Annotated in this window: 50 protein-coding genes, 1 tRNA gene and 1 pseudogene; 26 read left to right on the top strand and 26 right to left on the bottom strand. The window is 68.9% G+C overall.

From position 1 onward, the window contains the following. Positions 1-189: 189 nt before the first annotated feature. A complete protein-coding gene (locus AB0395_RS34285; protein ID WP_366288164.1) occupies positions 190-636 on the bottom strand; it encodes an ATP-binding protein in 447 nt (148 codons plus the stop codon). 2 nt (positions 637-638) lie between these two features. Continuing rightward, positions 639-989, bottom strand: coding sequence for an STAS domain-containing protein (locus AB0395_RS34290; RefSeq protein ID WP_184711921.1), 351 nt, complete (start codon positions 987-989; stop codon positions 639-641). 154 nt (positions 990-1,143) lie between these two features. Between AB0395_RS34290 and AB0395_RS34295 the strand changes: the two genes are divergently transcribed. Continuing rightward, positions 1,144-3,489 carry a DEAD/DEAH box helicase gene (locus tag AB0395_RS34295; protein ID WP_366288165.1) on the top strand — a complete coding sequence of 782 codons (2,346 nt, stop codon included), beginning with the start codon at positions 1,144-1,146 and terminating at the stop codon, positions 3,487-3,489. Between the two features lie 231 nt (positions 3,490-3,720). Here the strand turns inward: AB0395_RS34295 and AB0395_RS34300 are convergent, their stop codons facing one another. The 8 genes from AB0395_RS34300 to AB0395_RS34335 all read right to left on the bottom strand — a co-directional run bounded on the left by AB0395_RS34300 (position 3,721) and on the right by AB0395_RS34335 (position 12,004). Then, the gene (locus tag AB0395_RS34300; protein ID WP_366288166.1) at positions 3,721-4,101 is read right to left on the bottom strand and encodes an Rv3654c family TadE-like protein; all 381 of its coding nucleotides are present in this window, start codon (positions 4,099-4,101) and stop codon (positions 3,721-3,723) included. 509 nt (positions 4,102-4,610) lie between these two features. After that, positions 4,611-4,961 carry a TadE family type IV pilus minor pilin gene (locus tag AB0395_RS34305; RefSeq protein WP_366288167.1) on the bottom strand — a complete coding sequence of 117 codons (351 nt, stop codon included), beginning with the start codon at positions 4,959-4,961 and terminating at the stop codon, positions 4,611-4,613. Positions 4,962-5,005: 44 nt separating this feature from the next. Beyond that, positions 5,006-5,242 (bottom strand): DUF4244 domain-containing protein, encoded by a 237-nt coding sequence (locus AB0395_RS34310; RefSeq protein ID WP_366288168.1) that lies wholly within the window; start codon positions 5,240-5,242, stop codon positions 5,006-5,008. A gap of 138 nt (positions 5,243-5,380) precedes the next feature. After that, entirely contained in the window at positions 5,381-5,962 is a 582-nt protein-coding gene (locus AB0395_RS34315) for a type II secretion system F family protein (RefSeq protein WP_366288169.1), read from the bottom strand. A 627-nt stretch (positions 5,963-6,589) separates the two neighbouring features. After that, the gene (locus tag AB0395_RS34320) at positions 6,590-7,306 is read right to left on the bottom strand and encodes a type II secretion system F family protein (protein ID WP_366288170.1); all 717 of its coding nucleotides are present in this window, start codon (positions 7,304-7,306) and stop codon (positions 6,590-6,592) included. Beyond that, the gene (locus tag AB0395_RS34325; RefSeq protein WP_366288171.1) at positions 7,303-8,679 is read right to left on the bottom strand and encodes a TadA family conjugal transfer-associated ATPase; all 1,377 of its coding nucleotides are present in this window, start codon (positions 8,677-8,679) and stop codon (positions 7,303-7,305) included. Before AB0395_RS34325 ends, AB0395_RS34320 begins: the two co-directional genes overlap by 4 nt. Beyond that, entirely contained in the window at positions 8,676-9,722 is a 1,047-nt protein-coding gene (ssd, locus tag AB0395_RS34330; RefSeq protein ID WP_366288172.1) for a septum site-determining protein Ssd, read from the bottom strand. Before ssd ends, AB0395_RS34325 begins: the two co-directional genes overlap by 4 nt. A gap of 1,508 nt (positions 9,723-11,230) precedes the next feature. Next, complete coding sequence (locus AB0395_RS34335; protein WP_366288173.1) at positions 11,231-12,004, bottom strand: Fic family protein; 774 nt, start codon at positions 12,002-12,004, stop codon at positions 11,231-11,233. Between the two features lie 494 nt (positions 12,005-12,498). On the opposite strand from AB0395_RS34335, the gene acs reads away from it, so the two are divergent. The 5 genes from acs to AB0395_RS34360 all read left to right on the top strand — a co-directional run bounded on the left by acs (position 12,499) and on the right by AB0395_RS34360 (position 17,939). Then, the gene (gene acs / locus AB0395_RS34340) at positions 12,499-14,484 is read left to right on the top strand and encodes an acetate--CoA ligase (RefSeq protein ID WP_366288174.1); all 1,986 of its coding nucleotides are present in this window, start codon (positions 12,499-12,501) and stop codon (positions 14,482-14,484) included. Between the two features lie 293 nt (positions 14,485-14,777). Next, a complete protein-coding gene (gene nhaA, locus AB0395_RS34345) occupies positions 14,778-16,004 on the top strand; it encodes a Na+/H+ antiporter NhaA (RefSeq protein WP_366288175.1) in 1,227 nt (408 codons plus the stop codon). A gap of 26 nt (positions 16,005-16,030) precedes the next feature. Beyond that, positions 16,031-16,522 carry a phage holin family protein gene (locus tag AB0395_RS34350; RefSeq protein ID WP_366288176.1) on the top strand — a complete coding sequence of 164 codons (492 nt, stop codon included), beginning with the start codon at positions 16,031-16,033 and terminating at the stop codon, positions 16,520-16,522. Then, entirely contained in the window at positions 16,519-17,442 is a 924-nt protein-coding gene (locus tag AB0395_RS34355; RefSeq protein ID WP_366288177.1) for an alpha/beta hydrolase, read from the top strand. Before AB0395_RS34350 ends, AB0395_RS34355 begins: the two co-directional genes overlap by 4 nt. Further along, positions 17,439-17,939: a DUF309 domain-containing protein gene (locus AB0395_RS34360; RefSeq protein WP_366288178.1), complete on the top strand. Its 501-nt coding sequence runs from the start codon at positions 17,439-17,441 to the stop codon at positions 17,937-17,939. Before AB0395_RS34355 ends, AB0395_RS34360 begins: the two co-directional genes overlap by 4 nt. Positions 17,940-18,090: 151 nt before the next feature. Here AB0395_RS34360 and AB0395_RS34365 read toward each other — a convergent pair whose 3' ends face one another. After that, entirely contained in the window at positions 18,091-19,290 is a 1,200-nt protein-coding gene (locus AB0395_RS34365) for a MarP family serine protease (RefSeq protein ID WP_366288179.1), read from the bottom strand. 72 nt (positions 19,291-19,362) lie between these two features. On the opposite strand from AB0395_RS34365, the gene AB0395_RS34370 reads away from it, so the two are divergent. Then, positions 19,363-19,896 (top strand): HEAT repeat domain-containing protein, encoded by a 534-nt coding sequence (locus AB0395_RS34370; protein ID WP_366288180.1) that lies wholly within the window; start codon positions 19,363-19,365, stop codon positions 19,894-19,896. Positions 19,897-19,910: 14 nt separating this feature from the next. Here AB0395_RS34370 and AB0395_RS34375 read toward each other — a convergent pair whose 3' ends face one another. From AB0395_RS34375 to AB0395_RS34395, 5 genes are all read right to left on the bottom strand, one after another. After that, positions 19,911-20,552, bottom strand: a complete 642-nt coding sequence (locus tag AB0395_RS34375) for a CoA pyrophosphatase (protein ID WP_366288181.1) — start codon at positions 20,550-20,552, stop codon at positions 19,911-19,913. 73 nt (positions 20,553-20,625) lie between these two features. Continuing rightward, on the bottom strand, positions 20,626-21,372 hold the full coding sequence (gene nth / locus AB0395_RS34380; RefSeq protein WP_366288182.1) for an endonuclease III: 747 nt from the start codon (positions 21,370-21,372) through the stop codon (positions 20,626-20,628). Positions 21,373-21,503: 131 nt separating this feature from the next. Then, the gene (locus AB0395_RS34385; protein WP_366288183.1) at positions 21,504-22,754 is read right to left on the bottom strand and encodes a transposase; all 1,251 of its coding nucleotides are present in this window, start codon (positions 22,752-22,754) and stop codon (positions 21,504-21,506) included. Positions 22,755-22,842: 88 nt separating this feature from the next. Further along, complete coding sequence (locus AB0395_RS34390; RefSeq protein WP_366288184.1) at positions 22,843-23,922, bottom strand: P1 family peptidase; 1,080 nt, start codon at positions 23,920-23,922, stop codon at positions 22,843-22,845. Further along, positions 23,919-24,545: a TetR family transcriptional regulator C-terminal domain-containing protein gene (locus AB0395_RS34395; protein ID WP_366288185.1), complete on the bottom strand. Its 627-nt coding sequence runs from the start codon at positions 24,543-24,545 to the stop codon at positions 23,919-23,921. The genes AB0395_RS34390 and AB0395_RS34395 overlap by 4 nt, the downstream gene beginning before the upstream one ends. Positions 24,546-24,682: 137 nt before the next feature. Between AB0395_RS34395 and AB0395_RS34400 the strand changes: the two genes are divergently transcribed. Together AB0395_RS34400 and AB0395_RS34405 are read left to right on the top strand one after the other, a co-directional pair. Further along, a complete protein-coding gene (locus tag AB0395_RS34400) occupies positions 24,683-26,101 on the top strand; it encodes an APC family permease (protein WP_366288186.1) in 1,419 nt (472 codons plus the stop codon). A 333-nt stretch (positions 26,102-26,434) separates the two neighbouring features. After that, a complete protein-coding gene (locus AB0395_RS34405; protein ID WP_366288187.1) occupies positions 26,435-27,118 on the top strand; it encodes a Crp/Fnr family transcriptional regulator in 684 nt (227 codons plus the stop codon). Positions 27,119-27,147: 29 nt separating this feature from the next. Here AB0395_RS34405 and AB0395_RS34410 read toward each other — a convergent pair whose 3' ends face one another. The 4 genes from AB0395_RS34410 to AB0395_RS34425 form a co-directional block, all read right to left on the bottom strand. Continuing rightward, positions 27,148-27,936, bottom strand: coding sequence for an MBL fold metallo-hydrolase (locus AB0395_RS34410; protein WP_366288188.1), 789 nt, complete (start codon positions 27,934-27,936; stop codon positions 27,148-27,150). A 61-nt stretch (positions 27,937-27,997) separates the two neighbouring features. Continuing rightward, positions 27,998-28,825, bottom strand: coding sequence for an NUDIX hydrolase (locus tag AB0395_RS34415; RefSeq protein ID WP_366288189.1), 828 nt, complete (start codon positions 28,823-28,825; stop codon positions 27,998-28,000). Positions 28,826-28,897: 72 nt separating this feature from the next. After that, the gene (locus tag AB0395_RS34420) at positions 28,898-29,356 is read right to left on the bottom strand and encodes a RidA family protein (RefSeq protein WP_366288190.1); all 459 of its coding nucleotides are present in this window, start codon (positions 29,354-29,356) and stop codon (positions 28,898-28,900) included. Then, the gene (locus tag AB0395_RS34425; protein ID WP_221460272.1) at positions 29,353-29,508 is read right to left on the bottom strand and encodes a DUF4177 domain-containing protein; all 156 of its coding nucleotides are present in this window, start codon (positions 29,506-29,508) and stop codon (positions 29,353-29,355) included. Before AB0395_RS34425 ends, AB0395_RS34420 begins: the two co-directional genes overlap by 4 nt. Before the next feature lie 259 nt (positions 29,509-29,767). On the opposite strand from AB0395_RS34425, the gene AB0395_RS34430 reads away from it, so the two are divergent. Next, positions 29,768-30,772, top strand: a complete 1,005-nt coding sequence (locus AB0395_RS34430) for an ArsA-related P-loop ATPase (protein WP_366288191.1) — start codon at positions 29,768-29,770, stop codon at positions 30,770-30,772. Then, positions 30,769-31,923, top strand: a complete 1,155-nt coding sequence (locus AB0395_RS34435) for an ArsA family ATPase (RefSeq protein WP_366288192.1) — start codon at positions 30,769-30,771, stop codon at positions 31,921-31,923. The genes AB0395_RS34430 and AB0395_RS34435 overlap by 4 nt, the downstream gene beginning before the upstream one ends. Positions 31,924-32,054: 131 nt before the next feature. On the opposite strand, the gene AB0395_RS34440 is transcribed toward AB0395_RS34435, so the two are convergent. Continuing rightward, on the bottom strand, positions 32,055-32,351 hold the full coding sequence (locus AB0395_RS34440; RefSeq protein WP_012887233.1) for a WhiB family transcriptional regulator: 297 nt from the start codon (positions 32,349-32,351) through the stop codon (positions 32,055-32,057). A gap of 266 nt (positions 32,352-32,617) precedes the next feature. Here AB0395_RS34440 and AB0395_RS34445 point away from each other — a divergent pair, with 266 nt between their 5' ends. After that, on the top strand, positions 32,618-34,912 hold the full coding sequence (locus AB0395_RS34445) for a transglycosylase domain-containing protein (protein WP_366288193.1): 2,295 nt from the start codon (positions 32,618-32,620) through the stop codon (positions 34,910-34,912). 169 nt (positions 34,913-35,081) lie between these two features. Here AB0395_RS34445 and AB0395_RS34450 read toward each other — a convergent pair whose 3' ends face one another. Further along, positions 35,082-35,537 carry a GatB/YqeY domain-containing protein gene (locus AB0395_RS34450; protein ID WP_366288194.1) on the bottom strand — a complete coding sequence of 152 codons (456 nt, stop codon included), beginning with the start codon at positions 35,535-35,537 and terminating at the stop codon, positions 35,082-35,084. 80 nt (positions 35,538-35,617) lie between these two features. Here AB0395_RS34450 and AB0395_RS34455 point away from each other — a divergent pair, with 80 nt between their 5' ends. Then, complete coding sequence (locus AB0395_RS34455; protein WP_366288195.1) at positions 35,618-36,541, top strand: metallophosphoesterase; 924 nt, start codon at positions 35,618-35,620, stop codon at positions 36,539-36,541. A gap of 33 nt (positions 36,542-36,574) precedes the next feature. After that, positions 36,575-36,648: transfer RNA gene (locus AB0395_RS34460), tRNA-Pro, on the top strand. A 94-nt stretch (positions 36,649-36,742) separates the two neighbouring features. Here the strand turns inward: AB0395_RS34460 and AB0395_RS34465 are convergent. After that, the gene (locus tag AB0395_RS34465) at positions 36,743-37,510 is read right to left on the bottom strand and encodes a hypothetical protein (protein ID WP_366288196.1); all 768 of its coding nucleotides are present in this window, start codon (positions 37,508-37,510) and stop codon (positions 36,743-36,745) included. Positions 37,511-38,160: 650 nt separating this feature from the next. On the opposite strand from AB0395_RS34465, the gene AB0395_RS34470 reads away from it, so the two are divergent. The 7 genes from AB0395_RS34470 to AB0395_RS34500 all read left to right on the top strand — a co-directional run bounded on the left by AB0395_RS34470 (position 38,161) and on the right by AB0395_RS34500 (position 44,054). Next, complete coding sequence (locus tag AB0395_RS34470) at positions 38,161-38,577, top strand: metalloregulator ArsR/SmtB family transcription factor (RefSeq protein ID WP_366288197.1); 417 nt, start codon at positions 38,161-38,163, stop codon at positions 38,575-38,577. 28 nt (positions 38,578-38,605) lie between these two features. Further along, positions 38,606-39,661 carry a cation diffusion facilitator family transporter gene (locus AB0395_RS34475; RefSeq protein ID WP_366288198.1) on the top strand — a complete coding sequence of 352 codons (1,056 nt, stop codon included), beginning with the start codon at positions 38,606-38,608 and terminating at the stop codon, positions 39,659-39,661. Positions 39,662-39,814: 153 nt separating this feature from the next. Next, positions 39,815-40,660 (top strand): transporter substrate-binding domain-containing protein, encoded by an 846-nt coding sequence (locus tag AB0395_RS34480; protein ID WP_366288199.1) that lies wholly within the window; start codon positions 39,815-39,817, stop codon positions 40,658-40,660. A 30-nt stretch (positions 40,661-40,690) separates the two neighbouring features. Next, on the top strand, positions 40,691-41,338 hold the full coding sequence (locus AB0395_RS34485; RefSeq protein WP_366288200.1) for an amino acid ABC transporter permease: 648 nt from the start codon (positions 40,691-40,693) through the stop codon (positions 41,336-41,338). Then, on the top strand, positions 41,335-42,171 hold the full coding sequence (locus tag AB0395_RS34490) for an amino acid ABC transporter ATP-binding protein (protein ID WP_366288201.1): 837 nt from the start codon (positions 41,335-41,337) through the stop codon (positions 42,169-42,171). The genes AB0395_RS34485 and AB0395_RS34490 overlap by 4 nt, the downstream gene beginning before the upstream one ends. A gap of 218 nt (positions 42,172-42,389) precedes the next feature. Further along, positions 42,390-43,166, top strand: a complete 777-nt coding sequence (locus AB0395_RS34495; protein ID WP_366288202.1) for a DivIVA domain-containing protein — start codon at positions 42,390-42,392, stop codon at positions 43,164-43,166. 72 nt (positions 43,167-43,238) lie between these two features. Next, complete coding sequence (locus AB0395_RS34500) at positions 43,239-44,054, top strand: hypothetical protein (RefSeq protein ID WP_366288203.1); 816 nt, start codon at positions 43,239-43,241, stop codon at positions 44,052-44,054. Positions 44,055-44,179: 125 nt separating this feature from the next. Here the strand turns inward: AB0395_RS34500 and AB0395_RS34505 are convergent, their stop codons facing one another. Both AB0395_RS34505 and AB0395_RS34510 read right to left on the bottom strand, forming a co-directional pair. Further along, on the bottom strand, positions 44,180-44,320 hold the full coding sequence (locus AB0395_RS34505; protein ID WP_366288204.1) for a hypothetical protein: 141 nt from the start codon (positions 44,318-44,320) through the stop codon (positions 44,180-44,182). Positions 44,321-44,498: 178 nt separating this feature from the next. Then, a complete protein-coding gene (locus AB0395_RS34510; RefSeq protein WP_366288205.1) occupies positions 44,499-45,398 on the bottom strand; it encodes a dienelactone hydrolase family protein in 900 nt (299 codons plus the stop codon). 209 nt (positions 45,399-45,607) lie between these two features. On the opposite strand from AB0395_RS34510, the gene AB0395_RS34515 reads away from it, so the two are divergent. Further along, on the top strand, positions 45,608-46,546 hold the full coding sequence (locus AB0395_RS34515) for a hypothetical protein (protein WP_366288206.1): 939 nt from the start codon (positions 45,608-45,610) through the stop codon (positions 46,544-46,546). A 213-nt stretch (positions 46,547-46,759) separates the two neighbouring features. Beyond that, positions 46,760-48,082 (top strand): serine hydrolase domain-containing protein, encoded by a 1,323-nt coding sequence (locus tag AB0395_RS34520; protein ID WP_366288207.1) that lies wholly within the window; start codon positions 46,760-46,762, stop codon positions 48,080-48,082. A 316-nt stretch (positions 48,083-48,398) separates the two neighbouring features. On the opposite strand, the pseudogene AB0395_RS34525 reads toward AB0395_RS34520, so the two are convergent. Beyond that, positions 48,399-48,941, bottom strand: a pseudogene (locus tag AB0395_RS34525) (erythromycin esterase family protein); the annotation flags it as partial. A 278-nt stretch (positions 48,942-49,219) separates the two neighbouring features. Between AB0395_RS34525 and AB0395_RS34530 the strand changes: the two are divergent. The 3 genes from AB0395_RS34530 to AB0395_RS34540 all read left to right on the top strand — a co-directional run bounded on the left by AB0395_RS34530 (position 49,220) and on the right by AB0395_RS34540 (position 51,798). Then, complete coding sequence (locus tag AB0395_RS34530) at positions 49,220-49,564, top strand: hypothetical protein (RefSeq protein WP_366288208.1); 345 nt, start codon at positions 49,220-49,222, stop codon at positions 49,562-49,564. 113 nt (positions 49,565-49,677) lie between these two features. Next, positions 49,678-50,523, top strand: coding sequence for a hypothetical protein (locus tag AB0395_RS34535; RefSeq protein ID WP_366288209.1), 846 nt, complete (start codon positions 49,678-49,680; stop codon positions 50,521-50,523). A 492-nt stretch (positions 50,524-51,015) separates the two neighbouring features. Further along, positions 51,016-51,798: a neutral zinc metallopeptidase gene (locus AB0395_RS34540; protein ID WP_366288210.1), complete on the top strand. Its 783-nt coding sequence runs from the start codon at positions 51,016-51,018 to the stop codon at positions 51,796-51,798. Positions 51,799-51,948 lie beyond the last annotated feature (150 nt).

A 51,948-nucleotide genomic window follows, 5' to 3' on the forward strand; every position in this document is an offset into this window, starting at 1 on the left:
CACCTGTTTAACCTTCTTTGCCCCCATAAAAAAAAAATTTTTTTTATCCCCCCCACCCCCGCCCCCACACCCCCCCCGCGGGCGCGTCCTGGTGGACGCGCCCGGCTGTCGGGGTTCTGACGCTGTGAGATCAAAATGTGCCGCTGGCCGGGCCGGAGACAGGTCGCGGGCCAGGCCGGGAAACGCCGCTCAGACCGCGGACAGGCCGTTGGCCGCCGCGGGCCAGCTCATGCGAATGCACATGCCCTTCTGACTCGGATAGACCTGGACGTCATCGGCAAGCCCCACGATGACCGCGATGCCGAAGCCGGACATCAGGGTGTCGGGGAGCTGCACGAGCGGGTCGTCGAATCGTAACAACGCACGATCCTGCTCCAGCTCGTCGCTAGGGGCCGAGTCGGTGACAGTCACCTCGAACCGCCCCAGATCATCACGCAGCTCGATGCGGATCGGCTCCCCCGGACAGTGGAGGCGATGTGCCTCGACGGCCCGGGAGCACGCCTCACCGACTGCGAGCCGTACCTCGTCCAGCAGCGACTCCTCCACCCCGGTGCGCCTGGCGATCGCCGTGGCGACCAGACGTGCCGTGCGCACGTGGGCGGGAAGGGCACTGAACGTCAGCTCGACGGTAGCCATGATTACTTGTCTGAGCCGTGAGCTTCCTTGGCCTCCTCAACCGAGGCATAGATACCGAAGACCTTCGTCAACCCGGTGATCCGGAAGATCTTCAGGATGCGCTCCTGGGTGCAGACCAACTCCAGTGAGCCGTCGTGCGCCCGAACTCGCTTGAGCCCGCCGACCAGGACACCAAGGCCCGTTGAGTCAAGGAAGTCGACCTTCTCCATGTTGACGAGCAGGTGGAAGTTCCCCTTGTTGACCAGGTCGATCAGGAGCTCACGCAATCTGGGCGCGGTGTAGACATCGATCTCACCCTCGACCTCAACGATGGTGAGACGGTCCTCGGAATGGTGGTCCAACTTCAGATCCACAGATCCTCCAGCGCCTTGCCTGCGAAAGTACCGATTCAGGCGTGACTCCTGGGACCGAGCGGCCCCCAGACGACAAGCCCCGACGCGCGGCATTCAACCATGCGTACGCTCAGTGTCTATACGAAATCACGATTCCCGGCGACTCTGCCCACAGATGCCAGACTGGAAACCAGTGACTCCGTCCTCATCCTCCCCCCTCAGAGCGGGTTCCGCGCTCAACCACCTGCTCGGCGTTCCCGCACGTCACGAACGCGTGACTCACGTCGAGCACGTTCCCGCACGTCAGGCGGGCCAGACTCGCTGGCCGGACTGGGTCGAGGAGCGCCTGGTTACGCGCTGGGCGAACCAAGGAATTTCTGGGCTGTGGCCACATCAGGCCGAAGCCGCTGAGCTGGCACATCGCGGCCAAAACGTGATCATCGCCACAGGCACCGCCTCGGGGAAGTCCCTCGCCTACCTGGTCCCCGCCATCTCCTCGGTGCTCGACGGCGGCACGGTCCTCTATCTGACGCCGACGAAGGCGCTGGCCGCCGACCAGCTCCGCGCGCTACGCGAACTGGACGTCCCCGAGCTGCGCGCGGCCACCTTCGACGGCGACACCTCCTTCGAAGAACGGGCCTGGGTCCGCAAGCATGCCAACTACGTGCTGACGAACCCGGACATGCTCCACCGCACGCTGCTGCCCCGCCACGCCCAGTGGTCGGCCTTCTGGCGGCGGCTGAAGGTGGTCGTGGTCGACGAGTGCCATGGCTACCGGGGCGTGTTCGGCTCCCACGTCGCGCAGATCCTGCGGCGCCTGCGCAGGGTCTGCGCGCGGTACGGCTCCGCCCCTGCGTTCGTGCTCTCCTCGGCGACCGCAAGCGAGCCCGGGGCCTTCGGAACACGCCTGACAGGCCTCCAGATGGCCGAGGTGACCGCGGACGCCTCTCCCCGGGGCGCGACCACCTTCGCCCTCTGGGAGCCTCCCCTGACCGATCTGCGCGGCGAGCGCGGCGCCCCCATGCGCCGTCCCGCGGCCGTGGAGAGCGCCGACCTCCTCGCGGACCTGGTCGCCGCGGACGTCCGCACCCTCGCCTTCGTCCGCTCCCGCAGAGCGGCCGAGTCGGTCGCCCTGACCACCAGGGCCAAGCTGCAGGACCTCGTTTTCGGCGCGGAGGCGTCGGCGGACCTGCCGGACAGGGTCGCGGCCTACCGCGCCGGATACCTCGCGGAGGACCGCCGCGGGCTGGAGAAGGCGTTCCGTTCCGGGGAGCTCCTCGGGCTCGCGACCACCAACGCGCTGGAACTCGGCGTCGACGTGTCCGGCCTCGACGCCGTACTCATCGCAGGGTGGCCGGGGACCAGGGCCTCGCTGTGGCAACAGGCGGGCCGGGCGGGACGCGCGGGGCAGGACGCCCTGGCGGTCCTGATCGCCAGGGACGACCCGCTGGACACCTACCTGGTCCACCATCCAGAGGCCCTCTTCGGTCGCCCGGTCGAGGCGATCGTGCTCGACCCGGGCAACCCCTACGTGCTCGGCCCCCACCTGTGCGCCGCCGCCGCCGAGATCCCACTGACCCAGGAGGACCTGGAGATCTTCGGGCCGACCTCGAAGGAGGTGCTCGCGGACCTCGTCTCGGACGGCCTGCTCAGGGAACGGGCGACGGGGTGGTTCTGGACAAGCAGGGAGCGAGCGACCGACCTCGCCGACATCAGGGGGGCGGGTGGTCCCCCCATCCAGGTCGTCGAGATGTCCACGGGGCGGCTGCTGGGCACCGTCGACGAGGCCTCGGCGCACACCAGCGTGCACACCGGCGCCGTCTACGTGCACCAGGGGGAGACGTTCCTGGTCGACGAGCTGGACCTGGAGGCGGGAGTCGCCCTCGTCGAGGCCGGAACCCCCGACTACACGACCTTCGCCAGGGACGTCACCGACATCTCGGTCCTCGAGTCCCTCCGGTCCCACCCGCTCGGCCCGGGAGAACTCCATTTCGGCTCGGTCGAGGTGACCCGCCAGGTCGTCTCCTACCTGAAGCGCCGCGCCCAGAGCGGCGAACTCCTCGGCGACGAGCCTCTCGAGCTTCCTCCGCGCACGCTGCGCACCCGCGCGGTCTGGTGGACCCTGCCCGCCTCCGCGACCCTCTCCCTGGCCCAGGAGGGCCTGGACCTCGGCGGGGCGGCACACGCGGCCGAGCACGCCTCCATCGGCCTGCTGCCGCTCTTCGCGACCTGCGACCGCTGGGACATCGGCGGCGTCTCCACCGAGCTGCACCCGGACACCGGGCTGCTCACCGTCTTCGTCTACGACGGCCACGAGGGTGGCGCGGGCTTCGCCGAACGCGGCTACGCCCGCGCCCTCGACTGGCTCACGGCTACCAGGGAGGCCATCCTCTCCTGCGAGTGCGAACGCGGCTGCCCGTCCTGCATCCAGTCCCCCAAATGTGGAAACGGCAACGAACCCCTCGACAAGAACGGAGCCCTCCACCTCCTGGCCACCCTGCTCTCCGACCCCCGGCCCTAAAGATCGGAGCCCAGCACGGCAGACAGACCTGCCCCCGGGAAGCGGCGCGACACCCTCAGGAGATGGACCGACACCCCCGGGAGGCGGCGCGACGCGCGACGTGCCGGTGTGCCCGGACGGGCACACCACCAACGCGAAGACCGTGAACGCCCACCAGCTCAAACACCGCCCACCGACACCGACCCGCTCCATCCCACCGCTCGTCGTACCTGCGCGAGGAAGCGCCCTGTCTCAGCCGATGGCATCGGCGATATAGACGGGACCCGCGCGAGCGGAGGCTGTGATCAGCCTGCTGCCCAGCGCGGGCAGCGAGAGCCGTACGGTCACCTGAACGTCGGCGATCCCGTAACCGTTGATGGAGCAGCGCATGAGCCTGGTTCCGTTGCCCACGGCTGACAAGGACGCCTCGGCGCACCCGCGCCGCGGGTCGGCGAAGGCCAGACGGGCGGCGGCGAGCGCACTCAGGTCAGCGGCGCTCCGGGCTCGGTGACGGGCGACCCTCGCCGTTCCGGCGAGCACGATCGCGGACGCCACAACGAAGATCAGCGCCATGAACCCGACCATCCAAACCGTCGCCGCCCCTCGATCACCCTCCGCCGCTCGCCCCGCCATTCGTCTCCTTTTCCTCTCCCCCACCTTCCTCTCCTCCACCTGACTTCACGACTCCTGACCTCTGATCCCACAGCTCCTCCACCCTGATCTCGCCCCTCCCTCCCCTGACTTCACAGCTCCTCCTCTCCCAACTTCACAGCCCCTTCCTCTCCTGGCTTCATGACTCGCCACTGTCTGCTTGTACTCATGGCCCACCGTTCTCCGCTCTTCACGGCTCGCCACTCCCCTCTCCGCCCTTTCACGGCCGACCCCTCCCATCTGCCTCACAACTCCCCGCTCGCCCCTGCGGCGTCCTCGGCCGCCCCTCCCCCGCCCGTCTCGTATTTCTCCCGGCAGTGTCCTTGGCGTCCTTGGCGTCCTTGGCGTCCTTGGCCTGTTCTCTTCTCGCTCCTCCTCCATCCCGATGGGACTCCCCCCTGCTTTCACCCACCTGTCTTCTCCTGTCCTGATGTCCGTCTCGACTTTCGTCCCTTACCTCTTTCGCTTCCGCCTCGTCGCCTGCCTGCCTCTCACCCCTGAACCTCACTCGGCTGCTCCACGCCTGGCTCGGTGGCGGAGACGGCGGTCGCGTGGACGGTGACGCCCGGCAGCGAGGCGCCCCACCTGGGGGCGATGCTCGCGGACACCTCCACCAGGGTGATCTTCACGCTCCGGGTGACCGTCACTCGCGCGCCCGGTGGGGCGGCGGCCAGGACGCCACCTCGCACGCGATCCAAGGGCTCGCCTCGCGATGCGGCTCTGGCGCCCGCCCAGGCGGCGTCAACACACTCAAGCTGTGCTCCGACCACGGCCACCGCCCACAGCGCGGCCGCCAGGACCACGACCAGCGCAGGTAGCGCGACCGCGGTCTCCGCGGTCACCGATCCTCTTGATCGAGGGAAGAGGGCAGCCGGTCTCATGAGGATCATTCGGCGATGTTGAGCGCCCGGTTGATCAACCCAGTGATCAACTGCTGAACCTCGGAGCTCGTCACCACCTTGAAGAGGAGTCCCGCGAAGGCGCAGGCGGCGATCGTCCCTACGGCGTATTCAGCGGTGGACATGCCTCGGTCGCGGCCGGAAGCCGTGGTCAGGAGCGCCCAGCGGACACGGAACCATCGCAGCCGGTCGGGGCAGTCGCGCTCGACGATCGATGGGGCCATCGTTTCCTCCTGGAGTCATGGCCGGGTTGGACATCCGGCACCTGTGAAGCCAGCTTTCTCGATGGGAGCGAAGTTCGGAGGGCGCGAAAGACATCCTGTGGATAACCCAGGAACAGTCGACAAAGCCCTGTGGATAACTCAGGGAAGCAGCACGTCACCGGCGAGGCTCACCACGACGGGGACAATGCCGAGGCAGACGAAAGCGGGCAGGAAACAGAGCCCCAGCGGAGCGACGGCCTGCACACCGACTCGCCGGGCAGCCGCGGAAGACGCGGCGCGGGCTGCCTGGCGGGAGTCGTCGGACAACCTGGTGAGAACGTCGGCCACGGGGGCGCCGCTGAGCGCGGCGCGGCTCATGGTGCGCGCCAATGGGGCCAGCGGGCGCTCAGCCGCCAGAGCCCGCCACGCGTCCTCCGGCGGGGCGCCCAGTCTCAGCTGCCCGCTCACCCACGCCAGCCGATCACCGAGCGGCCCGCCGACCGCCTCAACCGTCGCCTCGACGGCACCGGCGACCGGCCGTCCCGCGCGTAGACAGGCGACCATGAGATCAACCGCGAGCGGCAGATCCGCCGCCACACGATCACGCTCCCGGCGAAGCCGGGGCGGCTCCCGTTTCCTGACGACTCCCAGCGCTCCCACGAAGCCGACCATCCCCGCGACGGCTCCCGGCACGGCCCCGACGACGAGGAACACCGTCAGTCCGACGGCCGCGCAGAACATCACCTCTCCGCGGCTGGGCCGTCGTCCTCCTTCAAGCACGCGGGCCGTACTCAGGGGCGCGGAGAACGGGCGATCCCCCGCCGGGGGCGCCCAGGCTCTCACCGCGAAGGACAGGTCTGGCCGGGCCGACCGAAGCGAGGACGTCCGTGAGAAGGACGCCGGGGCGAAGGAGGACGGCTGAGGGTTGGAAGGCCGTAGGGCACCGCGAATCCGTTCGGCAGGATCACGGGAGGGCGTCCACAGCCATCCTGACACCCCTGCGAGGACAACGGCCAACATCGTGATCATTCGCTTCGCTCCTCACCGTCTGTCAGCAGCTGGCAGGGCGGAAGTGAACACGTCTCACACCACATAGCCCGAGTTCGTCGCACCCCACTTGTTCGCCCGGTCTCAGGCATTCCTCACGTCCTCTCGGGTCACACGGACATCACATGCCCGCGGCTCATCCAGGCCACAGGCACTCCTCACGCCTCATGTCGGCTCGGATCTCAGGCACTCCTCACGTCCTCTTGGGCCACACAGGCATCACATGCCCGCGGCTCATCCAGGCCACAGGCACTCCTCCCACTCCCCCGGGTACGAACGGCGCTTGCTTTCCTCTGCTCGGTGAAGCCGACCAGGCAGGGATCAGGCCTGCTGGGCACGAGCGACAAGGTGGTTCGTCCACCACAGGCCGCAGCCGTCGAGCGCGAGGCCGGAGAAGAGGCATCCCACTCCGGCCGGGCCACCGAACAGGAAGTCCAGCGGGCTCATGCCCAGCCCAGCGGCCATCAGCAGGCCGAGCGCGGGCAGGAAGGCCAGAAGGCGGGCGGTCGCGCGGGGACCGGCGAGTTGGGCGGCGAGGTCCTGGCGGTGGGCCTGCGCCTCTCTGAGCGAGACGGCGACGCGATCCACGAGGACGGACAGACCCGCCCCCGTGGTCACGCTCACCCGCCAGCAGGCGGCCAGTTCCCGAAATGCCTCGCCTCCTCTCTCCGGAGTCACGGTCAGCAGGGCGGCGGGGATGTCGCCGCCGTCCCTCGCGGCTGCGATCAGGGGGCGAAGCGCCACCGGGTCGGGGAAGTCCACGGCCGACACGGCGCGGGCCAGCGCCTCCCCAGCCGTCCGTCCTGCGGCAAGCTCGGCCGCGAGTCCCTGACACAACTCGACTGATGCCGCCTGCCAGGCCGCCGCGCGTCTCGACGGCCGAGAGGCGTCGGTGAACCTCGTGCGCAGCGGGCGCGACCGGCGCGGAGGTGAATGCGGATGACGCTCTCGCGCCCGCCACAGCCGGGCGGTCGCCGGACCGGGTCCGCTCCACAACCACGCCGCCACAGCGGCCAGAAACACGGCTGCCGTCGTCAAGACAGCACCCCGTGAAGGTCCACAGCCGAACCGTCCACTGGCCGGGAGGGTCGCCGGACCACCCAAGAGACATCCGATTGTTCGGGGTGGCGCCCTGCCTCGGCCGATTCACAGGACTTGTGTGCCTGTCCCCCCGGCACGGGGATGCCCGGGGTTGAGGCATGAGCCGGCAGAGGGGGGACGCCCGGGGCACGGGCTGCCAGGGCGGGGAATCCCGGGCCGGTGGTCACGTGACCGTCCGGGGAGAAGGTCAACGCGGGTTCCGCCTCGACCAGGCCTGAGGGACGGCGGGTCATCATGCAGATCTCGGCCACCCGGCGCCGCCCGTCGGCATGGTCGCGGGCAAGGTGGATGACGACGTCCAGCGCGGCCGAGATCTGGCTGTGAACCGCCTCCCGGCTGAGACCCGCGGCACAGGCCAGAGCCTCAAGACGCGGCGGGACGTCCATCGCGGTGTTGGCGTGCAGCGTGCCGCAGCCACCCTCGTGACCGGTGTTGAGGGCATTGAGGAGATCGACCACCTCCGCGCCCCGGACCTCGCCGACGACCAGGCGGTCCGGGCGCATGCGAAGAGCCTGGCGCACGAGATCACGCAGGCACACGCCACCGGCTCCCTCAAGGTTGGCGGGACGGGTCTCCAGCCGCACGACGTGTGGGTGGAGCGGTCTCAGCTCGGCCGAGTCCTCGACCAGCAGCAGCCGGTCGCCGGGATCGGCCAAGGACAGCAGGGCCGACAACAGGGTGGTCTTCCCCGTGCCCGTGCCGCCTGTCACGAGGAAGGCGAGCCTTGATCTGATCACGGCGGTGAGCACGGGAACGGTGTCGGCCCTGATCGTGCCCGCCCTGACCAGATCGGGAAGAGTGAGGGTACGGCGCGGCGGAAGCCGCAGGGACAGGCAGGTGCCCCCTGCGGCAACGGGCGGAAGAACGGCGTGGAGCCGTACGCCCCCGGCGAGACGGGCATCGACGTAGGGACACGCGTCGTCGAGACGCCTCCCGGCCGCCGCCGCCAGACGCTGGGCGAGCCGCCGGACCGCATCCTCCCCGGGAAAGACGACCGGAGTACGGCGCAGGCCGCGACCGTCGTCGATCCACACCTCTCCAGGACCGTTCACGAGCACGTCGGTGACCTCGGCTTCGGCCAGCAACGGCTCCAGAGGGCCAGCGCCGATCAGATCGGCGCACAGCGCCCGAGCCACCGCCAGGATCTCCGCGTCGCCGAGCACCGCGTGCTCCGCCCTGAGGGCGACCGCGACATGCGCGGCGCTGGGCTCGACCCCGGCGCGGGCCAGCCGTACCCGGACCGCCTCAACCAGCTCGGGCGAGGGTGCCGTCGCGGCTCCGGCCCCCTTCACCTCTCCCGCCCGCTTCATCTCTCCGCCCCGAGGATCGAGTGCAGGAAGGACGCGCAGAAACGACCGAGAGGAGTCCGTCTGCCGAGTGGGGGAAGATCACCCCGGTTGAGGGTCGCGGCGAGCCTGGGCTGGTCTGGGAGGCCGCCTGCGTACGGCACGCGGAGCGAGGCCGTGACGACGTCGTCGTCCAGGACGCCGCCGCGCACGACGGCCCGCACCTCGGTGGTGTGCTCGTGCAACCGGGCGAGCACCTGAGCCGCCGCGAGGACGCCGCGCACGTCGGCGGCGACGACCAGCAGGGTGGCTGTGGCTCTGCTGAGCGCCTCGGCGGCGGCGGGGTCGCAGTGGCGGGGCAGATCGACGACCACCAGGTCGAAACCGCGCCTGCCCGCTTCGAGGACCGAGCGCATCGCCTCCGCCGGGATGGCCTCGACCTCGCCGCGGTGGAAGGAGAGCAGGGTGAGCTCTGCGAAGGTGGGCAAGGCTGCCTGGAGTGCGGTGAAGCTGATTCTCCCTTCGCGGGCGACCAGGTCCGACCATCGTGCTCCGTCCGCCTCCTCCTGCCCGAGAAGCAGATCGAGGCCGCCGCCGAGCGGGTCGGCGTCGACGAGGAGGGTGCGCAGGCGCTGCCGGGAGGCGCTCAGCGCCAGTGAGGCGGACAGAACGCTGGCCCCGGCGCCACCGCGCCCGCCGACGACGCAGACCACGAGGCCCGCTCTCGACGCCGGTTCCACGACATCGGCGAACTCGTCGACCAGCTGCCGCTCCGCCGAAGGCAGTTCCAGCACGGTCTGGGCGCCGACCGCGACGCACTTGCGCCACGTGTCGGGGTCGGCGGGCGTCCGGGTGACCAGGACGACCCTGTGCCTGGGTGGCGGCCCGGTGGCGGCCAGGGCGTCGGCCATGTCACCGCCGACCACGACGAGCGGAGCCCTGTTCCAGTAGGGCCGGGCGTGCGCCGGCGCATGGGCGACGTCAAGCTCGGCTCCTGCGGCGGCGGCGACACGGAGGAGATCGTCGAGCAGATCATGATCCTCGGTGATGACCAGAGGGCGGTCCAAAGCTGCCTCCCTGAAGTGTGGGAGACCTCCTGATGCCTCCCTGAGGTGCGGGAGGCCCACTTTCGACGAGAAGCCACCACCGCGGGGTCCCCGAACACCGAACTGTGGACAACCGAGGAGCGCTCGACGTCACCTGTGGACAACTTCGCGATCGAGGTGACAGCGGGGGCGTTGGTACGGGCGGGCCTGGACAGGGGGCGGGCCGGACTCAGGCGGACCGGGAGTCACATCCGCGGACACGATCCAGGACGGGAAGAACTCGAGCGGGCCAGGTGATCCCAGCGAGGGAACAGCCGCACACCTTCCCCTCCATCGCACCCTCCGTCGGCGGGCCACCGCATCGATCCGTCACGCCCCGCGACGCCCATCGGCGGGTCACGTTCCGCGACCGAGTCGACGCGGCGACGCGGGATCTCAGGACGGGGCCGGGGATGCGGGGGAAGGCGACCCGGAGGAGAACGGGTGAGAAAAGTGGCGACCCCCGCCGGGGGGGGAGAGCGGGGGTCGCCAACCGGTCCGGCTCTGGGGGGGTAGAGCCGGTCCCGTTTCAGAAGAAAGCCTTCAAGGGTTGACCATGACAAGGCAACGCCATTGCGTGGCCGCCTCGTGCACAGTCACTCCAGTTTGAGGAGATACCACCTCATGCTGCCCGATCAACTTAAGTTTCGTCGAGGAGCAATCTCTAGTTTCCGCTAGTTTTTTCAATGTAACGATCGCGCATACGCATACCGGCCAATCAGGCGTGACCCTAATAGGCCCGTTTTTGACTACACAGAGTAACCAGACCCTTGAGCCCCAGACTAGACCAACGATCACCTATCAGGTGGAACGCGGCATATGAGAGCTTTGTCCACGAATGTCCCCGGATCTGTAAAGGACTTGGCGCCAGGGGTTCCCATCAGCCCGGATCCGTCGTACAAAGGGTGAACGGACCACTTGTCCGGGCACGACCGCCGGGTACCCACGTGCCGCCGAGCCGCGGGAGGCACGTTGAGGACGGGTCTCGACCCGTCCCAACGATTATCAGGTGCACGCTTGGTAACCCGGTGGAGTCGTGCTGGCGACGGCGCCCCATCCCCGGGGCGCCGTCCGCTGTGTCCAGGGCATGTCCGTAATAGACCCTCCGGCACGTCCGCCGTACGGCCTCCGAACCGGTCGCCCCGGTGAGCCGCAGATCTCCATGGGCCACAGCTTCTCGTCGACCACGCGGTGTCCGTGAGCCACAGGCCTCCGGGGATTCGCACGGTCTCCACGGACCGGACATCCCGGGCGACCGGAGCGAGCCAGACACCCCGTGCGGGCCGTACGGCCTTCGCACCCGGCCACACTCCCGTGGCCGGCCACGTCGCATACCGCCGTGAACACCTTGAACACCGTGAACACTTTGAACACGGAGAACGTGCGCACGCCACGCCCCGAGACCCGTCGTGACCTCGGGACCCGTCACGGACTGCCACCGTCGCCGAGAGGTGTCGCGGCCGTGCACGCACCCCGCCGCGGGCCCGCGATCAGCCGCGCTGCATGGCCTCGCAGATCGCCGTGGCCTCACGCACGCCGAGGACCATCGCGGAGGCGCAGTGCCGCACCCACGTCGTCACACCGTCCGGCGTCCCGGTCAGATAGGCCTTCAGGCTGTCTGCATAGGCGGATCCGAGTTCGAGGTGACCGACCTCGACGGCCGCCAGGGACTTCGGGTCCAGGCCGAACTCCACCAGCGTCAGCCGTTCCGCCGCCCTCGCGACCACCCCGTCCGCGGTCCCGAACGGCCGGAGCACGGCCAGCTCCGCGTGCACGATGGCCGCGAGCACCAGCGTGGGCGCCTTTGAGGGCCGCGTGACGAGGTCGACCAGCCCGTCGACCCTGGCCACGGTCTCCTCGGGACCTGGCGCCGCACCCACACCGAGGGGGTCGGGCGCCGTCGCGGAGGTCCGGGGGCGGCCGAGGGTTTCGGTCTGTCCCGCGGCGGCGAGGGTGTGCAGCCTGGCCAGCACCTGGCGCGGGGCCGTACGCCAGGTCGCGCCGAGACGGCCCAGCTCCGCCGAGACGCGCAGCGCGCCCTGGACGACCGGGTCCGTGGCCTCAGGGATGGCCTCAAGCGGAACGTCAACGCCTTCCAGCGCAGCGGACGCTCGGGCGCCGCGCAGGGCTGACCTGGCCGAGACCTCCGGGCTCTTGCGCCGCAGCACGCGATGGCCGTAGAGCCGGTCAACGGCCTTGCGCGTGTCGGCGACGGCCTGCGGCACTCCGGGCATTTCAGCGATGACAGCCAATGGGTCGTTCACGCTCCCCGACCATATCTGCCGGTAGAGGAGGCGGCGCACGACCCCCGGGGAGGCACCGTGAGCCGGGCGGGCGCGCGGGTGGCACCGGGACCCCGTATCGGGCCACGAGGAACGGGAGAGGGGCGCGGGGATCGGGCGAGGGACGCGAGGTGGCCCGCGGCGGGGCTGTCGCGGGGCCGCGACGGACACGCGGCGTCCTTACGGACCGTCCATAAGTCCCGCCGCAGGAACGCCCTCAGGCCGCCCGCCCCGGGCACGGTCGCCGTCTGGTTGGCCACCCCGTTAAAGCACCTGGAATAGCGTCCTCTACATTCTTACGATGACAAAAGAGCAACGTTTGTGCTGCGGTTGTTATCCGGTGTTAAGGCACCTGTGAACCGCGGGATCCGCTATCACCGATTGGTACAGACCAGTCTAGACCTCTTGTGGCGGGCGCCTCTGGCCTGGTGAAGTGGGACACGAACAGTAGACGAGCAGTACCTAAGGAGTGAGTAGTGGCCCCGGAGACCCCTGGTTCCGAGTCGCGTGAGACCCAGGAGACGCTGTCGAATCTGCTGCACGAGACCCGGCGGTTCGCCCCTCCTGCCGACCTGGCCGCGGCCGCGAACGTGACCGCCGATGCCTACGCTGAGGCCCAGCAGGACCGTCTGGCGTTCTGGGAGAAGCAGGCCGATCGGCTGACCTGGTCCAAGAGCTGGGACACCACCCTTGAGTGGAACCCGCCCTTCGCCAAGTGGTTCGTGGGCGGAGAGCTGAACATCGCGTACAACTGTGTCGACCGCCATGTCGAGGCAGGGCGTGGTGACAAGGTCGCCTACCACTGGGAGGGTGAGCCCGAGGGCGACAGCCGTACCATTACCTATTCCGACCTGCAGCGCGAGGTCGCCAAGGCCGCCAACGCCCTGCAGGAGCTGGGCGTCGGCAAGGGCGACCGGGTCGCCGTCTACCTGCCGATGATCCCCGAGCTGCCGATCACGATGCTCGCCTGCGCCCGCATCGGCGCGATCCACTCCGTGGTGTTCGGCGGCTTCTCCGCCAGCGCCCTCAGCGGCAGGATCAAGGACGCGGACGCCAAGATCGTGGTCACCGCCGACGGTGGTTACCGCCGTGGCGCGCCCAGCGCGCTCAAGCCGACCGTGGACGAGGCGGTCCAGGAGTGCCCCGGCATCGAGCACGTCCTGGTCGTGAGGCGAACCGGCCAGGAGGTGGCCCAGACGGACAAGGACGTCTGGTGGCACGACCTGGTCGAGCGGCAGTCCGAGACCCACGAGGCGCAGCCGCACGACGCCGAGCACCCGCTGTACATCCTCTACACCAGCGGCACGACCGGCAGGCCGAAGGGCATCCTGCACACCACGGGTGGCTACCTGACCCAGGTGTCCTACACCCACCACGCGGTGTTCGACCTGAAGCCGGAGACCGACGTCTACTGGTGCACCGCCGACATCGGCTGGGTGACCGGTCACTCCTACATCGTGTACGGCCCGCTCGCCAACGGCGCGACCAGCGTGATCTACGAGGGCACCCCGGACACCCCGCACCGGGGCCGGTTCTGGGAGGTCGTGCAGAAGTACGGCGTCACGATCCTCTACACCGCGCCGACCGCGATCCGCACCTTCATGAAGTGGGGCGACGACATCCCCGCCAAGTACGACATGTCGTCCCTGCGCATCCTGGGCAGCGTCGGTGAGCCGATCAACCCCGAGGCGTACGTCTGGTACCGCGAGCACATCGGCGGCAACCGCACCCCGGTCGTGGACACCTGGTGGCAGACGGAGACCGGCGCCATCATGATCAGCCCGCTGCCCGGCGTGACGAGCGGCAAGCCGGGCGCGGCCATGCGCCCCCTGCCCGGCATCACCGCCGACGTGGTCGACGACCAGGGCAACAGCGTCGGCAACGGCGGGGGCGGCTACCTCGCGATCCGTGACCCGTGGCCCTCCATGCTCCGCACGATCTGGGGCGACGACCAGCGCTACATCGACACCTACTGGTCTCGCTTCGAGGGCATGTACTTCGCGGGCGACGGCGCCAAGAGGGACGAGGACGGCGACATCTGGCTGCTCGGCCGCGTCGACGACGTCATGCTCGTCTCCGGGCACAACATCTCGACCACCGAGGTCGAGTCGGCCCTGGTCTCCCACCCGAAGGTCGCCGAGGCTGCCGTCGTCGGCGCGACCGACCCGGTGACGGGCCAGGCCATCGTCTCGTTCGTGATCCTGCGCGGCAGCGCGGAGGAGAGCGACGACATCGCGGCCGAGCTGCGCAACCACGTGGCCAAGACGCTGGGCCCGATCGCCAAGCCCCGCCAGATCCTGGTCGTCCCCGAGCTGCCGAAGACCCGCTCCGGCAAGATCATGCGGCGCCTGCTGCGTGACGTGGCGGAGAACCGCAGCGTCGGCGACGTCACCACGCTGGCCGACAGCACCGTGATGAACCTCATCTCCGAGAAGCTGCCCAGCGCCAAGAGCGAGGACTAGAACCTGCCAGCGAGCGCCCCACGCCCACAAGGACCACGGCTCCACAGCGGCCCTCGAAGACGCGGCCCACAAGGCACGCGACTCCAGGGCACAGCGCACGCACCACGTACACGTATGGCCGCAGGCGCGGCCGGCGAAGGCGCGAACCCCCACGCAGCGGGATTCGCGCCTTTTCGCCGTTAGGGGCACTGTAAATCCCTTTAGGTGGCCTTCTGTAGGCTGGTGATCAGGTGTGCCGGGAAGTCTGGTCGGCCAGGGAGGGAACAGGCCCTGCCTGTAATCCCGGAGGTCGTATGCGCCGCGTCGTCGAAATCTGGCCCTTCAGGCCGACCATCCGCTACTCTCGCCAGCTCGCCGAGGCGCTGAGGGCGGAGACGGTCGGCGGCGTCATCATGCTGATCGCCACGATCGCCGCCCTGGTCTGGGCCAACGTGTCCACCGCCTCCTACGAGGCGCTGCGCACCGCGACGTTCGGCCCTGCTTTCCTCCACCTCGACCTCGAACTCTACAAATGGGCCCAGAACGGCCTACTCACGATCTTCTTCTTCGTGGCGGGGATCGAGGTCAAGGAGGAGTTCGTCCACGGGGAACTGGCCAACCTCCGCAAGGCCGCGCTGCCCGTCCTCGCCTCGATCGCCGGCATGATCGTCCCGGCCCTGGTCTACCTTGCGGTGAGCTGGGGCGCGCCTGAGGCGGGGCGGGGCTGGGCCATACCGACCGCGACCGACATCGCCTTCGCGCTGGCGGTGCTGGCCGTGACGGCCAGCTCGATGCCCGCGGCGCTCCGCGCCTTCCTGCTGACCTGTGCCGTGGTCGACGACCTCGGTGCGATCGGCGTCATCGCCATCTTCTTCACCCGGCACCTGAACCTCCTCGCCCTGGTCGCAGCGGTCGCGGTCATCGCCCTGTACGGCCTGCTGCAGGCCAAACGGGTCCACGGCCTGTGGGCGTATCTGCCGCTCGCCCTCCTGGCCTGGTACCTCGTCGAGATCAGCGGTGTTCACGCGACCGTCGCCGGGGTAGCGCTCGGTTTGATGACCCGTGTGCACAGCGGCCCCGGCGAGGACCGCTCCCCAGCCGAGCTGGCCGACCACTACCTGCGCCCCCTGTCGGCGGGCTTCGTCGTGCCCGTTTTCGCGTTCCTGTCCGCCGGGGTCGTGCTCAGCGCGCAGAGCCTCGGCGCGATGTTCACGGACCGGGTGGTGCTCGGCGTCATCGCCGGGCTGGTCGTCGGCAAGTTCCTCGGTGTCTTCGGCGGGGCGTGGCTGGCCGTACGGCTCGGCCTGGCAAGACTGTCCGAGGAACTGCGCTGGCGGGACATGGCCGCGGTCTCGATACTGGCCGGGATCGGGTTCACCGTGTCGCTGCTGATCGGTGACCTGGCCTACGGGGATGATCCGGAACGGGTGAACGCGGTGACCACCGGCGTGCTCGCGGCGAGCCTCGCGTCTTCGGTCCTGGCAGCGATCCTGCTCCGGGTGCGCGTGCGTAACCGCGTCAACGCACAGGATGATGTTTGACATCGGCGCTCGATAGGAGATCGTTCATGACACACAACCCGTCAGCGGAGCCACAATCCGCACAACCGCAGGAGGAGTCGCTCGGTGCGCTGGTGGCCAACGCGACCGACCACATCTCCACCCTGGTCCGCGCCGAGATCGAGCTGGCCAAGGCGGAGCTCAGGTTCGACGCCAAACGGGTCGGCGTGGCCGCGGGCCTCTTCGGCGCCGCCGCCTTCATCGCCCACCTGTGCCTGATCCTGGCCTCGTTCGCCATCGCCTACGGACTGGTCGCACTGGGCGTGTGGCCGTGGCTGGCCTTCGCGGTCGTCACGGCGTTCTACCTGGTCGTCGCGGCCCTGCTGGTCCTGTTCGGGGTGCGCAGGCTCAAGGGTCTTGCCGGGATGAAGCGGACCCTGCGCTCGCTCAAGAGCCTCAAGGGCGGTGAGACGGAGCCCGACGGCGCCACGGCGGTCTCCGCTCCGCCGAGCGCGGGCCAGATCGGCACACACCGCGAATCGGTGAGACCGAACCAGTGAGCCACCCGGACGAGTCCCTGGTCAGGGTCGAGGGCCCGTGGACCCACCGCGCCGTCCACGCGGGCGGCACCCGCTTCCACGTGGTCGAGGCCGGTGAGGGCCCGCTCGTGCTGTTGCTGCACGGGTTCCCGCAGTTCTGGTGGACCTGGCGCCACCAGCTCGTCTCGCTTCCCGCCGCGGGCTACCGCGCCGTCGCCGTCGACCTGCGGGGCTACGGCGCCAGCGACAAGCCGCCACGCGGCTACGACCTGCCGACACTGGCCGGTGACGCGGCCGGGCTGGTCAGGGCGCTGGGCGAGAGCGGCGCGATCGTCGTCGGCCACGACTGGGGCGGGCTACTCGCCTGGACCATGGCCGTGCGGGACCCGAAGGCGGTCCTGCGACTGGTCCCGGTCTCGGCCCCGCACCCGCTCAGGCTCCGCTCCTCGCTGCTGCCCACCTCCTACGGTCAGCTCAGGGCCAGCGCGTACGCCCTGGGCTTCCAGCTGCCCTTCCTGCCGGAGTGGCGGCTGACCAGGAAGAAGGGCGCGCTGGTCGGGCGGATGCTCGACGAGTGGTCGGCACCCGGCTGGCCGGACGAGGAGGTCGCCAGGACCTACCGCGACGTGTTCCGCATCCCCACCGTCTCGCACTGCGCGCTGGAGTACCACCGCTGGTTCGCCCGCTCCCAGCTCCGCCCCGACGGGCTCCGCTACGCCAGGACCATGCGGGGGGAGATCCACGCGCCCACGCTGCAGGTGCACGGCTCGCTCGACAGGCACGCCCTGCCCCGCACCGCCCAGGGGTCGAGCCGCTACGTCACCGGGTCGTACCGGTGGCGGCTGATCGAGGGCGCGGGACACTTCCCGCACGAGGAACGGCCGGAGGAGTTCGACGCCGCGCTCATCTCCTGGCTGACCGACCCGGAGCCGGACCGGTGACGGCCGGGGACCGCCTTCCCGGCGAACCCGCCCGTGATCCCGGGAGCCGGACCTCCAGGGACCGCGACCCGGAGGGAAGACCTCGCAACCGCCGTCCCAGGGACGCGTTCGGACGCCCTCTGCCCCACGGAGCCGAGGGCGTCGAACGCGTCCCCGACGACTACGCCCCCGACGCCGAGGAGGCGCTCTCCGAGGCGCGCAGGCTGCTCGGGGAGGGCAGGCCCTTCCACGCCCACGAGGTGCTCGAGGGGCGCTGGAAGAACTCCCCTGCGCGGGAGCGCGAGCTGTGGCAGGGGCTGGCGCAGATCTGTGTCGGGCTCACCCATCTCCAGCGCGGCAACCGTCGCGGGGCCTCGGCGCTGTTCGCGCGGGGAGCCGACAGGATCTCCTCGTACGGCACGCCGTACGAGGAGATCGCCAGGGTGACACGCGAACTGGACGCCCAGGAGGACCCGGCCCCCGAGGCGGCCATCGCCAGGATCAGGGACCTGCTCTGACCGTCCCGGGGGTGCCGTTCCCGCGGGCACGCCCGCCAGTGTCCCGGTTCTGAGATTCCGTGTCGTCGACCGTGGGACCGCCGAGGCGCTGACCAGGTATTCGATGCTGGGCACACCTCATGTGGCGCGCCAGGAACTCGAACCCGGCTCACTAGTCGTCCTGGTTGCACTCCTGGGTGCTCACGGCGTTGAACAGCTTGGAGCCGTCTTCTGCGTCCGGTGACACCTCCGCCGCGGTCAGCGCGAACCCGGTCTCCTGCTGGTTGAGGGCTGCCGCGAAGACGACCCCGTAGACCCGGCCGTCCGGGGTGAGCAGCGGCCCGCCCGAGTTGCCCTGCCTGACCGTGCCGCGGATCGAGTAGACGTCACGGATGACGGACTTGCGCTCGTAGATGTCGGGCCCCTTCGCCCTCTGCTGCACCCTGATCCGGGCCTCCGCCAGGGTGTAGCCCTGGCCGTGCGGGAAGCCCGCGATGATGGCGTCGTCGCCCTTCTTCGCGGTGCCGTCGAAGCGCAGGATCGGCATGTTCAGGCCGGGGACGTAGAGGATGGCGATGTCCCTGTCGGGGTTGTAGAGCACGACCCTGGCCGGGTGGACGTTGTTGAGGTAGTCGGTGACCTCGAGGCCCTGGTTGACCCCCGCGACCACGTGGGCGTTCGTCATGATCTTGTTCTGGGAGAAGACGAACCCGGTGCCCTCGATGTGCCTGCGGCAGCTCGTGGCGACGCCCTGGACCTTGACGATGCCGCGGCGGGCCCGCTTGAGCTGGGGCCCCTTGGCCACGCTCTGGTCGGGCGGCGGGACCTCGACGATCTGGCTGCCCCCGATGGCGTCGAACACCCTGGGGAAGCCGGAGGTGTCGATGAAGTCCTTGAACGGCTTCTGGAAATCCTTGGCCGCGGCGGGCATGGCCTGGTCGATGGTGCTGATCAGCAGGGACCTGTTGACCTGCTCGCTCAGCATCGTGAACTGGGACGAGGCGATCAGCGAGCCGATCAGCCAGGCGATGACCAGCACGGAGAAGGCGCTGGCGAAGGTACCGCCGACCGCGTCGACCACCTTGGCCGGTTCCCAGGTGACGTGGCTGCGAACCACCGCGCCGATCGTCGAGGAGGCGAACTGCCCGATCGTGGCGGCAAGAAAGACGATGACGATGGCGAGCAGGGCCCGCTCGGTATCGCCTTCGACCACGGCTCCGGCGATCGGCGGGGCGATGAACATGCCCAGCAGCCCGCCGCCGACGAATCCGACAAAGCTCAGGGCTCCGATGATGAACCCCTGGCGGTACCCCGACACCGCGAAGGCCACCATCAGGGCGATCAAGATGAGGTCGAGGTAATTACCGCTCACCCCTTTACGGTATCCAGCCCTTGCCCCGCGCGTGCACCGCTTGTCCGAGGTCCCTGCGGTTATCGTGGCCGTATGGCAACGATCGGGGGGTCGCCGGCTGTGGAAACGCTCATCGAGACCGCGCTGCGGGACCGGGACCATGACGGCACGATCCGCTGGAACGCGATCGCCACGCTGCAGGAACGCGGCGACCTTGAGACCTTCACCGCGGCCAGACGGCTATGTGCGGGAGAGACGGTCGCCGAACGGATGCTCGGGGTCGACATCATCGGCAGGCTGCCGTTCGCCGACCGGAGCCTGCCCGTGCTGCGCTTCCTCGCGGCCAGCGAGGACGACTGCATGGTGCTCTACTCGGTGCTGATCGCCTTCGGCCACCTGAGGGACCGCCGCGCGCTGCCCTCCGTGATCGCCCTGGGCGAGCACGCGGACCCCAGGATCAGGTACGGCGCCGCCTACGCGCTGCCGAACATCATCGGCAGCCCGCCGGACCCGGCGGGCCTGGTCGCGCTCGAACGGCTGACCGAGGACCCGGACGACGACGTGGCCGAGTGGGCCCGTCTCGGGCTGGCGCTGTCGACGGGGCGGGAGATCGAGGAGATCGGTTGACGGCCCGCGCCCGCTCAGCGTGAGGCGAGGTCGATGACGTCCTGGGGCATGTCCTCGATCCGCGACCGGTCCCAGGCAACCTCGAACCCCGAGCCGGTGAGCGCCCTGTCGAGCACCCCCGCGGTGAACCCCCACACCAGCAGCCCGCGCACCCGGAACGCGGGCCCCGCGATGCCGCTCGGGTGACGCAGGTTGAACCGGTTGACCGGGTCGGCCAGCTCGGAGATCGGGACCCGCTCAACCGACTCGACCTCGTCCGGTGAGGCGGCGTGCACGACGGACGGGGTGTGCCACCACCCCAGAACCGGGGTGACCCGGTTGTCGCTGCGCCAGATGTAGAGCTCGGGCATGGTGCCGACCACGTGGACGCCCGCCGGGTCGAGACCGGTCTCCTCCCTCGCCTCGCGCAGCGCGGCGCCGACCGGGCCACCGTCCTCCGGGTCGACCCCGCCGCCGGGGAAGGCGGGCTGCCCCGCGTGCCTGCGCCCTCGCGAGCTGCGCTGGATCAGGAGCACGTCGGGGCCGAGTGGTCCCTCGCCGAACAGCATGAGCACCGCGGCGGGACGGCCGCCGGCCTCTGGCGGGCGCAGGGCCAGAGGAACCGGTGTCCTCGCGACCCGTTCGGCCAGCGTCTCCAACCATCCGGGCACTTCCACGGGCACACCTCCGGTCTCTGCAACACGACGTCCTCCTTCGCGCTTCCCTGTCACGGAAGGCTTGTGGGTCACGTCACGAGAAGGGACCGGGACGCACCAGCTTGGCGGCCTGGGCGGGCTCGATGGGGCCGGTGCCGTACGAGGGGCAGAGCGCGGCGAGAGGGCACGCGCCGCAGGCGGGTTTGCGGGCGTGGCAGATGCGGCGGCCGTGCCAGATCAGGCGGTGGGAGGCCATGGTCCAGTCACGCTTGGCGATGAGCACGCCGACGATGTGCTCGATCTTGACCGGGTCGGTCTCCTCGGTCCACCCGAACCGCCGGACGAGCCGCTGGAAGTGGGTGTCCACCGTGATGCCCGGCACCCCGAACGCGTTGCCCAGCACCACGTTGGCGGTCTTACGGCCCACGCCGGGCAGCGTGACCAGGTCCTTGAGCTTTCCGGGGACCTCCCCTCCGTAGCGCTCGCACAGACCCTGCGCCATGCCGATGATGCTGTTGGCCTTCGCCCGGTAGAAGCCGGTCGACCGGATGATCTCCTCAAGCTCCGCGCGGTCGGCTCCGGCGTAGTCCTCGGCCGTTGGATACTTCGCGAAAAGCGCTGGGGTCACCATGTTGACCCGCTTGTCCGTGCACTGCGCGGACAGGATCGTCGCGACCAGCAGTTCGAGGGGGTTGGTGAAGTCGAGCTCGCAGTGCGCGTCCGGGTAGGTCTCGGCGAGGATCCGGTCCATCTGCCGCGCCCGCCGTACCAGCCCGAGCTGGGTCTCCGGCTTCCTGCGACGAGGCCGCCCCGGCCCCGCCGCCGTGTTCGTGGTCGCCATGTCGCAAGCGTAGGGCCTTGGCGGGCTCGGCGAGCGGTGTCCGGTGTCACCGCTCGCCGTACCGGGCCCTGGAGTGCCGCAAGAACCTGTTGACATCCTCCCCCGCTTGAAAGCGGAGGATTCCAACGTTCCTACGCCACTGAGGGGAGGATAAGTTGAGGTTCGCGGTTCGCAGGCCCGGCAACCCGGTCGCCTCCCCGCGCATTCACGGCATGCCCTGCCGCGATCGCGATATCTCTGATGTTGCACGCCGCGTTGACGTCGGCATTGGCCCAGTGCCCACAGGCCACGCACCGGAACACCGCTTGGCTCTCGCGATTGTCCCGGGCGATATGCCTGCAGACATTGCAGGTCAGCGACGTAAACGCCGGATCGACTCTCCACACACGGCCTGGGGCCTTGTGCTCCAGCCGCTCAACCAGCCGCCCCCACCCGCTGCCGAGCACGGCCCGGTTCAGGCCCGCCTTCTGCCGCACCTTCCGGCCGGGCGCCTCAAGCGTGCCCTTCGCCGACCGCGTCATGCTGCGGACCTTCAGATCCTCGACCGCGACGACGTCGAACCGGCGCGCCAGAGCGGTGCTGGTCTTCTCCACCCAGTCTTTGCGCCGGTCGGCCTCACGAGCCTTCAGCGCCGCAATCGCCGCCTTGACCTTGCCGCGCCGGGTGGAGCCGCGCCGGGCGCGGGCGAGCTTGCGCTGCAACCGCACCAGCCGGGCCTTCTCGCCCTCACGCAGGCCGGGCGCGTGCAACAGCTCGCCGGTGGACAGGGCCGTGCTGACCACCACCCCCCGATCCACCCCGGCCACCTCACCCGTGCCCGGCCCGGGAACCGGGGCGGGGATCGCGGCGAACGCCACATGCCACCGGCCCGCCCGATCCCGGGTGACCCGGAACGACCTCACCCCGCCGGGGACCGCGCGGGACCGGCGAAACCGCACCCACCCCACCTTGGGAATCCGCACCTCGCCGACCTTGCGCGACAGGCGCCGCACATCGTCCGGCCCGACCGCGACGATCCGGAAACCCTCGCCCCGCCCGCGCCTGCGCCAGGCCGGGCGCCGGTGGGTCTTACCGAAGAAGTTCGCCATCGCCTGGGCGAAGTCCTTGAGCGCCTGCTGCTGCACGATCACCGACCCGGCACGCAACCACGCGAACGCGGCCCGCGCCTCGGTCAGCTGACGGCACTGCTCGGCGAACCCCGGCGCGCCACTGCGGCCGGGCTTCCAGCAGGCGTGCTGCTCAACGGCCAGATTCCACACAAACCTCGCATGCCCGCAATGCTCCAGCAATGCCGCCTCCTGAGCAGGCGAAGGCTGAAGGCGAAAACGGGACACGCCGATCAACCTACCGACCGACACCGGCAGAAAGCAGGAGATCGCCATACCCGGCCGTGCCGCGTTTCCTCCCCGCCCTGAAGGACGGGGCCTCCACGCTGCAGGAACTTGGTGAACCCGCGGAGGCGTCCGATGACTACGGACGTCCGACAAGGTCGAGAAGCTGGGAGACAGACAGGGCGGGCGACCGGTGGCCGTTCCGGCCGACCATGGTCTCGGCCGCGAGGAGGGCGTTGAGCACGGCCTCCTCGACGGCCTCGACGACGGCCTCGAAGAAGTCGTCGAGACGGTTCCACGGGACGAAGCGCAGGTGCTCGTAGCCGGGCTCGCCCTCGGGGAAGCTCGCGGTCAGCGCGCCCGGGTTGCCGGTCGAGAAAGCCAGGAAGATGTCACCGGAGAAGTGCGACCCCGTGGTTCCGGTGCGGGCGAGGCCGAGCGGGACCCTGCGGGCCAGCGCGGTGCACTGCAGCGGCAGCAGCGGCGCGTCCGTGGCGATGACGGCGATGACGGAGCCGGATCCGGCCGGGGTCCGCCATTCGCCCTCCTGCATGGGGTTGTCGTCCGTGAGAGCCCGGCCGACGGGCACGCCGCAGACGGTCAGCTCCTTGCGGGAACCGAAGTTGGCCTGGACGAACGCCCCGACCGTGTAGGTGTCGGGCCCGTACCCGACCAGCCGTGAGGAGGTGCCGCTGCCGCCCTTGAAGCCGTAGCAGTTCATCCCGGTGCCGCCGCCGACCGAGCCCTCAGCGACAGGTCCAGGGCGGGCCGCGTCGATCGCCGCCATCGCGTGCGAGGGCTGGATGTGCGGCCCGTTGATGTCGTTGAGGTAGCCGTCCCAGGTCTCGGCGACGACGGGGAGCAGCCACTGCTCGGCGACCGCGGGCTTCTCACGGGCGACCCAGTCGATCACCCCACGATGGCACGGGCCGACGGCGTGGGTGTTGGTGACGAGCACCGGAAGCCTGAGGGACCCGGTCTCGCTGAGCCAGGACGTTCCCGTCATCTCGCCGTTGCCGTTGAGGGAGAACCACCCCGCGGCGCACGGCACGTCGAAGTCCGCGCGCCCGCGCGGCAGCAGGGCGGTGACGCCGGTGCGGACCGACTCCCCTTCGACCAGGGTGGTGTAGCCGACCTCGACCCCAGGCACGTCGGTGATGGCGTTGTCCGGTCCGGTACGGCCTGGCAGCGGCAGGCCGAGTTCGCGCGCACGAGTCATCGTTCGTCAGGTCCTTCCAGGTTTTCCAGATCACAGCCGGTCACGTCGGCCGCGTGGGTCAGCAGGAGGTGCTCGGCCTGCCGGGCGTCGAGGGTCGGCACCGCCTGTGTGACGTGAAGACCGAGGCCGTCCTCGAGCATGACGAGGTTGCGGGCGAGGGTGACGGCGTCGCGGGTCAGGGTGAACACCCCGGTCGCCGCTCCCGCCTCGAGAATGCCCGCGTACAGGGTGACCTGCCGCTCGCACAGGCGGATGTGCTGGGCCGAGTACGCGGGGTCCCTGCGGGCGTAGGTGCCCAGCTCGTAGAGCAGGATGCACAGCTCGTCGTCGCTGCCGGTGGGCAGTCCGGCGCGGATCATCCCGAGCAGGCGGCGCCTGGGGTCCGGCTCGCTCGACGCGGCCCGCTCCCTGTCGACGCAGAAGCGCTCGACCGCCTCAAGCTGCACCTCGCGCAGCAGGTCGGTCAGCGCGGGGAAGTAGTAGAGGACCGACCCCGTCGACATGTCCGCCTGCTCGGCCACGTCCCGAAGGCGCAGGTCGATGACGCCGTGCCGCAGGACCGCCTGGCGGGCCGCGGCGACGAGCTCGGCGCGTTTCTCATGTGCTCGGCTAGGTCGTGCCATGCCGGTGATTCTCTAGACATCGGTCAGGAAACGCAACCGGTACCCGTGACACACATCTTTTACGAGGAAGCATATTGACGCACCCGCCTCGATAGTTCTTTGATGCGTCATCAAGGAACCACGCCAAAGGAGGCGCCGTGACCCCCCACGACACGAGCCCGTCCGCATCCGTACCGGCGGACGCCGCCCATCCCCACCTGCATCGGGGCCTGAAGCTCCTCGGGACCCTGTTCATCACGTTGTCGGCGATCTCGCCCGCGTCGTCGGTGTTCATCATCGCGCCGGGCGTCATCTCCGGTGCGGGCTCGGGGGCCTTCACGGCCTTCCTGGTCGCGGGTGTCGTGGGGGTCTTCATGGCCTTCGTCTACGCCGAGCTCGGCTCGGCGTATCCGCTCAGCGGGGGCGAGTACGCGATCGTGGCCCGCACCTTCGGGCGACTGCCGGGATTCGTCGTCCTCGGCCTGTTCATGGTCACCCAGCTGCTCATCATCGCGGTGATCGCACTTGGCGTCGGCACCTACCTGGCGGTGCTCTTCCCCAGCCTGCACGCCCCGACCGTCGCGGCCGTGACCACCGTCATCGCCACCGTGCTGGCCGTCTTCGACATCAAGCTCAACGCCTGGGTCACCGGAATCTTCCTGGCCATCGAGATGGTCGCCCTGGTCGTGGTGAGCGCGCTCGGCTTCCTCAACCCCCAGCGCTCCCTGACCGACCTGGTGCTGCACCCGGTGGTCGCGGGACAGAACGGCACGGTCGTGGCGGCCTCCGCCGGAGTGATCGGAGCCGCGACCGCCGTCGCGCTCTTCGCCTACAACGGGTACGGCGCGGCGGTCTACCTCGGCGAGGAGACCCAGGACGCCCACCGCGGCATCGCCAAGACCATCCTGTGGGCCCTGGGCATCACCGTCGCCGCCGAGCTGATCCCGGTCACCGCCGTGCTCATGGGGTCGCCCTCGCTCCCCGGCCTCTTCGGCGCGAGCAACATGATGGAGTACTTCATCACCGCCCGCGCCGGATCGACGCTGAACAACGTCATCAGCCTCGTCGTCGCCCTGGCCATCTTCAACGCCGTCCTCGCCATCATCCTCGTGACCGCCCGCATGATCTTCAGCACGGGCCGCGACACCACCTGGCCGTCCCCGGTCAGCCGCGCGCTCGCCTCGATCCACCCCCGCTACGGCAGCCCGTGGATCGCCACCATCGGGGCCGGGGTCGTCGGCGCCGGGTTCTGCTACGCCGACGAGCAGTTCCTGCTGGTGGTCACCGCCACCACGATCATCGCCGTCTACGCCGCGCTCTGCGTCTCGACCATCACCGGGCGCCGCAACGGCTCGACCGCACACGCCGTCTACCGGATGCCGTGGTTCCCCGTCGCGCCGATCCTGGCCCTGGTGGCCATCGGCTACGTCGCCTACCGCAACTTCCTCGACCCGGCGGTCGGCCGTCCCAGCCTCTACATCACCGTCGGCATCGCCGTCGTCTTCGCCGCCTACTACATGCTGGTCCTGCGCCGCCGCGGCGAGTGGGAGCTCCGCGGCGCGGCCGACGACGACTGACGGGCCGCCGACTACCCAGCGCCGGGCCCACGCCCGCCGTCCCGGCCCGTCTCGCTCCTTCCGCCCGTGCGCCGCACAGGCGGGAGGGGTACAGCCGGGAGGACTCGACCCGGGGCCCATGAGAGGGGTGCCGGAGTCGAGTTCACCATGTTCATATGGGTAGATTTCCGGAAGAACATGGTCCGTTCGCAAACGTAACGGACCATGACAAGCCAGAACTCACCCGCGGGACCGCCGTCACGGAGTCCCGAGCGGCCCAGCACAAGGGCCCCTTGAGAGTGGCTCGGTGGGATAGGTCACAATAACTGCGTGAGCCGTGAACCAGGAGGCACAGTGAACAACACTGACGACGTGCTGGCCAAGGCGCCTCTGTTCTCGGCGCTCGACCGTGAGGGCGCCGCCGCGCTGCGTACGAGTGTCTCGGAGGTCGAGCTGTCCAAGGGGCAGACCCTGTTCAGCGAGAACGAGACCGGGGACCGCCTCTACGTGGTGCTCGAAGGCAAGATCAAACTGTCCAGGACCGCCCCCGACGGCAGGGAGAACCTGCTCAGCGTGCTCGGTCCCGGCGAGATGTTCGGCGAGCTCTCGCTGTTCGACCCCCGTCCCCGTACGGCCTCGGCGACCGCGCTGACCGACGTCCGCCTGGCCGGGCTCGGCCACGACGACCTCCGCCCGTGGCTGACCGGCCGCCCCGAGGTCGCCCTGCATCTGCTGCGCGCCCTGGCCCAGCGGCTGCGCCGTACCAACGACGTGCTGGCCGACCTGGTCTTCACCGACGTGCCGGGACGGGTCGCGAAGGCCCTGCTCGACCTGGCGGAACGCTTCGGCCAGCGGATCGACGACGGCGTCCGGGTCCACCACGACCTCACCCAGGAGGAGCTGGCCCAACTGGTCGGCGCCTCGCGCGAGACCGTGAACAAGGCCCTGGCCGACTTCGCCCAGCGCGGCTGGCTGCGCATCGAGGCCAAGGCCGTGGTCATCATGGACCTGGAGCGCCTGCACAACCGCTCACGCTGAGTTCATGGCGACGCCTTCGGCGTCGCGACCTACCCGTCGAGGTAGGAGAGCTGGGCGCGGACCGACATCTCCGCGGCGGGCCAGAGCGACCTGTCGACCTCCGCGTAGACGATCTCGACGATCTCCCGCACCGTCGTGGCCCCCTGCTTCCTGGCCTGACGGATCTGGTCGAGCCGCTGCCTGCGGTGCGCGATGTAGCCGTCGAGCGCGCCGATCGGGTCGGGCAGCACCGGGCCGTGCCCCGGCAGCAGCGCCCGCGCGCCAACCCGCTCGACCGTGGCCCGCAGGCGGTCGAGGGAGCGCAGGTAGTCGCCGAGGTCCCCGTCGGGGGCGATCACGGTCGTGCCCCTGCCGAGCACGGTGTCGCCGGTGAGCACGGCCTCGTCCTCGGGCAGCCAGAAGCAGAGCGAGTCGAACGAGTGGCCGGGCGTGCCGACGACGTGCAGCTCGAGGCCGCCGACCGTGAGCACGTCGCCGTCGGCGAGCCCCTCCGCTCCGAGCCTGTGCCGGGGGTCCAGTGCCCTGACAGGCGCGCCGACCAGCTCGGCGAACCTCCCCGCGCCGCCGCTGTGGTCGTCGTGGCCGTGGGTGAGCAGAACCGCCTCGACCCTCCGCCCCTCCAGGTGGCCGGTGACCCGCCGCAGGTGGGACTCGTCGTCGGGGCCGGGGTCGACGACCAGCACGTCCTCACCGCCGCCGATCACCCAGGTGTTGGTGCCGTCCAGGGTCATGGCGGACGGGTTGGGGGCGAGGAGGTTGAGTGTGTTGGCGGTCCCGGCGCCGTCGGGACCGTCGAGGGGAATCCGCAGCCCGCTCATCGGGCGCCTCCTTCTGGCCGCTCGCGGATCGCGTCACCGGGCGCTCCCGCCCGCCGCGCGTTCATTCAGCACCGGACCCGTAGTCGTCGTCGAGCACGATGCGCATCTCTCCGTCGACCTCCGCGACACCGGGCATGAAGGTGACGATCTCACGTTCGGTCGCGAGGACGTCGGCCACGGTCCGGTGAACGGAGATCTCCTTGAGGGTGCGGTAGGTCGGACGCATCAGGAAGATCCGGCCGTCCCGGGACTGCTCGAGCGCGTCTGCGGGCCGTACCCAGGCGACCTGGTCGGCCTCGCCGCCGACGTCGCGGGTGCGCTGGCCCGGCGGAAGCGCGGCGACGAAGAACCGGGTGTCGAAGCGCTTCGTCTCGACCGTCGGGGTGATCCAGTGCCCCCAGGGACGCAGCAGGTCGGAACGGAGGACCAGCGAGCGCCTGGCCAGGAAGTCGGCGAACGACAGGCTTCTGTCGATCAGGGCGAGCCGGTCCGCCTCCCAGTCGTCACCGGTGGTGTCGGCGATCACGGCCCGCTCCGAGGGCCCGGCGAGCAGCACGCCCGACTCCTCGAACGTCTCCCGCACCGCGGCGCAGACCAGGCCGCGCGCGGTGCTCTCCGCCGCGCGGAAGACCCGCCCCCACTCGGCGGGCGACGGGCCCGCCCAGGAGATCGCGTGATCGGTGTCGCGCGGGTCGACCGACCCGCCGGGGAAGACGTAGGCCCCGGCGGCGAAGGCCATGCTCGCCTTGCGCCTCAGCAGGTAGACCTCGACCCCCTCACGGAGGAGGACGACGGTCGCGGCATCACGGGCCGGGACGGGCTCAACCCGCCCGGCCAGGATGTCGCGCGCGCGCTCGCCCAGCTCGCCGTGAAGCGGAATCCCGCTCATTCAGCCCCTCCACCAGAGCAATACTCGGTTTTGGGACCCATGATGTGGTACGGCTCCCGCTCCCGACAAACGTCAGCCGACCTCGGCGATCAGTTCGACCTCGACCGGCGCGTCCAGCGGCAGGACGGCGACGCCGACCGCGCTGCGGGCGTGCTTGCCCGCCTCCCCGAGAACCTCGGCGAGCAGCTCGCTGGCGCCGTTGACCACCTGCGGCTGGCCGGAGAAGGCCGGGTCACTGGCCACGAAGCCGACGACCTTGACGATCCTGACGATGCCCGAGAGATCCCCGATCACCGACCCGACCGCGGCGAGCGCGTTGAGCGCGCAGGTCCTGGCCAGCTCACGGGCCTCCTCCGGGCTCACCTCCGCGCCGACCTTGCCGGTCGCCACGAGCTTGCCGTCGACCATCGGGATCTGGCCCGAGGTGTAGACGTAGTTTCCGGAACGAACGGCGGGGACGTAGGACGCCAGCGGCGTCACCACCTCGGGGAGCGTCAGGCCCAGCTCGGCGAGCCTCTCCTCCGGCGTCACTGCTTCGGCCGCTTCAGGTAGGCGACCAGCTGCTCGGGGTTCGGCCCCGGCACGACCTGGACGAGCTCCCAGCCGTCCTGGCCCCAGTTGTCGAGAATCTGCTTGGTCGCGTGCACCAGCAGCGGCACCGTCGAGTACTCCCATTGCGTCATGTGGGACACATTAGCGAGAGGCGCCGGGGCGGACAGCCGTCCTCCCGCTTACCGCCCTCCGGGCACGCCCGTGCCCCGCTCCGGGAGGCCAGGGCGAGAACCGGGGAGACCGGGTTGTGAGAATCGGCATACTCTCCGGCCCCGCCCCATTACGGACACCTCACGGTACGCGTTCCGCACGCCTTTCCCGGCGCAGCCGGGGTTCCGTGGTGGACGGTCCGGGCGAATCGTCAAGTGGCCGTTGGGTAGCCTTCGAAGCGTGAGAGCTCGCGACACCGATTGGGACGGCGTACGCCTCCATGTCGTCACCGGTAAGGGCGGCACCGGAAAGACCACGGTGGCCGCCGCCCTCGCCCTCGCCCTCGCCTCAGGCGGGCGCAAGGTGCTGCTGGTCGAGGTCGAGGGCAGGCAGGGAATCGCACAGGTCTTCGACCTGCCGCCGCTGCCGTACGAGGAACGGAAGATCGCCATCGCGCCCGGCGGTGGAGATGTGTACGCCCTGGCCATCGACCCCGAAGAGGCCATGCTCGAATACCTCGAGATGTTCTACGGCATGCGCAGGGCGGGCAAGGCCCTCACCAAGATGGGCGTCGTCGACTTCGCGACCACCATCGCCCCCGGCTTCCGCGACGTCCTGGTCACCGGCAAGACGAGCGAGGCGGTGCGGCGTAAGGACAAGACCGGCAGGCGAATCTACGACGCGGTCGTGCTCGACGCGCCGCCGACGGGGCGGGTCGCCCGTTTCCTCAACGTCACCAACGAGGTCGCCGGGCTCGCCAGGGTTGGCCCGATCAAGAACCACGCCGACCTGGTGAACGGCGTCGTCGCCTCCCCGGAGACCGCGGTGCACTTCGTCACGCTCCTGGAGGAGATGCCGGTCCAGGAGACCCTGGACGGGATCGGCGAGCTGCGGGAGGCGGGCCTGCCACCCGGCGGGATCTTCACGAACATGGTCAGGGAGTCGCTGCTCCCCGCCTCGGTCCTCGACGTCGCGGCCAAGGGCCGGTTCGACGCGGCCGAGCTGGCGCTCGGGCTGAAGGCCGCCGGGCTTGCCGAGGGCGGCGCGGATGCGACCGCCGTGGCCGAGGCGCTGGCCGAGGAGATCGCCGAGCATGCCCACCGCACCCGGCTCGAACGCCGCGAGAGGCGGTCGCTGGACACCTCGGGCAGGCCCCGCTACGAGCTGCCGCTGCTGGCCGACGGGGTCGACCTGGCGGGGCTGTACGAACTGGCCGAATCGATCCACGCGCAGGGAGCGGCATGAGCGAGCGTGAACGGTCCGCCAGGCACAGGACCGTCCCGGTTCTCGACCTCGACGCGATCATCGACGATCCGGGCACCAGGATCGTGGTCTGCTGCGGTTCCGGCGGCGTCGGCAAGACCACGACGGCGGCGGCGCTCGGGCTGCGCGCGGCCGAGCGTGGCCGTTCGGCCGTGGTGCTCACCGTCGACCCCGCCAGACGCCTCGCACAGTCGATGGGACTCACCGAGCTCGACAACACCCCGCGCCCTGTCGCCGGGGTGAAGGGCGAGGGCAGGCTGCACGCCATGATGCTCGACATGAAGCGCACCTTCGATGAGATCATCGAGGCGCACGCGGACCCCGAGCGAGCCCGCCAGATCCTGACGAACCCCTTCTACCAGTCTCTGTCGTCCAGCTTCTCCGGCACCCAGGAGTACATGGCGATGGAGAAGCTCGGCCAGCTCCGCCGTTCGGGCGACTGGGACCTGATCATCGTAGACACCCCGCCGTCCCGTTCCGCGCTGGACTTCCTCGACGCGCCGGAACGGCTCGGCCGCTTCCTCGACGGCAGGCTCATCCGGCTGCTCATGGCCCCGGCGAAGGCGGGAGGGCGCAGCGCGTTCAAGCTGCTCAACGCCGGGTTCGGCATCGTGGCCGGCGCCCTGACCAAGCTGCTCGGCGCGCAGGTGCTCAAGGACCTGCAGACGTTCGTCTCCGCGCTCGACGCCGTCTTCGGCGGGTTCAGGGCCAGGGCCGAGCAGACCTACAAGCTTCTGCAGGCCCCGGGAACCGCCTTCGTCGTCGTGGCCGCGCCGGAGCGCGACGCCATGCGCGAGGCGTCCTACTTCGTGGAGAGGCTGGCCGAGGAGCGCATGCCCCTGGCCGGGCTCGTGGTGAACCGAGTGCACCGCGCGCCCGCGGCCGTGCTGTCGGCCGCGCGCAGCACCGCGGCGGCGGAGGACCTCGAGGCACGGGGTGAGCACGAGCTCACCTCCGCCGTCCTGCGCCTGCACGCGGGCCGGATGCAGCTGGCCGCACGCGAGCACCGCGAGCAGGAGCACTTCGTCTCCGCCCATCCCACGGTGCCCGTCGCCCAGGTTCCCGCCATGTCCGAGGACGTGCACGACCTGGAGGGCCTGCGCCGGGTCGGTGAGCTGCTGGCAGCCCAGTAGCGCCCTGGGCCTGCCGGGCTCCGGCGGAAGCCCGCCCTCGGAAACGTGGGAATCCCGGCTCTCGGGTCACGTCCGGCGGACATAGGTGTACGGCTGGCGCGCCGCGCCAGCCGTACGGGATCGGCGCGAACTCAGCCGGCGATCAGCTCGTTCGTTCGCTCGTACTCCTCTTTGGCCAACTCCAGCAGGTCCCGCCAGGAGTCGACGTCCGGTCGCCGGCGCAGCAGCGCCCGGCGTTCGCGCTCGGTCATCCCGCCCCACACCCCGAACTCGATGCGGTTGTCCAGCGCATCGGCGAGGCACTCGGTCCGGACCGGGCATCCTCGGCAGATCAGCTTCGCCCGGTTCTGGGCAGCGCCCTGAACGAACAGCGCGTCAGGATCCGCACCCTTACAGGCCGCACGGGAGGTCCAATCCGTGATCCACATTCGACCCCACTCCCCTTAGGTGGTCAGTCGTGACTTGGGGCCGACGGGCGCGGGCGTCGAGCCTCCGTATTCAGTTGCCGCAGAAAGAGAACGTACGCAATCAGACGTTCGGGCCGACAGACCCCGGCGGGACCAATTTCTCACATGGTCATCGGCGGCCATCTGGCCGGGAATGACTAGTCATCTGTGTCCGATACAGGGGCGAGTCAAGACGAAATAGTGTTCCGTTACCGTTTGGGTCATCCGTCCGACGTACTCTTGGACTCGTGCAAGCTGAAGGCAAAGCTCAGGGGTCCGTGCTCGGGGGCATCGCGAACGTGGCGCGACTGCTCGCCGCGGCCGCCGTCACGGGCGTGCTGGTCGCCGCCGTCGCGTTCCCCGCGGTCGGCGGTGCGGGGATGACCGTCAAGTCGGCCACGGAGGAGTTGCACCTGCTCCCCGAGGAGCTCCCCGAGCCTCCCCTTGCGGAGAAGACCACCCTGCTCGACGCGAACGGCAAGCAGTTCGCACAGTTCTACTTCGAGAACCGCGAGTCGGTGAAGCTCGACCAGGTCGCCGACATCATGAAGACCGCGATCGTCTCGATCGAGGACTTCCGGTACTACGAGCACGGCGCGATCGACCCCGAGGGCACGCTCCGCGCGGCGGTGAAGAACTTCGCGGGCGGCGGAGGCGTCCAGGGCGGATCCTCCATCACCCAGCAGTACGTCAAGCTTGTGCTGTTCAACGCCGCGGAGACCCCCGAGGAGCGGGCCGCCGCGGTCGAGCAGACCCTCTCCCGCAAGCTGAACGAGCTTCGCTACGCACTTGCCATCGAGGAAAAGTACACCAAGTCGGAGATCCTCGAGCGCTATCTCAACATCGCCTACTTCGGCGCGGGCGCCCACGGGATCCAGGCCGCCTCCAAGCGGTTCTTCGGCAAGCCCGCCGCCAAGCTGACCCTGACCGAGGCCGCGACGCTGGCCGGGGCCGTACAGAACCCCAACCGGACCGACCCGAACGCGGGCAAGGCGAGCCGCGCGCGGCTGCTCGAACGGCGCAACACCGTCCTGAACCGGATGGCCGAGCTCGGCAAGATCACACAGCAGGAGGCCGCGGAGGCCAAGGCGAAGAAGCTCGGGTACAAGGACGTCTCCGTCCCCGGCGGCTGCGACGAGAGCCCCTACCCCTACTTCTGCCTCTACGCCCAGAACGAGATCCTCAACAACGAGGCCTTCGGCAAGTCCCCCGAGCAGCGCCAGAAGCTGCTCCAGCGGGGCGGGCTGACGATCAAGACGACGCTCGACCCGAAGGCGCAGGCGGCCTCGGAGAAGGCCATCAAGAAGTTCGTGAACGCCGGCGACAAGCCGGTCGCCGCGCAGGCGATGGTCGTGCCCGGCACCGGCGCCATCAAGGCGATGGCCGCCAGCCGCGACTTCGGGCGTAACAAGAAGAAGAACCAGATGAGCTACAACCTTGCGGGCGACGTCCAGCACGGCGGCGGCACGGGCTTCCAGGCCGGGTCGACCTTCAAGGTCTTCACCCTGCTCACCGCCCTGGGCAAGGGCTTCAAGCTCGACGACGGCTTCAGTACGGGCGCGGCCTACACCGCCTCCGGCTATGGCGCGTTCCGCGACTGCAAGGGCAACGGGGTCGGCGACCCGAACCACGACATCCACAACTCCAGCGAGGGCGGCGGCGGCTTCAAGACCCTGACCACCGGCACCCTCGGCTCGGTCAACACCTTCTTCATGCGCCTGGAGCAGGAGGTCGGCCTCTGCGAGGTGGTCAAGACCGCCAAGAGCCTCGGCATCAAGCGGGCCGACGGCAACAAGCTCGGCGAGTACGAAACCTTCACGCTCGGCATCAACGAGATGGACCCGGTGACGGTCGCCGCCGCCTACGCGGCGATCGCCGCGCGCGGCGCCTACTGCAAGCCGATGGCCATCACCGAGATCCGCGACCGCAACAACAAGGCCACCGCCTACAAGCCCAAGTGCGAGCAGGTCCTGGACGAGGAGGTCACCGACGCGGCCGCCCACATCATGTCCGGGGTGTTCACCAAGGGCACGATGAGCGAGTACGGCGGCATCGGCCGTCCGGCGGCGGGCAAGACCGGCACCACCGACGGCTACACCGCCGCCTGGTTCGCCGGGTTCACCCCCGACCTCGCCTCCGCGGTCAGCCTGGGCGACCCGCGCGGCGCCTTCCAGCACGACCTGACGGGCGTGACCATCGGCGGCACGTACTACCCCTACGTGTACGGCGCCACGATCTCCGGACGGATCTGGAAGTACTCCATGATCGACGCGCTGAAGGGCGTGACCCCGACCCCGTTCACCCCGGTGAACGCCGAACGCTTCGGCGGCTGCTCCGGCGGCAGGTGCGCGCCCAAGGCTCCGCCGAAGCCCGACGACCACGGCAACGGCCCCACCCGCGACAACGGCGACGGCCCGCCGGACGACGGCAACATCGAGAACAACGGCCGTGGCCGTGGGAACGGCAACGGCAACGGCAACGGCGGTGACCGGCCCGGCGGCGGCAACGACACCACCGACTTCGGCGGCCAGATCACCCCGTAGGGCTCCCGCCCCCGTCTCCGCTCCCAGATGACGCCAGAGGCCCTCCCCGGTTCGGGGAGGGCCTCTGCGTACGGCACGGCCACGCGGACCGTGGGGAAGCTCTCAGGGCCCGCACGCGGGTAAGCGGGCTCCCGCCCGGCGAATCCCGGGGCGGCTCGTCCGAGGGACCTCAGCCCGCCAGGCGGCTGCGCACGGCCTGGGCCACCCTGCCGCCCTCGGCCCTGCCCGCGACCTTGGGGTTCAGGACCTTCATGACCTGCCCCATGGCCTGCGGCCCGGCGGCGCCGCTCTCCGCGATGGCCTCGTCGACCAGCTCGCCGAGCTCCTCGTCGGACAGCTGGGCCGGGAGGTACTCCTCGAGCACGGCCTGCTCGTCCACCTCGGCCTGCGCCTGCTCGGCACGACCGGCGCCACTGAACGCCTCCGCGGCCTCACGGCGCTTCTTGGCCTCCTTGGTCAGCACCTTGATGATCTCGTCGTCCGAGAGCTCGCGGGCCGTCTTGCCCGAGACCTCCTCGACGTTCACGGCCGCGAGGGCCATGCGGATCGTGCGGGTGCGAACCTCGTCCCTGCTCTTCATCGAGGCCGTGAGATCGGCCTTCAGCTTGTCTTTCAATGCGCTCATGCGGTCCATCTTGCCGCCTCACCAGCCCCGCTGTATCCCGAGTTTCCTGCGGAGCGCCCGTTGTCGGGCATGATGAGAAGGTGAGGAAAGCAGCCGCGGTGCCCCTGTCCCTGCTCGGTCTCGGCCTGACCGGCCTTGCCTACGCCTCGGTCGTCGAGCGCAACACCTTCCGCCTTCGGCGCTTCGACGTGCCCGTCCTGGAGCCCGGCCAGCGGCCCGTGCGCATCCTGCACCTGTCGGACCTGCATCTCACCCCGGGCCGGCGGATGCTCATCAACTGGGTCCGTTCACTGAGCGACCTCAAGCCCGACCTGGTGGTCAACACCGGCGACTCCATCTCGCACCCCGACGCCGTCGCCTCCCTCATGCACGCCCTCGAACCGCTGCTGTCGCGTCCCGGGCTGTTCGTCTACGGCTCCAACGACATGTACGCGCCGATCTTCAAGAACCCCGTGCGCTACCTCTGGCGCACCTCGAAGGGGGACCACGCCAGGAAGATCCCCTCCCTCCCCTGGGAGGAGCTGGGCACCGCCATGTCCGACGAGGGCTGGCTCAACATGAACAACACCACCGCCCGCCTCAAGGTCGGCGATCTCGACGTGGCCGTGGGCGGCATCCACGACTCCCACATCAACCTTGACCGCTATGACATGATCGCCGGCCCCGCCCCGGCCGAGGCCGATCTCCGCCTGGGCGTGATGCACTCCCCCGAACCCCGCAACATGACCCGCTTCGCCGCCGACGGCTACCAGCTGCTGCTGGCGGGCCACACCCACGGCGGCCAGGTCTGCGTGCCGTTCTACGGCGCCCTGGTCACCAACTGCGGCATCGACAAAGCCAGGGTCAAGGGCCTGAGCCGCCACGACTCCGCCTACCTCCACGTCTCCGCGGGCCTCGGCACCAGCCCCTACTCCCCGGTCCGCTTCGCCTGCTTCCCCGAGGCCAGTCTCCTCACCCTGGTGCCCCGCCTCAGGAGTGACGCAAGTACCCGCGAAGTCCGCTAGACTTTCCAAAGCACGCGCAAGACCGGCGTGCACCGGGGTGTGGCGCAGCTTGGTAGCGCGCTTCGTTCGGGACGAAGAGGTCGCAGGTTCAAATCCTGTCACCCCGACGTTGCATTACCTTCCCGAAGTCAAGGGCCTGGTCATCGGAAACGATGACCAGGCTTTTTGCTTTGAGGCCCCAGTCGTGAGGCCTCGCGTCGCTCAGGACTGACCGCACGCCGGCACGTTCGGCGTGCCCTGGACGTCGACCTGGCTGAGGTAGCCGACGGCGTTCGTCTGATATCGGTCGATGACCAAATACCAGACATCGTTCTGGTGGTAGGTGTCGCCGACTATCCAGCAGACGGCGGCCAGATTGTCACCCTGGTAGGCGGTGAAGACGTGATCGGGGGTTGTGTAGAGCCGGGGAGTGTGGTGCACCCAGGCGTTACGCACAACGGTGGTCTGCTGGCCAATGCCCAACGTCCTGACCTCGCCGTCCCCGGAAGCGTGCCGCTGGGTGTCGGCGGACGCACCCGCAGAGGACGGCGCGAGCGCCCGCGCGGCGAAGGACGTGCCACAGTCCGGCACTCCTATGGGGAAATACAGGACGTCGACCTGGTTGAAGTAGCCGACGGCGTTGTCCTGGTTCCGGTCGATGACCAAATACCAGATGTTGCTCGATTGGTAGAGTTCTCCCCAGATCGAACAGACGACAGCCAGATTTTCACCCCTGTGGGCGATGAAGACATAACTGGGGTTCGTGTAAACCCGGGGTATATGGTGCACCCAGGTGTCATACGCCACGGTGGTCTGCTGGCCAATGCCCAACGCCCTGACCTCGTCGTCCCCAGAAGCATGCCGCTGGGTCTCGACGGACGCACCCGCAGAAAGGGACGCGGAAGGCGCAAGGGCCTGCCCGGAAGAATCAGCGTTCGCCCCCATCGTCGTGCCCGACAGCGCGAAAAAGACAAGTCCGGCGACAGCCACCGCCCTACGCCACCTCAGCCAACCGCTCCTGTCACTCATGTGCGCACCTCTCTAACCGTTGGAACGTGAAGAGGGATTACTCCGGTGATATCGACCGTATCCAAAGCGACTTCCCGGACGGCCTTCCTTTTCTGCCATCCATAACTGATTTCACGCCACTTGTTGTGCGAGCAACCATATGCCTCGCCGGTCGTCGCCCGGCATCGCGGCAAGGAGAGGTCGACTGAGGGGCCGAGTGAGGGGCCCGGCGAGGGGCCCGGCGAGGGGCCCGGTGAGGGGCCCGGTGAGGGGCCGGGCGCCGAGCACGCGGGCGGCCCCCACCCCGGGCTCCCGATTTACCCAAAACCCCTGCACCCTTACATGGAAGCGAGAAATCCACCCAACATACCCACCACACCCGACAAGCAAGACAAAAATATCAACTCCCTAAAAAAGTGAAATATCATGATTGGCAATTAAGTATTGCACAAAATCCGAGACGGGTCACCAACCCTCCAATTCTCGGACAAGAGTCCCAGCACAACAAGGGCTGCAGTTCACAATAAATGCATCAATATTCGCTTTATGCAGCAACAGCGTCCGGCGGCGCGAAGAAATTAACCCACGACGAGATCTGGCAATAAGCAAAAACACTCTCTACGCTTCTTCATATGAGTAGAGATTCATATGTTGTCGCCTACTCGGATCCCGAGACCTGCGCGGTGCGCATGGTGGACGCAGACCGGGTCATCGCGGTCGCCGGAAACATGCCGAAAACCGAAGCGATCGATGAACTGTCCCGAGTTTTCGGCCTGCTGGCCGATCCGGGGCGCCTACGAGTGATCATCGCACTGCTGGAGGGCGGCGAGATGTGCGTGTGCGACATCGCCGCGGCGTGCGGACACACCGAATCAGCGGTCTCGCACTCGCTGCGTCTGCTCCGCGCCCACCACGTCGTACGGGTGCGCAGATCCGGGCGCATGGCCTACCACCGGCTGGACGACTCCCACATCCGGATGCTGCTGGACCTCGGCCTGTCCCACATCCATCACGTGCCGGCTTCGGACTCCGCCGACGAGACCTGTTAGCGCCCGCTCACCATGGGGAGGAGGTTCCATGGCTTCACCGCATCACGGAGAAGACGGGCACGATCATCATGGCGGGCACGGACACGCGCCCACCCCCGTTGAAGCACCCGCCTCACACCACGGACATGGGCACGGGCATGGGCACGGGCACGCCGTCTCTGCCGACGCGGATCGGCGATATCTGACAGCCGCCCTCGCCCTGCTGGTCGCCTTCATGGCGGGTGAGGTCGTCGTCGGGATCCTCGCACGGTCCCTGGCGCTGATCTCGGATGCCGGGCACATGCTCACCGACTCCGCCTCGATCGCGTTCGCCCTGGTCGCGATGCGGCTGGCGGTCCGGCCGCCGCGTGGCGGTTTCACCTACGGGCTCAGGCGCGCCGAGATCCTGTCGGCACAGCTCAACGGTGCCACCCTTCTGCTGCTCGCCGGGTTCTTCCTCTACGAGGCGGTCCGGCGCCTCGTCGCGCCGCCCGAGGTCGAGGGCGGCCTGGTGCTGGCCACCGCACTGGTCGGCATCGTCGTCAATGTCGCGGCGACCTTGCTGCTCGGCAGAGCCGACAGGTCGAGTCTCAACGTCGAAGGCGCCTTCCAGCACATCCTCAACGACCTCTACGCGTTCATCGCCACCGCCGTGTCCGGGCTGGTGGTCCTGCTGACCGGATACGCCCAGGCGGATGCCGTCGCCACCCTCATCGTGGCAGTGCTCATGCTCAAGGCGGGGTACGGCCTCATCCGCGAAACCGGACGGATATTCCTGCAGGCCGCACCGGCGGGCCTGATACCCGCGGAGATCGGCGCACGGCTCGCGAGCCAGCTCGACGTCGCCGAGGTCCACGATCTGCACGTGTGGGAGCTCACCTCCGGCTACTCCTCGCTGTCGGCGCACGTGTTCGTCCGCCCCGAGGGGGACGGCGACGCCGTACGGCGCAGGCTGCAGAGCCTGCTCGCCCAGTCCTACGGGATCACGCACACCACCCTCCAGGTCGACCTCGCCCCGGACGGCGGGGCGGGCCGGGGCGAGTGCGTCGACGCGGGCCACTGCGCCGATCCGCACGGCCCCCACTATCTGTCCCCGCGCGACTGAACCCCCGCGACCCGATCGTGGCCGTCCACGAAGGAAGACGCCACAGAACGACGACTACCCAACGCATTGATATAACCACGATACGCACATAGATGATCGGTGACGCACGAAACATCTGTTCCACGTCCTCGCGACCACGGAGGTCACCACGCGATGACCAGGAGAATCCTTCATCGGCCAACCGCCACAGTCGTGCTCGCCTCGGTGGTGCTGGCGTGCCTGACGTCCACCGCGTGTTCCGGTGCGGAGGGTGAGGACGTCCTGAAACGAGTGCGCGCCGCAGGAGTGCTCAGGGTTGCTCTCACCCAGGCCAATCCGCCGTGGAACTTCCTCGACGGCGCGGGCAACCCGCTGGGGTACGACGTGGACGTCGCCCGTGACGTGGCCAGGCGGATCGGCATCGGCCGGGTGGAGTTCATCGGGTCCGACTTCGCGAACTTCGTCGGAGGCATCCGGGCCGACAGATTCGACATCGTGATCTCCGGCCAGTCGGTCACGGCGGAGCGCAGCAGGCAGGTCGACTTCTCCCGTTCCTACGCCGTCAACCCCGTCGCCATCTTCGTCCGTACGGGCGAGACCTCCATCAGAGGTGTCGGCGACCTGGCCGGTAAGAGGATCGCGGTGTCCGAGGGGACCGTACAGGCCGACTTCGCCCGGACCCGCATCCCGGACGCGGATGTCAGGATCTACCGGAACGCCATCCTCGGGCTGACGGATCTTTCACGTGGACGCGCCGACGCCGCGCTGGTGTCCCGGTTCCAGGGGATCTACCTGGCCACCAGGAACGGGCTCACCGTGACACCCGTGGGCCCGATCCTGCGGCGCTACGTCCTGGCCATGTCCTTCCGCAAGGGATCTCCCGCCTTCAAGCAGGCCGTCGACGGAGCCATCTCCGACATGATCCGCGACGGCACGCTGTCGGCCATCTCCCGCCGATGGCTCGACGGCCTCGACATGGCGGCCGAACTGCGCGAACTACCGGCGAACCAGGCCGGCTGAATCCCCCGCGACCGGAAAGGAGCGCGTTTGATGGACCTGCTCGCCCTGTCGTTCCCCGGCCTGCTCAGAGGCCTGGCCATCACGGTCCTGCTCGGTGTGGTGTCGTTCGCGCTCGGCTTCGCGCTGGGCGGCTTGGTCACCCTGGCCAGGATCTCCCGACACCCCGCACTCAAAGTCGCCGCGATCGCCTACGTCTCGGTGTTCCGCGGCACTCCCCTCCTCATCCAGATCATGCTCGTGTATTTCGGGCTTCCCCAGCTCGGGCTGCGAATCCCGCCCATCCCGTCGGCGATCCTCACCTTCACCCTCTACTCCAGCGCCTATCTCAGCGAGAACTTCCGCAGCGGCATCCTCGCCGTCGACAGGGGACAGTGGGAGGCGGCCGACTCGATGGGGATGACGTACGGCCGCACGCTACGGCGGATCGTCTTTCCCCAGGCCGTCCGGGTCGCCACCCCAGCGATCGGCAGCCGTTTCATCTCGCTCATGAAGGACACCTCCCTCGCCTCGGTGATCACCGTCGTGGAACTGACCCGGGTCGCCGAGAGCATCGGCAGTTCCTCCTTCAGGTACGTCGAGGCCTTCGTGATGGCGAGCGTCGTCTACTGGTTGATCAACACCACCCTGTCCGTCGGGCAGGAAGTGCTGGAACGGCGGATGGGAAGGGCCTACACGTGACCAGGAGCATTGCCATCGCCGCGCGAGGACTGCACAAGCGCTTCGGCGAGCTCGAGGTGCTCAAGAGCATCGACCTGACCGTGCACAGCGGCGAAGTCGTTGTGGTCATGGGCCCGTCCGGTTCCGGCAAGACCACTCTCATCCGCTGCCTGAACCTCCTCGAGGAGCCCGACGCCGGAAGCGTCACCGTCAACGGCCGAACCGTTGAGTGCCCGTCGCGCCACAGCCGTTCCCGTAACCGGCTGATCCGTGACATCCGCATGCGCACGGCGACGGTGTTCCAGGATCTCAACCTGTTCCCTCACATGACCGCCCTGGAAAACGTCATCGAGGGGCCGATCTCCGTCCGGCGCCTGCCTCGGCCGTACGCGATCGAGGCGGGAGAACGCCTGCTGGCCCACGTCGGCCTGACCGACAAGCGCGACGAGTATCCCGCGCGGTTGTCCGGCGGCCAGAAACAGCGGGTCGCCATCGCCCGGGCACTCGCCATGGAACCGGAGGTCATCCTCTTTGACGAACCCACCTCCGCGCTCGACCCCGAGCTGGGCGCGGAGGCGCTCCAGACCGTGAAGGATCTGGCCGCCTACGGCATGACCATGATCATCATCACCCACGAGATCGCCTTCGCCAGGGAGGTCGCCGACCGGGTGGTGTTCATGGACGCCGGTTACATCCTCGAAGAGCAGCACCCGGCTGCTTTCTTTCAGAATCCGGCGACGCCGCGCGCCAAGACGTTCCTGCGCCTCATGACCGACGGCGACATTTCTCCTCCCGGACTGGAGAACACGGCACGGCCTCGTCAAGAAAGCCTCTCCGAAATATTCAGAAAATAGATTCATCCGGCCGGAGAGGACGACAGGGCTTCGCGGCCCGCCTCACCTGGGACAGCGCGCCGGAGGTGCCACCCGATCGAGAAGATCCTGGATCAACCAGCACTCCCTGACAAATCTCTGAAAATTCAGATCCCGCTGGAACCAACCTTTCCCCTCCCGCGCGCCCGCCGTACCAATCCATCCGTGAAAGCATCTCGAAAGGCCCGGAGAGGCAATCCATGAGTGAAGGATGCAAAGAACCCGGAGAACACGACCACGAACACACCCCCGCCCGCACCGCCGAGAGCACGTTCATGATGCGGTTCCCCTCAAATCTCAACAACAGCGGCAAGCTGCTGACCCCGCATGACGTGCGAAACAAGGTGTTCCCCACCGTCCGTCTCCGCGAGGGCTACGACCTCGCCGAGGTCGACACCTTCCTCGGCGAGATCGAGTTCACCCTGAGCAGGGTCCTGTGGGAGAACGAGCAGCTGAACGCCCAGCTGAACGTCGCCAGGAACAGCTTCCGGCAGGCCCTGCCGTCAGCGGGCGACAACGCGGCACGGATCGTCGCGCGCGCCCAGCAGTCCGCCGACGAGGTGATCACCCGGGCAGAGCAGGAGGCCCGGCTGATCGTGGCGGAGGCTCGCGGCCTCGCGGAGACCATCGAGCGCGAGGCCCTCGACAGGGCCACGGCCCTGGAGCACGACACGCGAGAAAGGCACCGCGGGGCCGCGGAAACCCTCGAGGCCGCGTACGCGGCGCAGCAGCGCAGGATCGACGGCCTGCGTGATCTGGTCGGTCATCACGGCGGCCTCGTGCAGGAGACCCTGGCCGGGCACCTCGGTCAGCTGCAGAGGCTGCTCCTGGAGGTGAAGGAGCAGGGCGGGCCGCTCGCGACGGGCGAGCAACCACCGGTGACCACCCGGCACCCGATGCCTGTGCCACGGGCGTCGCACCCGGCGAACGCGCGGACCGGTGCCTCTGCGGACGACCTCCTCACCGAGGACCTCTAGCTCAACCGGGAGGGTTCTCCGACGTGCCCTCCCTACCTTCCACCGCCGGCGTGACAAGGGGTGTGCCGAAAAATGCTGCCAACATACTGGATACAGGCCATCGAACCTGTGCTGCGCGGGAAACCTCCCGGTGGCGGGGCATGGCTCGCGGTGATACTGGTCTCGGCGTCGACCCTCGCGGGCGCATGGCTCGCCCGGCGCGAGTCCAAACGTCTGGCCGCCTGGCTGGCGATCGCGTCCGCGGTGATGATGATCATCGCTCTCACCGACATGCTTCCCGACGCGTGGCAGGACGCCATCGAGACCGGAGTCCCCCTATGGATGATCGGGATCGCGGCGGCGTTCGGCTTCCTGGTCATCACCTACTTCACCCGCAGGGGGTGCGCCTGCCCCTCGGAGTCCGAGAAACGGCCGCCCGGACTGCACGCCCCCGGCCGTCACCGCCGTCTGAAGGAGGCGGTCAACGCGGCACTGTTCGGCGGCATGGGAACCGCCGCCGCGCTGACCACCCACCGGGCCATCGAGGGGGCGACCCTGGCGTTGACCGCTTCCGCCGTCGTCATCATCGCTTTGATGGTGCACTCCGCCAGCGAGGGCCTGGCACTCGCCGCGCTGCTGGACATGGCCAACCAGCGCCTGGCACCGTGGCTGGTCGTCGCATGCCTGAGCCCGGCGGTCGGTGTCCTCGTCGCCACCGTCAGCCCGCTGCCCGGCCAGGTGGTCCCCATCCTGCTCGGGATGGTGACCGGGGTGCTGCTCCGTACGGCGATAGTCGGCCTGAAACTCGCGGCGGGCAAGCAGGAGAACGGCCGGTTGTCGCGAGGACAGCTGGCCGTCGCCGCCACTGTCGCGATCGCGGTCGGGGTACTGCTCGCGATGACCCATTAACCGCCCCCGAGGCAGCCGCACCTCGGGGACCGTCACCTTCATTCTCCTGCGAGCACACGCACGGCCACCTCACGCGCCTGTCGAACCGAGAGCTCGGCGATGGGCGGAAGCATGGCGAAGGCGCGCTAGGCGGCGGAGCCCGGGTCGTCCCCGTGAGCCTCGCAGCAGTCAGCGGGGGTGGCCTCGTCGTGCTCGTGATGTGCGCAGTGGTCGGCGTGGGGTGCGGTTTCCCCGCACGAGGCGTGATCGTGCTGAGCGTGCTCCATGGACTCTCCTCCTCGTTCGTTCACAGACCGGGCGATGAGAACACCCGGCTCGCACTGTTCACAGTAGGTAGTTGCCTCGTCACCCATTGATTAAACATATGAACAAGTGAGCAACTGTTTTATGATCGGCCGCGCGAGGAGGAAGAACGCGAGCGCGGCGGGAGCCGAGCCGTACGGCTCAGCCCAGGTAGCGGCCGTACCAGTCGAGGACGCGCTGGTAGGCCTGGGCGGCGGCACCGGCGTCGTACCGTGGGCCGGTGTCGTTGAAGAAAGCGTGGTTGACGCCGGGGAACGTGACGATCTCGTGTGTCAGACCCGCTTTCTCCAGGTCGGCCCTCGCCTGGTCGCGGGTGGCGTTGACCCGGTCGTCCAGGCCTGCGTAGATCGCCAGGACCGCGGCTTTCGCCCCGGAGAAGTCGGCGTTGTCGGGGAGCGGGCCGTAGAACGGGACGGCCGCCGACAGTCGCGGCTCGCGTGAGGAGAGCAGCAGCCAGACCATGCCTCCGCCGAAGCAGAAACCGACGGCGCCGAGCTTCCTTCCTGGAGCGCGCCGCTCGAGCTCGCTCAGAGCGGCCTTCATGTCCGCGGCGAACCGGTCCTGCGGGACGCGGCCGAGCGCCGCGGTCGCCTGCGCCGGGTCACCGAGAGCAGCGGTTCCGCCTTCCCGGGAGAGCAGGTCGGGGGCGAGCGAGGAGTAGCCACTGGCCGCCAGACGCCCGGCGACCGACCGGATGTGGTCGTTGAGCCCGCGGTTCTCGTGGATCACCAGCACCGCGCCCCGGGGTTCCCTGGCCGCGGCCCAGGCCCCTTGGAGGGTGACACCGGCCTCCGGGCCGGGGAAGGTGATCGCCTCGGTCGGCAGAGGCGAGGGGCCGGCGGGAGAGACGGGAATCGACGGTGTGGCGGCGACGGTCGCGGCGCTCTCCTGGCCGGTTCCGCAGGCCGCGAGCAGGGCACTGGCGGCGGGCAGCGCCAGCCCCAGGAGGGTCAGCCGGTGCAACGCCTCACGTCGTGGGATGAGCCCCTCGGCGTGGTCGACCGCGACCTCTTCCACGAGATACCGGTGAAAGGATGTCATCACTCCACGTTAGAAAGAGGAACGTGGCTCGGCGGCCCCCGGCGCACTTGATGGCCGGATGTTTGCCTCCCCGGCAGCGCTGTCGCCCCCTACTCTTACCCCACCGGACAGCCAGGTCACCGGGTCGATGCACGGTTGATACATGGTCAAGCCCTGACGGAGACACGGTCACGGCCGGGGAGACACGTGGGCGGCGCAACGTGTCAGGTATGCGACGTTTCTTGATGTTCCTACTGCTGGTGGGCGTCCTGTCCGGCTGCGGAACCGCGCCGTTCGTCTCCGGGACCATCATGTCCGGCGCGTCCCTGCCGTGGCCTGCCGAGGGCCAGGCGGCGGTCGAGGTCGAGGACATGGGCAGCCTGGGCGTCAGCGGTGAGCCGACCCCGGTCCCCATCGCCAGCGTGACGAAGGTCATGACCGCCTACGTGATCCTGCGTCACCACCCGCTCCGGCCCGGCGACGACGGCCCGCTGATCAGGGTGGACCGCACGGCCGCCGACGAATCCTACGTGTGGCAGGAGTCCACCGCCCCGGTCAGGGAGGGTCAGCGGGTACGGCTGCGCCGCATGCTGGAGCTGATGATGGTCCCGTCGGGAAACAACGTGGCCCGCCTCCTGGCCCGTTGGGACGCGGGTTCGCAGGAGCGTTTCGTCGAACGGATGAACGCCGCCGCCCACCGCCTTGGCATGGCCAAAACCAGGTACACGGGTGCCAGCGGCAACGAGGACAGCACCGTCAGCACCGCGGCCGACCAGCTCAGGCTGGCCAGGGAGGCGATGCGCGACCCGGTCTTCCGCGAGGTGGTCGCGCAGGCCGAAACCGCCGTCCCCGGCGACGCGAGAAGGCTGGCCAACACCAACACGCTGCTGAACAAGCACGGTGTCATCGGCATCAAGACCGGTTCTGGCACCGCCGCGGGCGGCAACCTGATGTGGGCCTCCCGCGTGCGGGGCCACCTGGTGCTCGGGGTGATCCTCGGCCAGGCGTCGGGCGTCAACCCGGTCGCCGCCAAGGCGGCGGCGCTGGAGGCGGGTGGGAAGATGACCGCGGCGGTCGAGAAGTGGCTGCTCAGTCCGGAGGCTCTCGCGCCAAAGACCCGCTCCGGCACTCCTCAACCCGCTGGGGCGGCCGGTCACACCCACCGGTGAACGACCGGTCAACCCACTGGAGCGGCCGACCACACCCACCGGTGAACGACCGATGTCGCCGACCGCGGCATATACGCCGACGACGCGACCGCATCCGGGCCGGGCCGGGCCGCGGTGTTCCTTCTCCGGCACCCTGGCTCCCGGACGAACGGCGCGGTGGAAATGGTGCGGGCGAACGAAGCCCCTCGCCCCGGCGGCCAGCAGGATGAACGAATGGCTGACTTCAACCACCTGCAGAACCTGCTCGACAGCGAGGCGAAATCCCTGCACGTCCCCGGTGCCGCCGTCGGCGTGCTGTTCGACGGCGAGGAGCACGTCCTCACCACCGGCGTCACCAGCGTCGACGCACCGACCCCGGTCACGGGCGACACGCTGTTCCAGATCGGGTCGACCACCAAGACGGTCACCGGGACAGCGATCATGCACCTCGTCGAGCAGGGCAAGCTCGACCTGGACGGGCGCGTGCGGCAGTACCTGCCCGGCTTCCAACTCTCCGACGAGCGGGCCGCCGAAGAACTGACCATCCGGCACCTGCTCACCCACACCGGCGGATTCCTCGGCGACATCGACGACTGCGATACCTGGGACACCGGCGCGCTGGCCGCGGCGATCGACATCTACGACCAGCTGCCCCAGCTCTTCCCGCCCGGCACGCTCGCCTCCTACAGCAACGCAGGGTTCCGGCTGCTCGGCAGGATCATCGAGGTCGTGTGCGGCGAGCCGTACGAGAACGCGATCAGCCGGATCGTGCTCACCCCCCTGGGCATGAACTCCAGCTTCTTCTTCCCCTGGGACGCCACGACCCGGCCGCACGCCGTCGGGCACATCGTGCGAGAGGACGGCCCTCAGGTCTCGCACACCTGGGGACTGTTCCGCGACGGTATGGCCGAGGGAGGCCTGGCGTCGTCGGTACGCGACCAGCTCCGCTACGCCGCCTTCCACCTCGGCAAGAACGGCGAGGACCCGGTCGGGGCCGCCACCAGGGAACTGATGCAGACCGAGCACGTCCAGGTCGGCGCGCCGTGGACCGGCATCGGGCTGCCCTGGCTGCTGGACGAGCAGGCCGGTGTGCGTCTGGTCACGCACGGCGGCAACATCAGCAACCTGCAGCTGTCCACCTTCGTGCTGGCCCCCGAGCACGGTTTCGCCGTCACCACGCTCACCAACTCCGCCCCCGGCAAGGCGCTGGGCGCCCTGGTGACCGACTGGTGCCTGGAGCACCTGCTCGGCGCCAAGCCGCAGCCCGTACGGCTGACGCTGCGCGAACCCACCCCGGAGTACGCGGGCAGCTACGACGCGGGGCAGTGGACCTTCGAGGTCGACGAGAAGCTGACGGCACGGTTCGTGCTGCGCCCCGAACTGGTGGCCGCCGGGGTCGAGGGCATGCCCGACATGCCGCTCGCGCTGATCGAGGGCGGTGACTACGTGACGCTCGCCCCCAACCCGCAGCGTGCCGTCGGCCGCTTCCTGCGAGACGACGCGGGCGAGATCACGTTCCTGCACCTGGGCGGCAGGGCGGCCAGGCGGGTCCGCTGAGTCGTCGGCACGCTCCGGCGAGATCGCGTCATGACCTGGATACCGCCCGACCCGTCTGTCACCGCTCCCGGACAAGCCCGTACTCGCGGGCCGGACACCCATGGCCGTTGGTGGCAGGCGGCCATGGGTGCGACGGCCGCGCCGAGTCATCCGGCTCGCGTTCGGCGAGGTGAGGCCGGATGTCGCCGCCCGGACCGGTCGGCCGGACAGGCGTGGTGCCTCGCGCCGATCGCCGGCATCGTCGTGGCCCGGACAGCCGGGGACTCCGGCCTGGCCCGTGGACTCGCCGCGCGCCACGGGATGGCGGATCGACCGTTCATTCCGGTTTCCACCGGGAGAACGCCTGCCGTACGTCGTAGGGGGCGTGCGCGAACGCGGCGTGGTCGGGTGCGGCCGCCGTGACGTGTGGAAGGTGGACGATGACGTCGAAGGCGTCCAGCGGGCTCTGATCGGAGTAGAAGGTGCCGAGACCGGCACGCTGCCGGGAGACAGCCCGAACGGCGTCGGCGTCGGCCGGTGACAGGCGTCGCAGATCGGTCGCGAAGGGGCCGTCGTGGCTCGCGGCCATGAGCGCGTCGAGGCTGCCGGGCTCCGGGGCTCCCATCTCCGTGAAGAACGTGCCGGTGTAGAAGTCCGCCCCCGTGTTGAGGATCTGGCCGGTCCCCGAGGTCGTGCCGATGACGAGATAGTCGCCGCCCAGCCGGTCGGCGAGGTGCATGCCCATCGGCGTCATCGGGGACATGCCGGGAAGGGTGCCCGGCCAGCGCTGAACGTGACCATTGTGGGTGGCGAGAACGATCCGGTCCTCCCCGCGCAGGATCCACTCGACCGTGTCGGCGATCGTCGCCTCACGGTTGAACGATAGGCCCGCCGGACGCGAAGACGCTGCGAAGCTGGCGTCTCAGCGCCCATGCGTGCGGCCGCTGGTTCGCCCCCTGGGCGAGCAACGACACTAAAACGGACTTCTGGGATGTCTCTGATTACATCAACTATGTCCGGGTCAGCGAGCCCAGCAAGTGGCCCGCCAAGGAACGGAAGTACATCAAGAACAACATATCCATAGAGTCGGCAACGAGGGTCTGTTTCCAGAACAACAGATACAAGCTGCCCCTCGGTTTCTCCCTCTCCATCAACCACATGAAGAAGCGCGACTTCGGATTCAGTGTAGAGGCCGGCGGGCAGGTGGAGCAGGCCTGCCTGGAATACTCGGAGACCGGTCCGGACAGGCCGTCGATCCCGGATTCCAACGACGACTTCCCCATCTATCCGGTATGGAACAAGCATAGGATCCGAGGAGAATGCTTCCAGAACACTCTCGACGGTTGCGAAATCGTTGCGCACCGTCACCAGTTCCGGCCGGTCGTGAAGCTCTGGTACCACTCTGCGGAGGGCAGCGGAGGCGCAAAACGCTACCTGTTCTCACCCGGTGAGAAATACAGTCGGTGGATGCGATATGACGGCACCCCCTACGGCTCACACTAGAAGGAACCCGCAGTAAGTCTGCCCGCTCGAAGGTGGTCGCCAGGGTTCATGAGGAGCCCCGGCGACCGCCTGGCCTTTACCTGCGAATCCTCTGAAAGCCGAAGCCGGAACAGATGAAAATCAATTCAGCCATCAGGACGTTTTACCTGGTCACGGGAGTTCTGCTTCTCGTCACGACCAGTGCGTGTGAGTCACCCGCCGACCCCAACCCCAAGGAGTCGGAACGGCAGCGCGCGGTCTACGGAATGGCGTGGTCGCTGATCAATCCCGACTACGGCGTCGGATTTGCCGACCGTCCGCCGACGAGGCAGGACGGGATGACCACCATTCCGCTGACGGTTTCCAGGATCCCGGGAGAGTTCACCGAGGCCGACACGCCTGTTCGGCAGAGCGTTGACGTTCAGGTCAACAACATCGTGGGCGAGCTGTCCGTCCCCTCTCTTGAGAGAACGGGCACGACGCTGGCACTCGAACGCTACGTCGCCGGAACCGGGAGGTCCCCGCAGGCCAAGCGCGAGGTGGAACGGATGCTGACCGGCCTGGATGACAAGCACTTCGCCGTCACAGTGCTGGCGGAACTGACGGAGCCGATGACGGAGGACGACCTCGAACGGCAAGGCCTGTCGGCCTCCACCATCCTGCTCGGCCAGGGAGCGGCGAAGAAGCCTCTCGGCTGGAAGCAGGAGAACTGCGAGGTACTGAAAACGGCCGACTGCCCGGACGTGTCCCCGATGAGATCCTTCCGTTCCTGGGTCGCGACGATAGGCCCGCCGGACGCGAAGGCGCTGCGAAGCTGGCGTCTCAGCGCCGACTCACTCCGAAGCATCGCGAACTCCGGGAAGATCTCCGGTCTCATGGACGACCTGACGATGCCCTCGGCCGCGCTGGCCTACATCAGGAGTTCCCATGTCCGGGCCGTCTACCTCGCCGCGATCCTGTTGCGACAGCCCGTGCCCTGAGCGCCGGGACGGCTCCCGCTCCGAACCCGGCACCCGGCCGCTCATGTGGCGGGTTCCGGTGATTCGGCGAGCGCAGAAAGAGTCGCCCGGGGATTTCGCGCTCGGGCGCTGGGCCCAGGAGGTCGTCCCCGCCGTTCGCGAAACGCTCGCCAGAGTCTGACGTCCGCCCTGCCCGGCAACCCATCGGAACTGCCCGTACCATGCTTTCCGGCAGCCGCCCAGAACGGAGGAGGGGTGGAACGAGCCGACGTGCCCGGAAAGCCAAGACACGAAACCGTTTACAGGGACAACGTCACCGAAACCCATCAGGTCATATCATCTGTCATATTCCGCTAAAGCGGTAAGCGCTTCCGGGAAGGCCGGTTCACGCATTTAGGTCACCGGGCCTGCGAACACATTGGGTCGAATTGGATGGCCGAAACACCTGCCGGCAACGAACGCCGCTTATATCCCGTGACAAAGGATGGTCATCTCCTCTAATCTCCCTGTTCCATGCGAACCCCTCTCACTCTTCTGCTGTCGTGCCTGCTACTCGGCGTGCTGCTCCCCGGCACGGCGCACGCCGCCCGATACCCCGTCGGGAGCGCCCCCGCCCTCACCGATAATTTCCTCTACAAAACAGGGAGGCTGGAAACCACAAACTGCCGGACGACTCCCCCGAAAGCGGGAAACGTCACCTCGGTGAAACGCTATCTGCTGTCCGTGGGAAAGTGCCTGGACACGACGTGGTCGGCGCAGTTCGCGAAGACGGGTAAACCCTTCACTCCGCCACGGATCCAGATCCTCACCGAGCCGCACTCCTACTGCGGCAAGCCGTGGACCGGGAGCCTACTTTCCGACTACTGCCCCCAGGACGGGACCATCGTGTTTCTGATCACCGAACCGATCCTGAAGAAGCCGTCCAAGCTCAGCGCGTTCATCGCGATCAGCCATGAGTACGGCCACCACGTGCAGCGGCTGTCCGGCATCCAGGACGCCTACACGCGGCTGCCCCGCCGCAACGCCAAGGAGCGCTACGAGCAGGCACGCAGACACGACCTGCAGGCGGAGTGCCTCGGCGCCGCCTTCACCCGCAGCGTGTGGGAATCGCTGAAGCGGCCCAGGGGTGACTGGAACGCCCTGCGCGCGAACACGGCGCGTGGGGGCGACGACTACTGGGAGACCCACGAGTACGGCAAGGGCAGGTCCATCGTCCACTGGATGGACTCGGGGTTCGCCGCCGCCTCCCCCGGTGACTGCGACACCTGGTCGGCGTCTGCCTCCGCGGTGGCGTAGCCGTACCGGTCTCCCGGAGGCGAGGCGCGGGCGTCACGCCGGAAAGCCCTCCGGCATGCGAGACGTCCCCTGCCGAAAGGCTGAAGGGAGCGGGCGTGGCGGGCCGCGGGGGAGAGGGCCGCGTGGCCGGCCGCCAGGCACTGACCCCGC

It is taken from the genome of Streptosporangium sp. NPDC051023, from assembly GCF_040689595.1.
Lineage (GTDB): Bacteria > Actinomycetota > Actinomycetes > Streptosporangiales > Streptosporangiaceae > Streptosporangium.

Bases quoted from the DNA above. Each gene is read 5' to 3' on its own strand.
- AB0395_RS34515 (WP_366288206.1), top strand. From the start codon at position 45,608: ATGCGACGTTTCTTGATGTTCCTACTGCTGGTGGGCGTCCTGTCCGGC.
- nhaA (WP_366288175.1), top strand. From the start codon at position 14,778: ATGCGCCGCGTCGTCGAAATCTGGCCCTTCAGGCCGACCATCCGCTAC.
- AB0395_RS34520 (WP_366288207.1), top strand. From the start codon at position 46,760: ATGGCTGACTTCAACCACCTGCAGAACCTGCTCGACAGCGAGGCGAAA.
- AB0395_RS34300 (WP_366288166.1), bottom strand. From the start codon at position 4,101: ATGGCGGGGCGAGCGGCGGAGGGTGATCGAGGGGCGGCGACGGTTTGG.
- AB0395_RS34510 (WP_366288205.1), bottom strand. From the start codon at position 45,398: ATGACATCCTTTCACCGGTATCTCGTGGAAGAGGTCGCGGTCGACCAC.
- AB0395_RS34310 (WP_366288168.1), bottom strand. From the start codon at position 5,242: ATGGCCCCATCGATCGTCGAGCGCGACTGCCCCGACCGGCTGCGATGG.
- AB0395_RS34530 (WP_366288208.1), top strand. From the start codon at position 49,220: ATGAAGAAGCGCGACTTCGGATTCAGTGTAGAGGCCGGCGGGCAGGTG.
- AB0395_RS34410 (WP_366288188.1), bottom strand. From the start codon at position 27,936: ATGAGCGGGCTGCGGATTCCCCTCGACGGTCCCGACGGCGCCGGGACC.
- AB0395_RS34485 (WP_366288200.1), top strand. From the start codon at position 40,691: ATGGACCTGCTCGCCCTGTCGTTCCCCGGCCTGCTCAGAGGCCTGGCC.
- AB0395_RS34450 (WP_366288194.1), bottom strand. From the start codon at position 35,537: ATGAGCGCATTGAAAGACAAGCTGAAGGCCGATCTCACGGCCTCGATG.
- AB0395_RS34495 (WP_366288202.1), top strand. From the start codon at position 42,390: ATGAGTGAAGGATGCAAAGAACCCGGAGAACACGACCACGAACACACC.
- AB0395_RS34315 (WP_366288169.1), bottom strand. From the start codon at position 5,962: ATGTTCTGCGCGGCCGTCGGACTGACGGTGTTCCTCGTCGTCGGGGCC.
- AB0395_RS34350 (WP_366288176.1), top strand. From the start codon at position 16,031: ATGACACACAACCCGTCAGCGGAGCCACAATCCGCACAACCGCAGGAG.
- AB0395_RS34480 (WP_366288199.1), top strand. From the start codon at position 39,815: ATGACCAGGAGAATCCTTCATCGGCCAACCGCCACAGTCGTGCTCGCC.
- AB0395_RS34385 (WP_366288183.1), bottom strand. From the start codon at position 22,754: ATGGCGATCTCCTGCTTTCTGCCGGTGTCGGTCGGTAGGTTGATCGGC.
- AB0395_RS34285 (WP_366288164.1), bottom strand. From the start codon at position 636: ATGGCTACCGTCGAGCTGACGTTCAGTGCCCTTCCCGCCCACGTGCGC.
- AB0395_RS34440 (WP_012887233.1), bottom strand. From the start codon at position 32,351: ATGTGGATCACGGATTGGACCTCCCGTGCGGCCTGTAAGGGTGCGGAT.
- AB0395_RS34475 (WP_366288198.1), top strand. From the start codon at position 38,606: ATGGCTTCACCGCATCACGGAGAAGACGGGCACGATCATCATGGCGGG.
- AB0395_RS34500 (WP_366288203.1), top strand. From the start codon at position 43,239: ATGCTGCCAACATACTGGATACAGGCCATCGAACCTGTGCTGCGCGGG.
- AB0395_RS34425 (WP_221460272.1), bottom strand. From the start codon at position 29,508: ATGACGCAATGGGAGTACTCGACGGTGCCGCTGCTGGTGCACGCGACC.
- AB0395_RS34415 (WP_366288189.1), bottom strand. From the start codon at position 28,825: ATGAGCGGGATTCCGCTTCACGGCGAGCTGGGCGAGCGCGCGCGCGAC.
- AB0395_RS34325 (WP_366288171.1), bottom strand. From the start codon at position 8,679: ATGAAGCGGGCGGGAGAGGTGAAGGGGGCCGGAGCCGCGACGGCACCC.
- AB0395_RS34535 (WP_366288209.1), top strand. From the start codon at position 49,678: ATGAAAATCAATTCAGCCATCAGGACGTTTTACCTGGTCACGGGAGTT.
- AB0395_RS34390 (WP_366288184.1), bottom strand. From the start codon at position 23,922: ATGACTCGTGCGCGCGAACTCGGCCTGCCGCTGCCAGGCCGTACCGGA.
- AB0395_RS34370 (WP_366288180.1), top strand. From the start codon at position 19,363: ATGGCAACGATCGGGGGGTCGCCGGCTGTGGAAACGCTCATCGAGACC.
- AB0395_RS34505 (WP_366288204.1), bottom strand. From the start codon at position 44,320: ATGGAGCACGCTCAGCACGATCACGCCTCGTGCGGGGAAACCGCACCC.
- nth (WP_366288182.1), bottom strand. From the start codon at position 21,372: ATGGCGACCACGAACACGGCGGCGGGGCCGGGGCGGCCTCGTCGCAGG.
- AB0395_RS34470 (WP_366288197.1), top strand. From the start codon at position 38,161: ATGAGTAGAGATTCATATGTTGTCGCCTACTCGGATCCCGAGACCTGC.
- AB0395_RS34435 (WP_366288192.1), top strand. From the start codon at position 30,769: ATGAGCGAGCGTGAACGGTCCGCCAGGCACAGGACCGTCCCGGTTCTC.
- AB0395_RS34540 (WP_366288210.1), top strand. From the start codon at position 51,016: ATGCGAACCCCTCTCACTCTTCTGCTGTCGTGCCTGCTACTCGGCGTG.
- AB0395_RS34395 (WP_366288185.1), bottom strand. From the start codon at position 24,545: ATGGCACGACCTAGCCGAGCACATGAGAAACGCGCCGAGCTCGTCGCC.
- AB0395_RS34295 (WP_366288165.1), top strand. From the start codon at position 1,144: ATGCCAGACTGGAAACCAGTGACTCCGTCCTCATCCTCCCCCCTCAGA.